48 protein-coding genes, 1 tRNA gene and 1 riboswitch (1 of these 50 running past the window's edge) are annotated in these 57,671 nt (G+C 71.3%); of the genes, 14 read left to right on the top strand and 35 right to left on the bottom strand.

The features are described 5' to 3' along the window. On the bottom strand, positions 1 to 403 hold the beginning of the coding sequence (locus tag IA22_RS0118545; protein WP_030124208.1) for a MurR/RpiR family transcriptional regulator. It extends 446 nt beyond the left edge of the window; 403 of the gene's 849 nt are visible here — the first part of the coding sequence; it begins with the start codon at positions 401 to 403; its stop codon lies beyond the left edge, outside the window. Between the two features lie 177 nt (positions 404 to 580). On the opposite strand from IA22_RS0118545, the gene IA22_RS0118540 reads away from it, so the two are divergent. Beyond that, positions 581 to 1,162, top strand: coding sequence for a thioredoxin domain-containing protein (locus IA22_RS0118540; protein ID WP_014155863.1), 582 nt, complete (start codon positions 581 to 583; stop codon positions 1,160 to 1,162). 44 nt (positions 1,163 to 1,206) lie between these two features. Here IA22_RS0118540 and IA22_RS0118535 read toward each other — a convergent pair whose 3' ends face one another. Next, the gene (locus tag IA22_RS0118535; protein WP_030124207.1) at positions 1,207 to 2,010 is read right to left on the bottom strand and encodes a maleylpyruvate isomerase family mycothiol-dependent enzyme; all 804 of its coding nucleotides are present in this window, start codon (positions 2,008 to 2,010) and stop codon (positions 1,207 to 1,209) included. A 129-nt stretch (positions 2,011 to 2,139) separates the two neighbouring features. Between IA22_RS0118535 and IA22_RS0118530 the strand changes: the two genes are divergently transcribed. After that, positions 2,140 to 2,559, top strand: a complete 420-nt coding sequence (locus IA22_RS0118530) for a hypothetical protein (RefSeq protein ID WP_014155861.1) — start codon at positions 2,140 to 2,142, stop codon at positions 2,557 to 2,559. A 342-nt stretch (positions 2,560 to 2,901) separates the two neighbouring features. Here IA22_RS0118530 and IA22_RS0118525 read toward each other — a convergent pair whose 3' ends face one another. Then, complete coding sequence (locus tag IA22_RS0118525; RefSeq protein WP_014155860.1) at positions 2,902 to 4,305, bottom strand: cystathionine beta-synthase; 1,404 nt, start codon at positions 4,303 to 4,305, stop codon at positions 2,902 to 2,904. Between the two features lie 155 nt (positions 4,306 to 4,460). Here IA22_RS0118525 and IA22_RS0118520 point away from each other — a divergent pair, with 155 nt between their 5' ends. From IA22_RS0118520 to IA22_RS0118510, 3 genes are all read left to right on the top strand, one after another. Then, a complete protein-coding gene (locus tag IA22_RS0118520; protein WP_234434551.1) occupies positions 4,461 to 5,591 on the top strand; it encodes an SGNH/GDSL hydrolase family protein in 1,131 nt (376 codons plus the stop codon). A 119-nt stretch (positions 5,592 to 5,710) separates the two neighbouring features. Further along, positions 5,711 to 6,931: an acetyl-CoA C-acetyltransferase gene (locus IA22_RS0118515; protein WP_014155858.1), complete on the top strand. Its 1,221-nt coding sequence runs from the start codon at positions 5,711 to 5,713 to the stop codon at positions 6,929 to 6,931. Between the two features lie 362 nt (positions 6,932 to 7,293). Continuing rightward, positions 7,294 to 8,157 carry a hypothetical protein gene (locus IA22_RS0118510; RefSeq protein ID WP_030124206.1) on the top strand — a complete coding sequence of 288 codons (864 nt, stop codon included), beginning with the start codon at positions 7,294 to 7,296 and terminating at the stop codon, positions 8,155 to 8,157. Here the strand turns inward: IA22_RS0118510 and IA22_RS0118505 are convergent. The 12 genes from IA22_RS0118505 to IA22_RS0118450 form a co-directional block, all read right to left on the bottom strand. Further along, positions 8,154 to 8,483, bottom strand: a complete 330-nt coding sequence (locus IA22_RS0118505) for a hypothetical protein (protein WP_014155856.1) — start codon at positions 8,481 to 8,483, stop codon at positions 8,154 to 8,156. The two genes, IA22_RS0118510 and IA22_RS0118505, sit on opposite strands and share 4 nt — an antisense overlap. 201 nt (positions 8,484 to 8,684) lie before the next feature. Then, positions 8,685 to 9,569 (bottom strand): Bax inhibitor-1/YccA family protein, encoded by an 885-nt coding sequence (locus tag IA22_RS0118500; protein ID WP_014155855.1) that lies wholly within the window; start codon positions 9,567 to 9,569, stop codon positions 8,685 to 8,687. 164 nt (positions 9,570 to 9,733) lie between these two features. Beyond that, on the bottom strand, positions 9,734 to 10,177 hold the full coding sequence (locus tag IA22_RS0118495) for a hypothetical protein (RefSeq protein WP_245229587.1): 444 nt from the start codon (positions 10,175 to 10,177) through the stop codon (positions 9,734 to 9,736). 89 nt (positions 10,178 to 10,266) lie between these two features. After that, positions 10,267 to 10,407 (bottom strand): hypothetical protein, encoded by a 141-nt coding sequence (locus IA22_RS36815; protein ID WP_157840931.1) that lies wholly within the window; start codon positions 10,405 to 10,407, stop codon positions 10,267 to 10,269. Next, entirely contained in the window at positions 10,407 to 10,856 is a 450-nt protein-coding gene (locus IA22_RS0118485) for a hypothetical protein (protein WP_030124204.1), read from the bottom strand. Before IA22_RS0118485 ends, IA22_RS36815 begins: the two co-directional genes overlap by 1 nt. A 277-nt stretch (positions 10,857 to 11,133) precedes the next feature. Continuing rightward, a tRNA-Leu gene (locus tag IA22_RS0118480) sits at positions 11,134 to 11,220 on the bottom strand. 250 nt (positions 11,221 to 11,470) lie between these two features. Continuing rightward, positions 11,471 to 13,876: a glycoside hydrolase family 2 protein gene (locus IA22_RS0118475; protein WP_030124203.1), complete on the bottom strand. Its 2,406-nt coding sequence runs from the start codon at positions 13,874 to 13,876 to the stop codon at positions 11,471 to 11,473. Then, positions 13,873 to 14,784, bottom strand: a complete 912-nt coding sequence (locus tag IA22_RS0118470) for an ATP-binding cassette domain-containing protein (RefSeq protein ID WP_237524472.1) — start codon at positions 14,782 to 14,784, stop codon at positions 13,873 to 13,875. Before IA22_RS0118470 ends, IA22_RS0118475 begins: the two co-directional genes overlap by 4 nt. Then, entirely contained in the window at positions 14,766 to 15,710 is a 945-nt protein-coding gene (locus IA22_RS0118465) for an ABC transporter ATP-binding protein (protein ID WP_030124202.1), read from the bottom strand. Before IA22_RS0118465 ends, IA22_RS0118470 begins: the two co-directional genes overlap by 19 nt. A 4-nt stretch (positions 15,711 to 15,714) precedes the next feature. Continuing rightward, positions 15,715 to 16,620 (bottom strand): ABC transporter permease, encoded by a 906-nt coding sequence (locus tag IA22_RS0118460; protein WP_030124201.1) that lies wholly within the window; start codon positions 16,618 to 16,620, stop codon positions 15,715 to 15,717. After that, positions 16,617 to 17,612, bottom strand: coding sequence for an ABC transporter permease (locus IA22_RS0118455; protein ID WP_014155847.1), 996 nt, complete (start codon positions 17,610 to 17,612; stop codon positions 16,617 to 16,619). The genes IA22_RS0118460 and IA22_RS0118455 overlap by 4 nt, the downstream gene beginning before the upstream one ends. 84 nt (positions 17,613 to 17,696) lie before the next feature. After that, positions 17,697 to 19,430: an ABC transporter substrate-binding protein gene (locus tag IA22_RS0118450; protein ID WP_030124200.1), complete on the bottom strand. Its 1,734-nt coding sequence runs from the start codon at positions 19,428 to 19,430 to the stop codon at positions 17,697 to 17,699. A gap of 223 nt (positions 19,431 to 19,653) precedes the next feature. Here IA22_RS0118450 and IA22_RS0118445 point away from each other — a divergent pair, with 223 nt between their 5' ends. The 3 genes from IA22_RS0118445 to IA22_RS0118435 all read left to right on the top strand — a co-directional run bounded on the left by IA22_RS0118445 (position 19,654) and on the right by IA22_RS0118435 (position 24,208). Then, positions 19,654 to 20,673, top strand: coding sequence for a LacI family DNA-binding transcriptional regulator (locus IA22_RS0118445; protein WP_014155845.1), 1,020 nt, complete (start codon positions 19,654 to 19,656; stop codon positions 20,671 to 20,673). Positions 20,674 to 20,844: 171 nt separating this feature from the next. Then, positions 20,845 to 21,612, top strand: a complete 768-nt coding sequence (locus tag IA22_RS0118440) for an ABC transporter ATP-binding protein (RefSeq protein ID WP_015577481.1) — start codon at positions 20,845 to 20,847, stop codon at positions 21,610 to 21,612. 58 nt (positions 21,613 to 21,670) lie between these two features. After that, on the top strand, positions 21,671 to 24,208 hold the full coding sequence (locus IA22_RS0118435) for an ABC transporter permease (RefSeq protein WP_014155843.1): 2,538 nt from the start codon (positions 21,671 to 21,673) through the stop codon (positions 24,206 to 24,208). Positions 24,209 to 24,268: 60 nt separating this feature from the next. Here IA22_RS0118435 and IA22_RS0118430 read toward each other — a convergent pair whose 3' ends face one another. From IA22_RS0118430 to IA22_RS0118365, 14 genes are all read right to left on the bottom strand, one after another. Beyond that, positions 24,269 to 25,573 (bottom strand): SAM-dependent methyltransferase, encoded by a 1,305-nt coding sequence (locus IA22_RS0118430; RefSeq protein ID WP_014155842.1) that lies wholly within the window; start codon positions 25,571 to 25,573, stop codon positions 24,269 to 24,271. Between the two features lie 271 nt (positions 25,574 to 25,844). Continuing rightward, on the bottom strand, positions 25,845 to 27,248 hold the full coding sequence (locus tag IA22_RS0118425) for an NAD(P)/FAD-dependent oxidoreductase (RefSeq protein WP_014155841.1): 1,404 nt from the start codon (positions 27,246 to 27,248) through the stop codon (positions 25,845 to 25,847). A gap of 449 nt (positions 27,249 to 27,697) precedes the next feature. Then, entirely contained in the window at positions 27,698 to 28,639 is a 942-nt protein-coding gene (locus IA22_RS0118420; protein WP_014155840.1) for a Ppx/GppA phosphatase family protein, read from the bottom strand. Continuing rightward, the gene (locus tag IA22_RS0118415) at positions 28,636 to 29,238 is read right to left on the bottom strand and encodes a DUF501 domain-containing protein (RefSeq protein WP_014155839.1); all 603 of its coding nucleotides are present in this window, start codon (positions 29,236 to 29,238) and stop codon (positions 28,636 to 28,638) included. Before IA22_RS0118415 ends, IA22_RS0118420 begins: the two co-directional genes overlap by 4 nt. An 88-nt stretch (positions 29,239 to 29,326) precedes the next feature. Continuing rightward, complete coding sequence (locus tag IA22_RS0118410; RefSeq protein WP_014155838.1) at positions 29,327 to 29,797, bottom strand: FtsB family cell division protein; 471 nt, start codon at positions 29,795 to 29,797, stop codon at positions 29,327 to 29,329. 94 nt (positions 29,798 to 29,891) lie between these two features. Beyond that, positions 29,892 to 31,178, bottom strand: coding sequence for a phosphopyruvate hydratase (gene eno, locus IA22_RS0118405; protein ID WP_014155837.1), 1,287 nt, complete (start codon positions 31,176 to 31,178; stop codon positions 29,892 to 29,894). Between the two features lie 327 nt (positions 31,179 to 31,505). Further along, complete coding sequence (locus tag IA22_RS0118400) at positions 31,506 to 32,198, bottom strand: LysM peptidoglycan-binding domain-containing protein (RefSeq protein WP_015577486.1); 693 nt, start codon at positions 32,196 to 32,198, stop codon at positions 31,506 to 31,508. Next, positions 32,199 to 32,372, bottom strand: a riboswitch (cyclic di-AMP (ydaO/yuaA leader). It abuts the gene before it with no gap. A 289-nt stretch (positions 32,373 to 32,661) separates the two neighbouring features. Beyond that, positions 32,662 to 33,675 carry a transglycosylase family protein gene (locus IA22_RS0118395; protein WP_030124198.1) on the bottom strand — a complete coding sequence of 338 codons (1,014 nt, stop codon included), beginning with the start codon at positions 33,673 to 33,675 and terminating at the stop codon, positions 32,662 to 32,664. Between the two features lie 105 nt (positions 33,676 to 33,780). After that, positions 33,781 to 35,076 carry a cytochrome P450 family protein gene (locus tag IA22_RS0118390; protein ID WP_030124197.1) on the bottom strand — a complete coding sequence of 432 codons (1,296 nt, stop codon included), beginning with the start codon at positions 35,074 to 35,076 and terminating at the stop codon, positions 33,781 to 33,783. Further along, positions 35,073 to 36,059, bottom strand: a complete 987-nt coding sequence (locus tag IA22_RS0118385) for a nucleoside triphosphate pyrophosphohydrolase (RefSeq protein ID WP_015577487.1) — start codon at positions 36,057 to 36,059, stop codon at positions 35,073 to 35,075. Before IA22_RS0118385 ends, IA22_RS0118390 begins: the two co-directional genes overlap by 4 nt. Positions 36,060 to 36,088: 29 nt before the next feature. Next, a complete protein-coding gene (locus tag IA22_RS0118380) occupies positions 36,089 to 36,745 on the bottom strand; it encodes a SurA N-terminal domain-containing protein (protein ID WP_030124196.1) in 657 nt (218 codons plus the stop codon). 170 nt (positions 36,746 to 36,915) lie between these two features. Next, positions 36,916 to 38,475: a serine/threonine-protein kinase gene (locus IA22_RS0118375; RefSeq protein WP_014155831.1), complete on the bottom strand. Its 1,560-nt coding sequence runs from the start codon at positions 38,473 to 38,475 to the stop codon at positions 36,916 to 36,918. Next, entirely contained in the window at positions 38,472 to 39,134 is a 663-nt protein-coding gene (locus tag IA22_RS0118370) for a hypothetical protein (RefSeq protein ID WP_030124195.1), read from the bottom strand. Before IA22_RS0118370 ends, IA22_RS0118375 begins: the two co-directional genes overlap by 4 nt. A gap of 98 nt (positions 39,135 to 39,232) precedes the next feature. Further along, positions 39,233 to 41,341, bottom strand: a complete 2,109-nt coding sequence (locus IA22_RS0118365) for an N-6 DNA methylase (RefSeq protein ID WP_030124194.1) — start codon at positions 41,339 to 41,341, stop codon at positions 39,233 to 39,235. 196 nt (positions 41,342 to 41,537) lie between these two features. Between IA22_RS0118365 and IA22_RS0118360 the strand changes: the two genes are divergently transcribed. Continuing rightward, positions 41,538 to 42,356 (top strand): DUF4352 domain-containing protein, encoded by an 819-nt coding sequence (locus IA22_RS0118360; protein WP_030124193.1) that lies wholly within the window; start codon positions 41,538 to 41,540, stop codon positions 42,354 to 42,356. 183 nt (positions 42,357 to 42,539) lie between these two features. Here the strand turns inward: IA22_RS0118360 and IA22_RS0118355 are convergent, their stop codons facing one another. Both IA22_RS0118355 and IA22_RS0118350 read right to left on the bottom strand, forming a co-directional pair. Further along, positions 42,540 to 43,277: an HNH endonuclease family protein gene (locus IA22_RS0118355; RefSeq protein WP_051694813.1), complete on the bottom strand. Its 738-nt coding sequence runs from the start codon at positions 43,275 to 43,277 to the stop codon at positions 42,540 to 42,542. Between the two features lie 107 nt (positions 43,278 to 43,384). Further along, positions 43,385 to 44,251, bottom strand: coding sequence for an SCO6745 family protein (locus IA22_RS0118350; protein ID WP_030124191.1), 867 nt, complete (start codon positions 44,249 to 44,251; stop codon positions 43,385 to 43,387). A gap of 105 nt (positions 44,252 to 44,356) precedes the next feature. On the opposite strand from IA22_RS0118350, the gene IA22_RS0118345 reads away from it, so the two are divergent. Further along, positions 44,357 to 44,941, top strand: a complete 585-nt coding sequence (locus IA22_RS0118345) for a TetR/AcrR family transcriptional regulator (RefSeq protein ID WP_015577491.1) — start codon at positions 44,357 to 44,359, stop codon at positions 44,939 to 44,941. Here the strand turns inward: IA22_RS0118345 and mfd are convergent. The 3 genes from mfd to IA22_RS0118330 form a co-directional block, all read right to left on the bottom strand. Beyond that, the gene (mfd, locus tag IA22_RS0118340; RefSeq protein ID WP_030124190.1) at positions 44,919 to 48,449 is read right to left on the bottom strand and encodes a transcription-repair coupling factor; all 3,531 of its coding nucleotides are present in this window, start codon (positions 48,447 to 48,449) and stop codon (positions 44,919 to 44,921) included. The genes IA22_RS0118345 and mfd overlap by 23 nt on opposite strands. A gap of 326 nt (positions 48,450 to 48,775) precedes the next feature. Beyond that, complete coding sequence (locus IA22_RS0118335) at positions 48,776 to 51,358, bottom strand: ABC transporter permease (RefSeq protein ID WP_030124189.1); 2,583 nt, start codon at positions 51,356 to 51,358, stop codon at positions 48,776 to 48,778. After that, positions 51,355 to 52,143 carry an ABC transporter ATP-binding protein gene (locus IA22_RS0118330; RefSeq protein ID WP_014155822.1) on the bottom strand — a complete coding sequence of 263 codons (789 nt, stop codon included), beginning with the start codon at positions 52,141 to 52,143 and terminating at the stop codon, positions 51,355 to 51,357. Before IA22_RS0118330 ends, IA22_RS0118335 begins: the two co-directional genes overlap by 4 nt. A 338-nt stretch (positions 52,144 to 52,481) precedes the next feature. Between IA22_RS0118330 and IA22_RS0118325 the strand changes: the two genes are divergently transcribed. The 4 genes from IA22_RS0118325 to IA22_RS0118310 all read left to right on the top strand — a co-directional run bounded on the left by IA22_RS0118325 (position 52,482) and on the right by IA22_RS0118310 (position 56,686). After that, on the top strand, positions 52,482 to 54,098 hold the full coding sequence (locus tag IA22_RS0118325; RefSeq protein ID WP_030124188.1) for an MFS transporter: 1,617 nt from the start codon (positions 52,482 to 52,484) through the stop codon (positions 54,096 to 54,098). A 155-nt stretch (positions 54,099 to 54,253) separates the two neighbouring features. After that, positions 54,254 to 55,057 carry an alpha/beta fold hydrolase gene (locus IA22_RS0118320; RefSeq protein WP_030124187.1) on the top strand — a complete coding sequence of 268 codons (804 nt, stop codon included), beginning with the start codon at positions 54,254 to 54,256 and terminating at the stop codon, positions 55,055 to 55,057. After that, positions 55,054 to 56,334 (top strand): PP2C family protein-serine/threonine phosphatase, encoded by a 1,281-nt coding sequence (locus IA22_RS0118315; RefSeq protein ID WP_014155819.1) that lies wholly within the window; start codon positions 55,054 to 55,056, stop codon positions 56,332 to 56,334. Before IA22_RS0118320 ends, IA22_RS0118315 begins: the two co-directional genes overlap by 4 nt. Before the next feature lies 1 nt (position 56,335). Further along, positions 56,336 to 56,686 carry an STAS domain-containing protein gene (locus IA22_RS0118310; protein ID WP_014155818.1) on the top strand — a complete coding sequence of 117 codons (351 nt, stop codon included), beginning with the start codon at positions 56,336 to 56,338 and terminating at the stop codon, positions 56,684 to 56,686. An 11-nt stretch (positions 56,687 to 56,697) separates the two neighbouring features. Here IA22_RS0118310 and IA22_RS0118305 read toward each other — a convergent pair whose 3' ends face one another. Then, the gene (locus IA22_RS0118305) at positions 56,698 to 57,594 is read right to left on the bottom strand and encodes a coiled-coil domain-containing protein (RefSeq protein ID WP_030124185.1); all 897 of its coding nucleotides are present in this window, start codon (positions 57,592 to 57,594) and stop codon (positions 56,698 to 56,700) included. Positions 57,595 to 57,671 lie beyond the last annotated feature (77 nt).

The raw sequence follows: 57,671 nt of genomic DNA, 5'->3' as shown, positions 1-57,671 counted from the left end.
CGAGGAGGGGTCTGGAGGCGGCGAGCAGCCGTCCGGCCCGCTCCACCGGCGCCGGGTCGGCGAGCAGTTCGGAGAGCTGACGCAGGTTCTCGATCTCGGCCCGCACCGCCTGCTGGTACTCGTTGAACGTGTCCTCCACACCGTCCACGGCGGCCGCGTCGGCGGGCGAGACCTCCCTCAGGTGCTTGCGCAGCGCGGGATAGCCGTCGAACCCGAGAGCCACCGCGAAGCGGGTGACGGACGGCTGGCTCACCCCGGCCAGTTCGGCCAGCTCCACGCTCGACAGGAACGGGGCGTCGGCGGCCCTGCGCACCATGGAGTGCGCGATCCGCCGCTGGGTGGGGGTGAGCCGCTGCCCCTCGAAGAGCCGCTGCAACCGCGCAGCCGGGCTGCTCCCGCTCATGCTGTCCCCTCCAGAGTTCCACCGCACCGGTCCGGCACCGAGGAATCCATTCAGCCAGCAAGCGGTCTGCATGTCCATATACAGCCCATGCTCCGGACACCCCGGGGCGAAGCGGCCGGGGCCCACCGGCAACCCGCTCGCATTGCGGGACCGCCCTCCCCTGCCGACCCTGGGGTCATGATCCCAGCGAACACGAGAGGGCCGGGCGGCATCGTCGTCCGCTACGGCGACACCGACGCCGCACACGTGCTGAGCGTCTACGCCGATCTGCGCTGCCCCTACTGCAAGCGCATGGAGCTCGGCCTCGGAGCAGTGATGGAGCGGGCCGCCGACGAGGGCAGATTCGCGGTGGACCACCATTTCGGCACGTTCATCGACGACTCGGCCGGCGGCAGCGGCTCCCTGGAGGCGCTGGCCGCGCTGGGAGCCGCGGCGGACGAGGGCCAGAAGCCGTTCATGCACTACCTGCGGGCTCTGTACGCCGATCAGCCCAGCGAGGACGTGGACGCCTTCGCCGACCGCGACACCCTGCTGCGGCTGGCCGACGAGGTCCAGGCGCTGCACACCGACGCCTTCCGGCAGAAGGTCATGGAGCGCACCTATCTGCCCTGGGCGGCCCAGGTCGCGGCGGCGTTCGAGACCAGCGGTGTCCGCTCCACCCCGACGGTCCTGATCGACCGCACCCCGGTCCCCGTCATCGGGCCCACGGGGTACGCCGTCACGCCCGAGGCATTCCTCGCCGGTACGGCCCCCCGGTGAGAACGCCTCGGGCACCCGCCCGGTCCGTGCGGGCGCCCGGGGCCTCAGAACACGACGCGTGCCGCCGTCAGCGCCTCCCGGGCCCCGGCGTCGCCCTCCAGCTCCAGCCGGCCTCGCACCGGCCTCCCCGAGACGTGCCGGGCGAAGTCGAGCGCGTCCGCGCGGAGGGTGGCCGCCGGGGTGCCGATGCCCAGCAGACGGCGTCCGCCCGCCGGGCCGTGGAGGTCGATCTCCACGGCGGGGCCCGTCCAGGCGAGGGCCAGGTCCAGCACCACCTGGTCGACGATCTCCCGGTCGTGGCCGTCGAGGAGCACATCGGCACCGAGGGCGTCGACGAGGTCCACCCGGTGCATCCAGGTGTCACGGACCACGAGGACGCTGCCGAGGTAGTCCACGGAGTCGTCGGGCAGGGCCCTCGCCTCCGGGTAGAGGAGGCTCAGACGGGTCCGGCGGCGGACCGCGGCCGGGACGCGGCGCAGGGCGATCAGCGCCTGGGGTGCGAAGTGGGCGAGGGCGCCGATCAGTTCACGCCCCGGTACCGCCTGCCGGTCCTCGATCTGGATCTCGTTGTGCCCGTCCAGCCGGCCGAGGTGCGGATGGGTCCGTGCGGCGCGCCGGATCCGGCGTACGGCGACCCAGGGGCGCGGCAGTTCCTCGTACTGCCCGACGGTGTGGGCCAGCATGTCCCGCACGGTCCAGCCGGTGCAGTGGGTCGGCCGGCGCCAGTCCTCGTCGGACAGCTCACGGAACGTCGAGAGCGTCGCCCTGAGCTCCGCCTCGTTGACCAGACGTGCCCGCGTCCCGGACGTGCGGGGGATGGCACGGGCGGACGATGTCGTGGTGGCCATGGGCGCGCCTCCCGTCTCCCGGCAACCACGCTACGCCGACCGGGGACGGCCCGCCCTGCGCGGCGGGCCGCGGAAACAGGGGGGCTGGCCCCAATGACGCCTGCGCCCTGAATTCGTACCGTGAGGCGCATGGAAGCCCGTGACCCTGAGCTCCGACGCGAGCTCGACGCCACCCTGCAGGCCCGCGGTGAACTGGGCCCCGAGTACGAGTCCGTGCTCATCGACTCCTTCCTGGAGAAGGTCGAACGGCGCCTCGCCGCCCCCGAGGACCAGCGGACACGGCGCCTGTCGGCCGAGCGGCGGATGGCAGTCGCCCGGAGCGCCTCGGAGCCCGCCAGGCCGTTCGGGACCTTCGCGGAGCGGTTCGGCTTCGGGGTGGTCTCGCTGGTCCTGGCCGTCCCCCTGTCCGCGATCGGCGTCGCGAACGCCGGGATCGACGGCCTCGTCGTGGCCTGGCTGGGGATCGTCGGGGTGAACGCCGTGCACGCCGCCCACACATGGCCATGGGCACGGGGCCGGCGGCGTCCCTCGTCCGATTGGGACGGCTGAGGCGGCAGGGCAGGCCGGGCGCCCGCCGAGAAGCGCCGGGAGGGCGTGCGGACGGCCGGTGGGCCGACCGGGCATGAGTAGTCGCGGGGACCGCCGCACCCCCGGTTGCCCGGAGGGCGGGACGACGGCGGTCCCCGCGAGGGACGCGATCCCGGGTCAGGGCCGGGTGTCACGTCCTGGCGACGGTGGAGGTCCGGGAGCCGCTCCGTAGTCCGTGTCGCCGTATGTGGTGTCGGCGGGTCTCCCTGCCGACACCCATCACTCTGCCGGAGCCGTGTTAAGCCGGTGCTGCGTCGACGTGTCGCGCTCGTACCGTTTTCGCGAACCCCGGAAACCCGGCCGCTACGGCTTGGGCGCCGCGTCCTTCGCCAGGAAGGCCAGAAGGTCCTGCCTGCTCACGACGCCCTTCGGCTTGCCCTCGACGAGGACGATCGCCGCGTCGGCACCGTCGGCGCCGCTGAGCACGGCCATCAGGTCCTCGACCGGCTCTCCCGAGCCGACCTGCGGCAGCGGGGCCGACATGTGCTTCTCCAGCGGGTCGGAGAGCGTGGCCCGCTGGGCGAACAGCGCGTCCAGGAGCTCCCGCTCCACCACGGAACCGATGACCTCCGCGGCCATGACGTCCGGGTGGCCGGCGCCCGGCTTCACGATCGGCATCTGCGAGACGCCGTACTCCCGGAGCACGTCGATGGCCTCGCCGACCGTCTCCTCCGGGTGCATGTGGACCAGTGAGGGGAGAGGCCCCTCCTTGAAGTCGAGGACGGCGCCGACCCTGGCCGACGGGCCGGTGTCCTCCAGGAAGCCGTAGTCGGCCATCCACTCGTCGTTGAAGATCTTGCTCATGTAACCGCGCCCGCTGTCCGGCAGCAGGACGACCACCACGTCCTCGGGACCGAGGCGCTTGGCGACCTCCAGTGCCGCCACGACGGCCATGCCGCAGGAGCCGCCGACGAGGAGGCCCTCCTCCTTGGCGAGGCGCCGCGTCATCTGGAAGGAGTCCTTGTCGGAGACCGCGACGATCTCGTCCGTGACCGTGCGGTCGTAGGCGCTCGGCCAGAAGTCCTCGCCGACGCCCTCCACGAGGTACGGACGTCCCGAACCGCCGGAGTAGACGGAGCCCTCCGGGTCCGCGCCGACGACCCGCACGCGGTTCTCGCTGATCTCCTTGAGATAGCGGCCCGTGCCACTGATCGTGCCGCCCGTGCCGACGCCCGCGACGAAGTGGGTGATCCGCCCCTCCGTCTGCTCCCAGAGCTCCGGTCCCGTGGTCTCGTAGTGCGAGCGCGGGTTGTTGGGGTTGGAGTACTGGTCGGGCTTCCAGGCGCCCGGCGTCTCACGGACCAGACGGTCCGAGACGTTGTAGTACGAGTCCGGGTGATCGGGGTCGACGGCCGTGGGGCAGACGACGACCTCCGCCCCGTACGCGCGCAGCACGTTGATCTTGTCCGTGGACACCTTGTCCGGGCAGACGAAGATGCACTTGTAGCCCTTCTGCTGGGCGACGATGGCCAGGCCCACGCCCGTGTTGCCGCTGGTCGGCTCCACGATCGTGCCGCCGGGCTTCAGCTCGCCGCTCTGCTCGGCGGCCTCGATCATGCGCAGCGCGATGCGGTCCTTCACCGACCCGCCGGGGTTGAAGTACTCGACCTTGGCCAGGACCGTCGCCTGAATGCCTGCCGACACATTGCGCAGCCTGACCAGCGGGGTGTTGCCGACAAGACTGATCATCGAATCGTGGAATTGCACCGTGTACTCCGGGGTCTCCGAGATATTCAGGCAAGAGTATGCGTACGGGCAGGAGATCGGGCGAAGCGATTGAGCTGCACCCCCCGCGGGGCAGGTAGTGCTGTGTACGGCTGTACGGCACGGAGGAGGTGGACCGGACTGTGTCGAGAGCGAGGGTGGCACGGCGGATCGCAGCGGGTGCGGCCTACGGGGGCGGCAGCGTCGGACTGATCGGCGCGGCGACGGTGGGCCTGGTACTGGCCGAGGTGCAACTGGCGAAGCGGCAGGTGGGCGGGGGCAAGGCACCTGTCCCGCCCAGCGCGGACGGACGGTACGGGGTGGCGTTCGCCGGACCCGCCGATCCACTGCGTTTCGTCATGCTGGGCGACTCGACGGCTGCCGGTCAGGGAGTGCGCAGAGCGGGCCAGACACCGGGGGCCCTGCTGGCGTCCGGGCTCGCCGCGGTGGCCGAACGCCCGGTGGATCTTCGTAACGTGGCCCTGCCGGGGGCCCGGTCGGACGACCTGGAGCGGCAGGTCTCCCAGGTGCTGGCGGATCCGTCGGGAGTGCCGGACGTCTGCGCGATCATGATCGGCGCGAACGACGTGACCCACCGGATGCCGGCGACGCAGTCGGTGCGCTGCCTGAGCACGGCGGTACGGCGGCTGCGCACCGCCGGCGCGGAGGTCGTGGTGGGGACCTGCCCGGACCTGGGCACGATCGAGCCGGTCTACCAGCCCCTGCGGTGGCTGGCCCGGCGGGTGAGCCGGCAGCTCGCGGCGGCCCAGACGATCGGCGTGGTGGAACAGGGCGGCCGTACGGTCTCGCTGGGCGACCTGCTCGGCCCGGAGTTCGAGGCGAATCCGCGGGAGCTCTTCGGCCCCGACAACTACCACCCCTCGGCCGAGGGTTACGCGACCGCCTCGATGGCGATGCTGCCGACCCTCTGCGCGTCCCTCGGCCTCTGGCCGGACTCCGATCGCCTGGACGGCTCGCGCCGGGAGGGCATCCTGCCGGTCGCCAAGGCGGCCTCCCGCGCCGCGCGGGAGGCCGGCACGGAGGTGACGGCGGCGCGCGCACCCTGGGCCCTGCTCAAGCACCGCAGGCGCCGGCGTCTGCCCGCCCATACGGAACCGGTGCCCCACGGGGACGAGGAAGCGGGCGCGGACGGCGGTCCGGCGCGCGGGCGCGGGCCGGGGGCGGCATGGCGGTGGGTGGACCGCGGCCACCTCCATCGCGGGAACGGCACGGGCGACCGCCACGGGAACGGCACGGGCGGCCAGCACGGGAACAATGCGGGCGACTGAGCGGTTGCTTAGAAAAGAGGTCCGCATCACATCGCCTGTTTGGTGACCTCAGCTATACGTCCGGGTAACTTCCAAGGCAGCCCAGCCTTCCTGCCTTCCAGCCCTCATGGAGCCGCGTGATGCCCGAAGCCGTGATCGTCTCTGCTGCCCGTTCCCCCATCGGCCGGGCCTTCAAGGGGTCCCTGAAGGATGTGCGCGCGGACGATCTGACCGCGACCATCATCCAGACCGCACTGGCCAAGGTCCCCGAGCTGGACCCGAGGGACATCGACGACCTGATGCTCGGCTGCGGCCTCCCCGGCGGCGAGCAGGGCAACAACCTGGGCCGCATCATCGCCGTACAGATGGGGATGGACCACCTCCCCGGCTGTACGGTCACCCGCTACTGCTCGTCCTCGCTGCAGACCAGCCGCATGGCGCTGCACGCCATCAAGGCCGGCGAGGGAGACGTCTTCATCTCCGCCGGCGTGGAGATGGTGTCCCGCTTCGCGAAGGGCAACTCCGACAGCCTGCCGGACACGCACAACCCGCTCTTCGCCGAGGCCGAGGCCCGCACCGCCGCGCGCGCCGAGCAGGAGGGCACGAGCTGGACCGACCCGCGCGAGGAGGGCCTCGTCCCGGACGCCTACATCGCGATGGGGCAGACCGCCGAGAACCTGGCCCGGATCAAGGGCGTCACCCGTCAGGACATGGACGAGTTCGGCGTGCGGTCGCAGAACCTCGCCGAGGAAGCCATCAAGAACGGTTTCTGGGAGCGCGAGATCACCCCGGTCACCACGCCGGACGGCACGGTCGTGTCGAAGGACGACGGCCCCCGCGCGGGCGTCACCCTGGAGGGCGTGCAGGGCCTGAAGCCGGTGTTCCGCCCCGACGGTCTCGTCACCGCCGCCAACTGCTGCCCGCTCAACGACGGCGCCGCCGCGCTCGTCATCATGTCGGACACCAAGGCCCGCGAGCTGGGCCTGACCCCGCTGGCCCGCATCGTCTCCACGGGCGTCTCCGGCCTCTCGCCGGAGATCATGGGCTACGGCCCGGTCGAGGCCAGCAAGCAGGCGCTCAAGCGCGCCGGGCTGACCGTCGACGACATCGACCTGGCCGAGATCAACGAGGCGTTCGCCGCCCAGGTCATCCCGTCCTACCGGGACCTCGGCCTGCCGCTGGACAAGGTCAACGTCAACGGTGGCGCGATCGCCGTCGGCCACCCCTTCGGCATGACCGGTGCCCGCATCACCGGCACGCTGATCAACAGCCTGCAGTTCCACGACAAGCAGTTCGGCCTGGAGACGATGTGCGTGGGCGGCGGCCAGGGCATGGCCATGGTCATCGAGCGGCTGAGCTGAGCCGCAGCGGAGGGTTGGGGTCGCCCGAGGAACGAGGACGGCACCAGCCCGCAGCGCAGGCGAGGCACAGCGCGACCATACGCACAGTGCGGCCGATCTGAGCCGTAGCGGAGGGCTCGACGAGGGCCGCGCGTCCCGCGCGAGGGGCGTCCCGAATCGGGACGAGCTCCGATCGTGACCGAATCTCCCCCAGGATGTGATCTGCGTCCCGGGGGAGAGTCGTTTCTGCAGGTCACACCGGCCACAGAACTAAACACCGGGCCGAAAGACCTGTCCAATTCGTGACGTAATGCACTGACAGCGGGTGCCGGTACAGGACAAGCTGATGTAGGAAGTCGGGGGTGTCGATTGAAACCGGGAGTATGTCAGTGAGCGCCATGCCGTTTGCCCTGTTGCTGACCACCGCCGCTGCCACGGCCGTCGGCGCCGCCGCTCTGCACGCTGCTCACGGGCTGCGCAAGCAGGTCACGGCCCTGCGCACGGAACTGGCGGAAGGCCGCGGCCTTCACGCGTCGGTGCCGGAGCAGCAGAACCGCAGCACCGCCACCTCCGCCGAGGAGATACGCGCGGCGGTCGCCGAGGCACTCGCCGAGGAGCGGGAGCGCGAGCTCGCCGAGGCCCGCGCCTTCTGGGCGGCCCAGGAGGCGCGCGACGCCGCCGACGCCCCGTCCCTGCTGGGCGGACTCGGTGACGACGTCCCGTTCTTCATGCCCCGGCAGTCCGACTTCACGGGCCTGGAGGCGCTGGGCCTCGACGCCGATGAGGCCATGGACGAACTGGTGGAGCTGGCGGAGCTCACCGACCTGCCCGAGACCGCCGAGGTCGCGGAGTACGCGGAGTTCGCCGAGGACTCCCCCGAGCTGGCCGCGGCCCGTCGCCGCCACCCCTCGCACCCGGACTTCGTCCCCGTGCAGACACCGGTCGTGACCGACCATGAGCGTACCGTGAACCGCCTGGAGCGGCTCGCCGACACCGGTACGGAGCTGACGGACGTGCGGCCCGGCCCCCTGGGCACGCTCGACGTGTACGTCTTCGCCGACGGCACCACGCTCTGCATGACCCCGGGCCACCGGGAGACCGCCGAGCGGCTCGCCGACTCGCTGCGCTCCGGTGAGCAGCCGGTGCTGCTGGGCGGCTCCGGGGTATCGGGCGCCTACACGCTGACGTTCTCCTGCGGCAAGGAGAACGTCTACATCCTCGCCGACCGCGTCATCGCCTCCTTCTAGCGCGAACCGGGTGCGAACGCCCGCTCAGCCGCCTCCTCGACACACCGCACGGCCTCGTCCAGCTCCTGGGACGAGGCCGTTTCCAGTGCCACGGCGAGGTCCCGGCCCGCGACGGCGAGCTGGTCACCGACCGCGAATATCCCGGCGTCCGGCATGATCCTCGGCTCGCGGTCCGGCGCCTCCGCACGCTGGGCGCGGGCGGACAGCTCCCTGGCCGTCACCAGCGCCGCAGCGGCCACGCCCTGCTGCAGCCGGCTCTGCGGGGCGCTCCGCAGGCGGTCGGCGAATCGGTCCACGGCGGTGATGAGAGGGGTCGTATCGAGCACGCCGTGACCCTACGCGCCCCCGCACGGTGGTCGCCAGCGCACCGACGCTCGGGCACGGTGCCGGGAAGGTTCGGCAACGCCGACCTGCCTGGGCGGAGCCGCACGAAAGCTCCTCCGAGGCGCGCGCACCCTCCCCGCGACAGACGGAACGGCCCGCAGGCGGTGCCTGCGGGCCGTTCCGTCGTCGTCGCGCCTACGGGGTCAGTCGTCCCCGTTGAGGATGGAGAGCAGACGCAGCATCTCCAGGTAGATCCACACCAGGGTCATGGTGAGGCCGAAGGCCGCCAGCCAGGACTCCTCGCGCGGTGCGCCGAAGGCGACACCGTCCTCGACCTGCTTGAAGTCCAGGGCCAGGAAGCACGCGCCGAGGATGATGCCGATGACGCCGAAGAGGATGCCGAGGCCGCCGCTGCGGAAGCCCAGGCCGTCACCGCCGCCGAACACGGAGAACAGCAGGTTGACCACCATCAGGAGCATGAAGCCCATGGCCGCGGCCATCACGAAACCGTAGAAACGGCGCGTGACACGGATCCAGCGCATCTTGTACGCGATGAGGACACCGGCGAAGACACACATGGTGCCCATGACCGCCTGCATCACCGTGCCGGGGCCGATGTAGGTGCTGACCGCGCTGGAGATCACTCCGAGGAAGACACCCTCGAAGGCCGCGTAGGCGAGGATGATCGCCGGCGACGCCTTGCGCTTGAACGACTGGATCATCGCGAAGACGAACGCCACCAGGGCGGCGCCGATGGCGATGCCGTACGACTTGCCGAGGTTGGCCTCGTCGACCGGCAGCAGGGCCCAGGAGAGCGCGGCGGTGAGCACCACGGTGCCCAGCGTCATGGCCGTACGGGTGACGACGTCGTCGATCGTCATCGCGCCGGAGCGCGCCGGCGCCTGCGGGGCGCCGTACTGGGTGTCCTGCTGGGCGTACGGGTTCGTGGCGTACGGGTTGGCGGTGCCCTGCGCGTACGGGTTGGCGCCCGCGGTGGCGGCCCCGGCCTGCGGCGCCGCGTTGAAGCCCGCGTAGCCGTTGTCGCGGCTGAACCCCCGTCGCGAGAAGACCGGGTTGCTGCTCCTCATCTCACTCCTCCATGGCCACCGTGCGTGGCCTTCCCACAAGAGTAATGGGTAGGCAAAACAATGGCCCTAGTGCCAGAGGAGGATCTTTGAGAGAAGATCCATCCTCCGCAGGCACGGATTCCCCCCGGATCCAGGCATGACCTGCCCGGATCCGGGAAGTGTGGTCAGGCCGTGCAGGCCAGCTCCTTCTTGACCGACGGGACGAAGGCCAGGGCGAACGCCTCCATGTCGGCGCGGCGCCGGTCCACGTCCTCCTCGGCACGGTCGCCGACGCTGACAGAGACCGTGAGATGGGGGACATCGGGCGTGCCGCACGGGGTGCTGATCACGAAGTTCGTGTCGCCCATGGCCCCTGCCCCGTCGAACGGCAAGGGATCCATCTTCTTACGGTTGGTGAACTTGTACTCGACCAGCTCACCCATGGGGTCGTAGAACCTGTCCGTCTTCTCGGCACCGACGACCACGCCCTTGCGCGAGTCCACCGCGACGAAGCACATGCCGGACATGTCGACCAGCGGATCACCCTGCACCACGAGCTTCTTTCCCTCGGGAAGCAGAGGGGAGATCGACTTCTCGCCCACCGGAACCCCGCACAGGTCCTTGGGCAACGTGTACTCCCTGCCCCCGCTACATCCGGCCGCGAGCAGAACGAGACCACACACGAATGCCGGAGCCGCCGTCAGGAACAGTTTCCTCGTCACTGGTCCCCCGCCACCCCTTCGGCCTTCTTGTTGCCGTCGTTGGCAGCTGCTCCGATGGTGTCGTACACGCCCTTCCAGGCGGTGAGGGCCTCCCCGAGCTTCGCGAAATCGCCGTCCCGCAGCGTTTCGAGGTCCATCAGCGCCGGGTCCTCTCGGTGAAGCCGTCGTCGAGGGCGGAGATGCTGCTCACCGTGGAGTAGACGTGGTACTCGTCGCCCGCGTGCGCGTTCTTCGTGAAGTCCATGTGGTTGGAAATGTGCGCGCAGGCGTCCAGCAGCGACTGGAGCTGCTTCTCCCACCGTTCCTGCACGTGGTCCAGGCCGCCACCGAGGTCGAAGCCCTGTGTCGTCAGGTCCTTCGCCGCCGTCTGGCTGACCGACCAGGCGTCACGTCCGTGCCTGCCGAGCGTCTCGAAGAGCTTGAAGGCACTGTCGCCCACCGCGGCGAGGTCCTGCTGGTCGACCTTGAGGTCCCCCTGCGGTCCGGCCCCGCCCCCGCCCTCGGAAGGAACCTGGTTCAGCCGCATCCCCGTCGAGTGTCTGCGGGCCGCCTCACTCTTCAGTTGCTCCCACTCGTCCCAAGCCATATCTGGTCCCACCCCGTGAGGATCGACTTTAACGGCCCTTTAACGTATCAACTACTTGCGTGAGGCACGCAAGTACGATCGGGACATCGGGCCCCACACGTGCGCCCGGGCGGGGGCGCGGGCGGGAGCACGGCCGGCCCGAGTCGGCACACACAGTGATCACACGGGCGCGCGGGCGCGGGACCGCGGAGTACGGTCGCAGGAGGGTAACGCTCGAAGGGTGCCCCGAGGGGGCTCGAAGCGGCGGAAGGCCGGGCGACTCCACCGGCGGCGCGGCTGGTGCCCGGAGCCGGACTCGAACCGGCACGCCCCCGAGGAGGCAGCGAGGTTTAAGCTCGCCGTGTCTGCATTCCACCACCCGGGCGTGGGCGCGCGGCTCCGCGTTTGGCACATGACCCTATCCGGGGGCGTCCCTCGAACAGCGGAACACTCACTCGATGTTGTCTTATTTTATTGATCGTGTGAGGGTCCGTCAGACACCGGTCACCCCGTCAGCACACGCCCCACCCGGTAGAGCGGGACGAACCCCGGCAAACGGGAATGACGGAAACTCGCCGCACTCGTACGGCTCATCCGCCACGGCGCGCGCCACCGTCCGCCAGGGGTCCGCCACCTCACCCGTCGACGAGGTCGTTGACGCACCGCAGGGCGGGCCGGGATCCCAGTGCTTCCGGGTCCTCGAGCACCGCCCCCGTCACGTGGAAGACGGCACGCTCGCCGGGCAGCAGGGTGACGAGCATGTCGTCCACCTCGGCCGCGGGGTCCAGCCGGTCGGGGAAGAGCGCGAGGTCACGCAGCAGGGTCCGCGCCGTCACCGTGACCCGGTAGCCGATGCCCGATTCGTCACCCTGGGTCACGTTGACGTCGTACCGTGCCGGCGGCAGCGCGAGCCGGGTGTCCTCCTCGTAGAACTCGACCGCCCGGAGGTCGCCCAGCTCCGCCACCAGCACCTCGCGGGTGCTGTCGTCCGGCTCGGCGATCGCGGGCGGCAGCGGCACACGGGTGACCCCGCGGGCGCCCGTGGCCACGGCCGACGTCTCCTCGGCCAGGACGGTTCCGTCCAGGGAACGGCGGGTCAGCCGTAGCGCGCCCTCCCAGACGAGGGGGGAGTCGTTGACGAGGTGCAGGGCGCCGTCCCTGACGGCCATCAGCCGGTCCGCGTAGACCGCGCGCAGGGCGTACCAGAGCGGCTTGCGGCGGCCGTCGCCGTCGACCGCAGCCCAGGAGACGACCGGCCAGCAGTCGTTGAGCTGCCACACGATCGAGCCCATGCAGTACGGACTGTGCGAGCGGAAGTGCCGGATCCCGAAGGCCACCGCGCGGGCCTGGTTCAGCTGGGTGAGCCAGTGCCAGTCGTCGAAGGACACGGGCTGCGGAAGGTGCGCCCCCAGGCCCTCCAGCAGCTTCCGGTCGCCGTCCTCCGCCTTCTGGTGGTGGGTCATCAGCGGGGCGCCCGGGCTCAGCGGACCGCTGACGGCCCGTCGCAGGGTGGCGTGAGCGGGCGGGCCCTGGAAGCCGAACTCCGCCACGAAGCGGTGAGCGGTGTCGGCGTAGTGCGTGTAGTCGACGCGGTTCCAGACGTCCCAGAGGTGGACCGTGCCGCGGGTGGGGTCCTGCGGGGGCAGCTCCGGGGAGCCGGAGTAGGGCGAGCCGGGCCAGTACGGGCGGGAGGGGTCGGTCTCGGCGCACAGCGCGGGCAGCAGCTCGTGGTAGTAGGCGTGCCCCCAGGTACGGCCCTCCAGCTCCTCCTGCCAGCCCCAGTCGGCGTGCCCCTCCAGGTTCTCGTTGTTGCCGCACCACAGGACCAGCGACGGGTGCGGCGCGAGCCGGACGAGGTTCTCGCGGGCCTCCGCGGCCACCTCGTCGTACAGCGGCTGCTCCTCCGGGTAGGCCGCGCAGGCGAACGGGAAGTCCTGCCAGACCAGCAGACCCTTCTCGTCGCACAGCTCGTAGAAGTCGTCGCTCTCGTAGAGGCCGCCGCCCCAGACGCGTACCAGGTTGACGTTCGCGGCGATCGCCTGGTCGAGGCGGTCGGAGATCCTCTGCCGGGTGACGCGCGCGGGGAAGCAGTCGTCGGGGATCCAGTTCACCCCGCGGACGAAGACGGGCTCGTCGTTGACCGAGATCCGGAACGCCTCGTGTTCCAGCCCGACACCCCGGAAGCCGGTCCTGCCGTTCCACGCGTCCTCGCCGAGGCGGACGGTGACGTCGTACAGCGGCTGCTCGCCGTGGCTGTGCGGCCACCAGCGCGCGGCCCCCGGAACGGGGAGGGTGACGGCCGCGCGGTCCTCACCGGCCGGGACGGTGAACACGGCCCGCTCGCCGGCCACCTCCACCGACGCCTCCAGGGGGCCGTCGCCCGCGCGGTCGACACCGAGGGTGAGCGACAGGCGCGGCACCCCGTCGCCGTCGAGGTCGCCGACGGCCTTCACCTCGGCGATGCGGTGGCCGGTCCAGGACTCCAGCGCGACGGGCCGCCAGATACCGGACGTGACCAGGGTGGGGCCCCAGTCCCAGCCGAAGTTGCAGGCCATCTTCCGGATGAAGGCGTACGGCTCGGCGTAGGCACCGGGCCGGTCGCCGAGCTTGTCCCGCAGTGCCTCGGCATAGGTGTACGGGGCGGTGAAGCGTACGACGAGGGTGTTGGTGCCCTCGCGCAGCAGCGGCCGTACGGGGAAGCGGTAGCTGCGGTGCTGGTTGGCGGTGGAGCCGATCCGGGTGCCGTTGAGCAGGACCGTGGCGACGGTGTCGAGGCCGTCGAAGCACAGGTCGGTGAACTCGTGCCCGTCGGCCGCCCACGCGAAGTCGGTGCGGTAGGTCCAGTCGGTGCGGCCGATCCAGCCGAGCCGTTCCTCGTTGTCGTCGAGGTAGGGGTCGTCGATCAGTCCGGCGGCCAGCAGGTCGGTGTGGACACAGCCGGGCACGGCGGCGGGGACGCCGCCCGCGGGAAGGGCCGGCGGTACGGGGCCGTCGGCGGTGAGCGTCCAGCCGTCGTGGAGGGGCAGGTGGCGGGGGGTCACGCGGAGGTCCTTCCGCAGTCGGGGAGTCCGGCGCAGGCGACGAAGTGGTCCGGCTCGGTCTCGTACAGGTCGGTGTCCCGTGCGCCGCCCGCGTGGAAGGCGCAGGCCTCCACGGGTTCGGCGGCCGTCCAGGGCTGGTTCAGCCGGGGCACCGCGGCCAGCAGCGTGCGGGTGTAGGGGTGGAGGGGGTTGCCGAAGACCTTCTGCGTGTCGCCGCGTTCGACGACACGGCCGCTGCGCAGCACCACCGTCCTCTCGGCGAGGTAGGTGCCGAGCGAGAGGTCGTGGGTGATGTAGAGGACGCCGAGGCCGCGTTCCTTGAGACCCGCGAGGAGGTTGAGCACGTCGATGCGGGTGGAGGCGTCGAGCATGCTGGTGATCTCGTCGGCCACCAGGAAGCGCAGGTCGAGCAGGAGGGCGCGGGCGATGAGCAGGCGCTGGAGCTGGCCGCCGCTGAGCTGGTGCGGGTAGCGGCCGAGCACCTGCCCGGGGTCCAGGCGTACGTCGCGCACCGCCGCCTCCACGCGGTCCGCCCACTCCTTGTCGGGGACGCCCGGGTGGTAGGCGCGGTGGACGAGCGCGAAGACCCGGTCGGCTTTGAAGACGGGGTTGTAGCAGCTGAACGGGTCCTGGAAGACGCCCTGGACCCGGCGGTAGAAGTCCTTGCCCGGCCGGACCCGCTCGCCGTCCAGGGTGAGGCTGCCCGCGCTGACGTGGGTGAGCCCCAGGACCATGCGGCCGATGGTGGACTTGCCGCTGCCGCTCTCGCCGATGAGCGAGACGAGTTCGCCGGGAGCCACCTCGAAGGAGACCCGGTCGACGGCGGTGGTGGAGCCGCCGCCGAAGGCGCCGGCCCGGAAGGTCTTGGTGACACGGTCGAGGGTGAGCATCAGGCCGCCTTCCAGCATGCGACGGTGTGGCGGGGGGCCACCTCGACGACCGGGGGCTCCTCGGCACACCCGCTGTCGGCGAGCGGGCAGCGGTCGCGGAAGCGGCAGCCGGCGGGAGGGTTCAGCAGGGAGGGCGGGGAGCCCTCGATGCCGCTGAGCGGCCTGTCCTTGTGACGGGCGCCCACCTGGGGCAGCGAGCCGATCAGCATCTTCGTGTAGGGGTGGCGGGGTCCGGTCGTCAGCGCCTTCGTGGGGGCCTTCTCGGCGAGCTTGCCCGCGTACATCACCATGATCGAGTCGGCGATGTGCGAGGTCAGCCCGAGGTCGTGGGTCACGAAGATCATGCTGGTGACCAGGCCCTTGTCGCGGAGCCCGGTGAGGGCGCCGACGACGGCCTGCTGGTTGGAGACGTCCAGCGCCGAGGTGACCTCGTCGGCGATGAGCACGGACGGGTCGAGCAGCGTGGAGATCACCATGACGGCGCGCTGCTTCATGCCGCCGGACAGCTCGATCGGGTAGCGGTCCAGGACGTCGGGTTCCAGGCCCACCAGGGCGAGCCGCCGGTGGAGTTCGTCCGTGTCGACGGTGACGCCGCGTGAGGCGAGGAGCTCGCGGATCATGCGGCCGATGCGCCGGGTCGGGTTGAGCGCGCTCATCGAGTACTGCGGGACGAGCGAGATCCTGTGGAAGCGGTAGGCGTTCATGGCGCGGTCGTCGGACAGCGGCAGTTCGTCGCCGTCGAGCGTCACCGTGCCGCCCGCGTGCCTCATCCGGCCGTCGAGCCGGATCAGGGACTTGCCCAGCGTGGTCTTGCCGCAGCCGGACTCGCCCGCCAGGCCCAGGATCTCGCCGTCCGCCAGGTCGAAGCCGACGCCGTCCAGGGCCCGGACCTCGCCGCGCAGCGTGCGGTAGTGGACCCGCAGGTCGTTGACGGTCAGGGTCATGTCCTCAGGACTCCCTCAGCTTCGGGTTGAAGACCTCGTCGAGGCCCACGTTGGCCACGTAGAGCGCGCCGACGATCGCGGTGATCCCGGCGCCCGGCGGGACGAACCACCACCACATGCCGAGTTGGAGCGCGCTCCACTGCTGGGCGCTCTGGAGCATCAGGCCGAGGGAGACGCCCTCGGTCGGGCCGAGTCCGATGAAGTCGAGCGAGGAGGCGATGAGGATGGACCCGCCGAAGAGCAGGATGAACATCATGAAGAGGTACGAGCTCATGTTGGGCGCGATCTCGCGGAAGACGATCCGCCAGGTGCCGCTCCCGCTGAGCCGGGCCAGGTCCACGAACTCCCGGGTGCGCAGCGAGAACGTCTGCGCGCGGATCGCGCGGGCCGCCCAGGGCCACGAGGTCAGGCCGATGAACAGGCCCTGCACGGCGACGCTGCGCACCCCCATGTAGGCGTTGATGATCAGGAGGACGGCGAGGGCGGGGATCACCAGGACGACGTTGGTGAGCATGTTGAGGATCTCGTCGGTGACTCCGCCCCGGTAGCCGGCGAGGAAGCCGACGAGCATGGCGATGACGGCGGCGATGGCTCCGCCGACGACGCCCACCAGGAAGGTGGCGCGCAGCCCGTGCACGAACTGCGCGTACACGTCCTGCCCGAAGGTGGTGGTGCCCATCCAGTACGTGCCGTCGGGGGCGGCCGCCTGCGGTCCGACGTACTCGTTGGGGTTGCCGTCGCCGAGCAGCACCGGGCCGATGGCGCCGACCGCGAGCAGGATCGCGACCAGGCTCACGCCGATGATCAGCTTGGGGTTGCGCACCGCGTAGTGCAGCGACTCGCGGCCCGGCTCGGCCACGGGCGCCTCGGCCGAGGGGGCCTCGGGCGCCGGGTCGGGCAGTGTGCTCATGAGGTGCCTCCTGCCATGCCCGTACGGGTGCGGGGGTCGACGACGACGTACACGATGTCGATGAGGAAGTTGGCGATCAGTACGCCGATGACGATGAACAGGAACGCGCCCTGGAGCAGGAAGAAGTCCTGGTTCTGGATCGCTGCCAGGATCAGTGAGCCGAGCCCCGGGTAGGCGAACACGATCTCGGTGACGAGCGCTCCGGCGACCAGCACGCCCAGTTGCAGGGCGAGCCCGGTGACCTGGGGCAGGACGGCGTTGCGGAAGGCGTAGCGGCGGATGAGCCGCTGGGGTGCCCCGAGCGCCGAGAGGTACGAGGCGTAGTCGGACTCCAGCTCGTAGATGATCATGTTCCGCATGCCGATGGCCCAGCCGCCGAGCGCGACGAGGAACAGCGACAGGAACGGCAGCACCCAGTGGTGCAGCGCGTCCAGCACGAAGGCGGCGCTCCAGCCGGGCTGGATGTCCAGGCTGTAGCCCCCGGATATGGGGAACCACCCGGCCTTGGCGCCCAGCGCCCAGGCGAGGATGACGGCGATCCACATGTACGGCATGGCGGTCAGCAGGTATCCGGCCGGCAGCACGGTGTTGTCCAGGACCTTGCGGCGGGCGGACAGCGCGCCGATCCAGTTGCCCACGAACCAGCTGAGCAGGACGGCGGGGATCATCAGGCCGAGCGTGTACGGGAGCGCGTCGAGCAGGACGTCGCCGACGGGCGTGGGGAAGACGAAGATGGAGATGCCGAAGTCGCCCCGCACGAGTGCACCCCAGAAGTGGAGGTACTGCTGCCACAGGGGTTCGTCGAAGCCGAACAGGTTGTTGTAGTAGCTGCGCATCGCCTCGGCGGCCTCCGGCTGCGAGACGCGGGCGCGGGCGACCATGGCGGAGACCGGGTCGCCGGGCATGAAGCGCGGGATCATCCAGTTGACGGTGACGGCGACGACGAACGTCAGCGCGTAGATGAGAAGTTTGCGGGCGAAATAGCGGCGCAAGAGGGCTCCCCTGGTGGAGAGCCCCGCCGTGCGCGCACGGTCAGGTGGCGCGCGCTCGGCGGGGCGGTCATGGAGTCGGCGACGTCACTTGGCGGGCTTCAGCTGCGTGAGCGTCTCGAAGCCGCCCATCTCCAGCCAGTTGCGCCACAGGGCCGGTGCGGTCCTCGGCGCACCGGCGGCGTCCGACGGCCAGTTCTTCCAGGTCCCCGTGGTGGACTGCGACCACAGGCCGTTGTACCAGAGCGGGATGATGGGCATCTCGGTCAGCTGGATGTCCTGGATCTTCGAGACGGCGGCCTTCATGCCCGCCGTGTCGTCGGTCTTCACCCCGCCCAGCTCCTGGACCAGCTTCCAGGCCTCCGCGTTCTCGAAGCGCCCGAAGTTGACCGTGTTCTGCTGCTTCTGGACCGGCATCTGGAAGATGTAGTCGTAGTACGTCCAGGGAGTGTTGGACAGCTGACGCTCGTTGTTGATGACGAGGTCGAAGTCCCCCTTGCCGCGCAGCTCGTTGAGGGCGTTCTGGTCGGGGAACTCGGTGGTGACCTTGATGCCCGCGTCCCCGGCGCCGGCGGCGATGACCTTGGCCGCCTCCATCCAGTCGGTCCAGCCCGAGGGAACGGCCAGCTTCAGGCTGAGGGCGGAGCCGTCCTTGTTCTCGACGAACCCGTCGCCGTCCTCGTCCCGGTACCCGGCGTCGGCGAGCTCCTTCTTCGCCGCGGCGGCGTCGTGCGTGAAGCCCTTCTCCGCGATGAGGGCCTTGTCCTCGTACTGCTCCCACTGCGGCAGCAGACCTGTCGGGGAGGCCGGCTTGACCAGGTCGCCGTAGACGCCCTTGACGATCTTCCCGGTGTCGACGGACGCGGCTAGGGCCCGGCGGAACGCCGCGTCGTCCATCGGCTTCTTCGTGGTGTTGGGCACCAGCCAGGCGGTGTTGGCCGAGAGCATGTAAGGGGCCTTGTCGTAGTACGACACGACCTTCTTGCTCTTGATCAGCGAGGAGGCGCCGGGCAGGAAGTTGTTGCTGAGGTCGAGCTGGCCCTGGCCGAGCTGGCCGATGACGACCTCGTTGCTCGGGTTGGAGACGTCCACGATGTACCGCGGAGCCGGCGTCATGCTCAGCGCCTTCGTGCCCCACCAGTCGTCGCGCCGCTCCCACACGACCCGGTCCTGGGTCTTGCTCTTCAGCTCGTACGCGCCGGTGCCGACGGGCTTGTCGTTGACGCCGTTGAGGATGTCCTCGTCGGTGCGCGAGCTCCAGACGTGCTCCGGGACGACCGGCTGGCCGTAGAGGGTGTAGTCCCACTCCTGGTAGCGGGCCTCCTTGAAGGTGAAGCGGACCGTGGTGTCGTCCACCGCCTTCGCGTCGGACAGCCAGCTCCACAGCGAGTGGAAGGCGGACGCCTCGATCTTGCCGAGGCCGTAGGAGTACGCCACGTCCTTCGCGGTCAGCGGCTTTCCGTCGGCCCAGGTGATCCCCTGGCGCAGCTTCACCTCGTACGTCTTGTCCCCGGTCCAGCCGCCCGACTCGGCGAGCCAGGGCGTCAGCTTGCCCTCGTTCGGGTCGAAGTGGAACAGGGTCTCGTAGACCAGGCCCTTGGTGCCGGTCGCGTGGTCCCAGTTGCGCAGCGGGTTGTAGTTGGCCGGAGGCCCCCACTGGGTGCCGGTCGTGTAGAGCGTCTCGCCGCGCGGCAGCGAGCCGCCCTTGCCGGCCGGGCCGCCGGTGCCGCCCGTCCCGGAGCCGCCTCCCGTGCACGCGGTCGCGGCGAGTGTGAACACGGCGAGTGCGGTGGTGACCCGCAGCCGGGTGCGCGTACCCATTGCCCCTCCTTCTCCCCCGCCGTCCCTGCCGAGCGGAGTCACTGAACCGGGTAAGTGCCCGTGAAGGTATGGGGGCTCCGAAGGAGTGTCAAGGGTGCGGGAGCGCTCCCATTGCTGTTTTTTCTGCACTTCGTCGAGAGGTCCGGACTGCCGAGGGGAAGGCGGAGGTCAGTGACCTGCGGCTAGGATGCGCCTGAAAAACGAACCGGTTAAGTGAGGTCCCATGTCCAAACACCGCCCCACGATCGCCGACATCGCACGCCGCGCCGGGGTATCGAAGGTCGCGGTGTCGTACGCCCTGAACGACCGCCCGGGCGTCTCCCCCGCGACCCGCGCCTCCATCAAGGCCATCGCACAGGAGATCGGCTGGCGCCCCAACAGCGCCGCCCGCGCCCTGACCCGTGCCCGCGCCGACACCGTGGGCCTCACGCTGTCCCGCCCCGCCAGGATGCTCGGCGTGGAGCCGTTCTTCATGGAGCTCATCAGCGGGATCGAGACCGAACTCTCCGCCCGGGGCTGCGCCCTGCTCCTCCAGGTCGTCGCCGACCCCGCGCAGGAGCTGGAGATGTACCGCCGCTGGTGGGGCGAGGGCCGGGTGGACGGGGTGTTCCTCGCCGATGTGCGCTCCCCCGATCCGCGCATCGAGGGCGTCGCCGAGCTCGGCATGCCGGCCGTGGTGATCGGCCACCCCTCGGCGGCCGGGTCCCTCACCCCCGTGTGGTCGGACGACTCCGCGGCCCTGCGGGACACCCTGACGTATCTGTCCGCCCTGGGTCACCGGTCGGTCGCCCGGGTGGCCGGACTGCCCGAACTGGCCCACACCCGGCTGCGCGACGGCGCACAGCGCGAGATCAGCGCCGAACTCGGTCTGGACGAGCCGGTGGTGGTGCACACCGACTACTCCGGCGAGGAGGGCGCGCACGCCACCCGCCGGCTGGTCAGCTCCGCCTCGCGGCCGACCGCCATCCTCTACGACAACGACATCATGGCCGTCGCCGGGCTCTCCGTCGCCCAGGAGATGGGCCTGGACGTGCCGGCCGACCTGTCGCTCGTCGCCTGGGACGACTCCCAGCTCTCCCGCGTCGTACGTCCCCCGCTGACCGCTCTGAGCAGGGACATACCTGCCTACGGCACCCACGCGGCACGCACCCTGCTGACGATGGTCGCCGACGGCTCGGCCCCGGGGTTCGAGGACGCGGCCGCCCGCCTGGTCCCCCGCGGATCCACCGCCCCGCCCCGCTGAGGGACCAGGCCACTCAGGGTCGGTCTCCTACCTCAGGTGTACGCCGACGCCCGGCGGGTGCGACTCAAGAGGGCCCCGGGAACGGGCACGAGGGCTGACGACCCCGCAGGGGTGCGGCGGCGAGGATGGAGGGGTCCCCGCGAACCCCACGTCCGAACCTGGAGTACCCCTGTGACCACCACCACCGTCCACCGCACCACCGCGGTCGCCGCCCGCGCCACGGAGCTGTCGAAGGTCTACGGCCAGGGTGAGACCCAGGTCGTCGCCCTCGACCGGGTGACCGTGGACTTCCCGCAGGGCGAGTTCACCGCGATCATGGGCCCGTCGGGTTCCGGCAAGTCCACGCTGATGCACTGCGTGGCCGGTCTCGACAGCTTCAGCAGCGGCTCCGTGCGCATCGGCGAGACGGAACTGGGGACGCTGAAGGACAAGCAGCTCACCCAGCTGCGCCGGGACAAGATCGGCTTCATCTTCCAGGCCTTCAACCTGCTCCCCACGCTGACCGCGCTGGAGAACATCACCCTGCCGATGGACATCGCGGGCCGTAAGCCCGACGCCGCCTGGCTGCAGAAGGTCATCGACATGGTGGGCCTCTCGGAGCGGCTGAAGCACCGGCCGACGGAGCTCTCCGGCGGCCAGCAGCAGCGCGTCGCGGTGGCCCGTGCCCTGGCCTCGCAGCCGGAGATCATCTTCGGTGACGAGCCGACCGGCAACCTCGACTCCCGCTCCGGCGCCGAGGTCCTCGGCTTCCTGCGCAACTCGGTGCGCGAGCTCGGCCAGACCGTGGTGATGGTGACCCACGACCCGGTGGCCGCCTCCTACGCGGACCGCGTGGTCTTCCTCGCGGACGGCGCGGTCGTCGACCAGATGCTGAACCCCACCGCCGACGGGGTCCTCGACCGGATGAAGGCGTTCGACGCGAAGGGCCGCACCAGCTGACGCGGCGAAGGCCGCCGCTCCCCTCCCCCTTCCGGAACCCATCCCAGGACACACAGACATGTTCCGTACCGCCCTGCGCAATGTGCTCGCGCACAAGGCCAGGCTGCTGATGACCGTGCTCGCCGTCATGCTCGGCGTAGCGTTCGTCTCCGGCACCCTCGTCTTCACCGACACCCTCGGCAACGCCTTCCGCAACCAGTCGGCCAAGAACTACGACGACGTCGCCGTGGCCGTCAAGACCTGGGCCCAGCGCGGCGACGACCAGGCCGACGGCATCGACGAGGCCACACTCGAGAAGATCCGGGACCTCGACGGGGTGGCCGGGGCCACCGGCCGCGTCTCCGGGTTCGCCGGCGTCGCCGACACCGGCGGCAAGCTCATCGGCGACGGCTGGTCCAACACCGGCTCCAACTTCTCCCCCGGGTCCGGCGGCAAGGACCCGCAGTACACGTTCACCGACGGCTCGGGGCCCGTGGAGCCCGGCCAGGTCGCCCTCGACAAGGAGACCGCCGCCAAGGGCGAGTACCGCGTGGGCAAGCCGGTGCGGGTCGCCACGAACGGGCCGGTGAAGGAGTACACCCTCTCCGGGATCTTCACCACCGAGGACGGCGCCGTGAACGCGGGCGGCAGCCTCGTGCTCTTCGACACCGAGGTCGCCCAGAAGCTGTACCTGGAGCCCGGTGAGTTCAGCGACGTCACCGTGGCCGCCACGGCGGGAACGTCCGACCAGAAGCTGCTGGACGCGGTGAAGCCCCTCCTCCCGGAGAGCGCCGAGGCCAAGACGGGCGCGGACCTCGCGGACGAGGAGGCGAAGATGACCGAGTCCGGTCTCAAGAGCCTCAACGCGATGCTGCTCGCCTTCGCGGCGATCGCGCTCTTCGTCGGCGTGTTCCTGATCGCGAACACCTTCACCATGCTGATCGCCCAGCGAACCAAGGAACTCGCCCTGATGCGCGCCGTCGGCGCCTCCCGCAGGCAGGTCAAGCGGGCCATCCTGCTCGAAGCCGGTGTGGTCGGCCTGGTCGCCTCGGTGATCGGCTTCGCGCTCGGCGTCGCCCTCGCGGTGGGACTGCGCTCCGCGATGGGCGTGTTCGGCGGGAAGATCCCGGCCGGCCCGCTGGTCGTGTCCCCCACCGCGGTCCTCTCCGCCTTCGCCGTCGGCGTGCTGATCACCGTGTTCGCCGCCTGGCTGCCCGCCCGCCGGGCCGCGAAGATCCCGCCGGTGGCGGCGATGAGCAGCGTGCACGCGGTGGCCACCACCAAGTCGCTGGTCGTACGGAACTCCTTCGGCGCCGTGCTCACCCTCCTCGGTTCCGCCCTGATCGTGGCCGGCGCCGCCCAGGGTGACGAGAACGGCCGGTGGCTCCTCGGTGGCGGAGCATTCCTCGCCCTCGTCGGTGTCATCGTGCTCATCCCGCTGCTCTCACGGCCGGTGATCGCCGTGGCGCGCCCGCTGCTGCGGAAGCTCTTCGGGGTCTCCGGCAAGCTGGCCGCGCAGAACGCGGTCCGCAATCCGCGCCGCACCGGGGCCACCGCATCCGCCCTCGCGATCGGGTTGACCCTGGTCACCGGCATCTCCGTGCTCGGTGTCACGCTCGGCCAGGCCATCGACAAGATGACGACGGACAACATCCGGGCCGACTACATGGTCTCGATGGCCAGCGGGGACTCGCTCGACGAGTCGGCGCTCACCGCGCTGCGCAAGGCCGACGGCGTCGCGGCGGCCTCCCCCCAGCGGTCCGTCTGGCTCACCGTCGGCGGCAAGGACGGGGAGGGCGTCTCGGCCTCCGGCGTCACCCCGGGCGACGTCGAGAAGGTCTTCGACCTCAAGACGGTCTCCGGGTCGCTGTCCTCGCTGAAGGACGACGAGATCGTGGTAGACCGCAAGACCGCGAAGTCCCACGGCTGGAAGACCGGCGACAGCGTCCCCGTGACGTTCCAGGACGAGAAGAAGGCGACCCTGAAGATCGGGGCGCTCTACGAGGGCAACGAGTTCCTCTCCCCGGTCCTGATCTCCGAGACCGTGGTCGCCCCGCACGAGAGCACGGCCAACATCCGCGAGGTGTGGCTGACCATGGAGGGCGGCCAGAGTGACGCCAACGAGGCGGCCGTGGTCAAGGCGCTCGGTGACAACCCCGCGATGAGCATCGTGGACCGCCAGGGCATCCGGGACCTGTTCGGCGGGTTCATCAACACCGCGCTGAACATCATGTACGGGCTGCTGGCGATGGCCCTGGTGATCGCCGTCCTCGGTGTGGTCAACACGCTGGCCATGTCGGTCTTCGAACGCCAGCAGGAGATCGGCATGCTGCGGGCGATCGGCCTGGACCGGCGCAGGGTCAAGCGCATGATCCGCCTGGAGGCCGTCGTCATCTCGCTCTTCGGAGCGGTGGTCGGAGTCGCCCTCGGCACGTTCATCGGCTGGGCGATCGGCAAGAGCCTGTCCGCCTCCATCCCCGGCTACGCCCTGGTCATCCCCTGGGACCGGCTCGCGCTCTTCCTGGTGCTGGCAGGACTCGTGGGCGTGCTGGCCTCGCTGTGGCCGGCCCGCAGCGGCGCGAAGCTGAACATGCTGACCGCGATCAAGACGGAGTAGTCGCACAGGGGGAAGGGCCGGTACCCGCACCGCGGGTACCGGCCCTTCCGCGTTCCCGGGTCAGCCGTTCGCCGACGCCGTCCAGTCACGGGCCCGCAGCGGCATACCGGCCGCTCCGCCCTCCCGCGGACGCACCGCGAGGATCTGGTTGACGCCGATCTTGTTGTGCTCGAAGGAGAGCGCGGACGCGGCCATGTAGAGCCGCCACACCCGGGCCCGGCCGGGCGAGGTGGCCCGGACGGCTTCCTTCCAGTGCTTCTCCAGATTGGCCACCCACTGACGCAGGGTCAGGGCGTAGTGCTCGCGGATCGCCTCGACGTCCCGGGCCTCGAAGCCGGCCTCCTCCAGGGTGGCGACCGTGCGGCCCACCGGGGCCAGTTCGCCGTCGGGGAAGACGTAGGCGTCGATGAAGTCGTCGATGCGGTAGGCCGTCTCGTCCTTCTCGGGGCGGCGGGCGATCTGGTGGTTGAGGAGCCGGCCGCCGGGCCTGAGGAGGGCGAAGAGATCGTCGGCGTACTCACGGAAGCGGACCGAACCCACGTGCTCGGCCATGCCGATCGAGGAGATGGCGTCGTACGGGCCGTCCCTGACGTCCCGGTAGTCCTGGACGCGGATCTCGATCCGGTCGGTGAGGCCCTCCTCGGCGATGCGCTTGCGGGCGAAGGCGGCCTGTTCCGTGGAGAGGGTCACCCCGGTGACCCGGGCCCCGTACTCGCGGGCCGCGTGGATCGCCATCGAGCCCCAGCCGCAGCCGACGTCCAGGAGCCGGTCGCCCTCCTCCAGGGCCAGCTTGCGGCAGACGAGGTCGAGCTTGTCCCGCTGGGCCTCCTCGAGCGTGGAGCCCTCCTGCCAGTAGGCGCAGGAGTAGACCATGGAGGGACCGAGGACCATCGCGTAGAAGTCGTTGCCCACGTCGTAGTGGTGGCTGATGGCTTCCTTGTCGCGGCGTCTGGTGTGCAGCGGGCCGGTCCGGCGGCGGACCTCCTCCGCGGGCGGGGGAGGCGGCGGCCAGGGGCCGGCCAGTTCCACGAGGCCGCGGCCGAACGCCCGCACCTTCGGGTCGCGGACGGGGTGGACGGTGTCCTCGGCGTCGGCGCCGCGCTCCCAGAGCAGGGAGGCCACGGCGTCGAGGACGGCGTACAGGTCACCGTCGACATCGAGCTCACCGGCCACCCAGGCGCGGGCCAGGCCCAGTTCGCCCGGCTTCCAGAGCAGCCGGCGCAGGGCGCGGCGGTGGCGCAGGACGAGGACGGGGGCACCCGGCGGCCCGGATTCGCTGCCGTCCCAGGCCCGGATCCGGACCGGCAGGGGCTCTCCCAGCAACTCTTCGGCAAGAGCGGTCAGCCGCGACGCGGCGTCGGCCATGGTGCACACCTCCGTGGTGGTGTTTCCGAATGTGCCTAAATTCGCATATACGCATCCGAACCGGGCCGCGACACCTCGGGGCCGCGGCGAGGTACACCGGCGTCAACGCCGCCCGGCGCCCGTGCCATCCCGTTCCACGGCAACGGAACGGCAAAATGCCTGTAGAGGCCACCTACTTCATGGGGCCCAGGGCCTCCCTGAGCACCCGGGAACGCCGAAGGGGCCGTCCGCACCACGGATGGCGGACGACCCCTTCGGTGACGTACAGGCGCTAGGAGGCCTTGGCCTTCTCGCCGGCCTTGTCCTTGTCGCCGTCGGCCTTGGCCGCGACCGGCGCGGGGCTCGGCTTGGCGGCCTCGTAGAACTCCTCGCGCGGAGTCTCCATGGCGCCGAGCGAGACGACCTCGCGCTTCAGGAACATCGCCAGCGTCCAGTCCGCGAAGATCCGGATCTTGCGGTTCCAGGTCGGCATGGCCATGCCGTGGTAGCCACGGTGCATGTACCAGGCGAGACGGCCCTTGACCTTGATCTTCACCTTGCCCATGACGATCATCGCGACGCCCTTGTGCAGGCCGAGTCCGGCGACCGCACCCTTGTTGGCGTGGCTGTACTCCTTCTGCGGGAAGCCCCGCATGCCGGAGATGACGTTGTCACCGAGGACCTTGGCCTGACGCAGCGCGTGCTGGGCGTTCGGCGGGCACCAGGCGTTCGGGTTGCCCGCGCGGCGGCCGACCATGTCCGGGACCTGGGCGTTGTCGCCCGCGGCCCAGATGTAGTCGGTGCCCTGCACCTGGAGCTTCTCGGACGTGTCCACGTGACCACGGGGGCCGAGCGGCAGTCCGAAGCGCGCCAGCGCCGGGTTCGGCTTCACGCCGGCCGTCCACACGATCGTGCTGGAGTCGACCTCGAGGCCGTTCTTCAGGACGACGTGACCGTCGACGCAGGAGTCCATCGAGGTCGAGAGGTAGACCTCGACACCGCGGCTCTCCAGGTGCTCCTTGCCGTACGCGCCCAGCTTCGGGCCGACCTCGGGAAGGATCTTGTCGGCGGCGTCGACCAGGATGAAGCGCATGTCCTCGCGCTTCACGCTCGTGTAGTACTTGGCCGCGTCGCGCGCCATGTCCTCGACCTCGCCGATGGTCTCCGCGCCGGCGAAGCCGCCGCCCACGAAGACGAACGTCAGCGCCTTGCGGCGGACGTCCTCGTCGGTCGTCGAGTCGGCCTTGTCCAGCTGCTCGAGGACGTGGTTGCGCAGACCGATGGACTCCTCGATGCCCTTCATGCCGATGCCCTGCTCGGCGAGGCCGGGGATCGGGAAGGTGCGGGAGACCGCGCCCATCGCGATGACCAGGTAGTCGAAGGGCAGCTCGTAGGCCTCGCCGACGAGCGGCGCGACCGTGGCGACCTTGCGGTCCTGATCGATGGTCGTGACACGGCCGGTGAGAACCTCGGCCTTCGGCAGTACGCGTCGCAGCGGGACGACGACATGCCGAGGCGAGATGCTGCCGGCAGCAGCTTCGGGGAGGAAGGGCTGGTACGTCATGTACGAGCGCGGGTCGACGACCGTGACGGTCGCCTCTCCATACCGCATCTTCTTCAGAATGCGACGAGCTGCGTACAGGCCTACGTACCCACCGCCTACAACGAGGATCCTGGGACGCTCCGTGGTGCTCATGCCATCGAGTATCCACCCCCCTCGGAGGGCACGCTCGTGAGCCCCTTCACAAGGCATCCGCCACCCTCTGCTACACTTCGCCGCCCACGTGACCCAGGTCATGGTGCGGATGGGGAACCACGACGTTCCGGCGAACGTTGTTCACCACTTGTGAGCTGGCCCTTGAGCGGCCGACGGGGATGAACCACACGCCCGGGACACACCCGGGCCACACCCCCGTAACGCCCCCGCAGCGTCCGCGTGCCGCCCCCCGGGCCGCCCGTACAGCCCCCCGGAGGAAGAACTTCGCCCAGTAGGGCCGAATTCCTTGTGAAGAAGTTCACGAACTTCGTCGCGGCACCTCGCGAGAGGCCTCCTCGGACGGGTCCGGGGAGGCCTCCCGCAAGCTCAGAAGTGCAGGCGGGAATGCGTATGAGCACCGGCTCACCGTGCCCGCGGCACTCCGGTGATCAGGCGGCCGACCAGGCGATCCCGTCGAGGATGTCGTGCTCGCTGACGACGACCTCGCGGGCCCCGGCCCGCTCCATCACGGCGAGCAGGACGAGGGCCCCCGAGGCGATCACGTCGACCCTCCCCGGATGCATCGCGGGGATCGCGGCGCGCTCCTCGTGGGTCGAGGCGAGCAGCCGCTCCGTGAGCTCCCGGACCCGCTCGACGGACACCCGGGAGTGGTGGATCGCCTCGGAGTCGTACTCCTCCAGACCGAGCGCCATCGCGGCGACGGTGGTGACCGTTCCCGCCAGGCCGACCAGGGTCGCCGCCGAGGAGATCGGCACGGTCTCCTCGACGAGGTCGAGGGCCGCCGCGACGTCCGCGCGGATCGCGGCGATCCGGTCGGGCGTCGGCGGGTCCACCACGGCCCCGTCCAGGACGAGATGACGCTCGGTCATGCGTACGCAGCCGATGTCCACGGACCGGGCGGCACGGACGCGGTCGTCGCCCACCACGAACTCCGTGGAACCGCCGCCGATGTCCACGACGAGGTACGGCTTCTCCAGGTGGTCGGCGCCCACCAGTTCCTTGGTGGCACCGTCGAAGGAGAGCTGCGCCTCCAGGTCGCCCGTGACGACCTCGGGCTCGACACCCAGGATCTCCTGGACACCGCGGACGAACGTGTCGCTGTTCTCCGCGTCCCGCGAGGCGGACGTGGCGACGAACCGGATCCGCTCGGCACCGAGCTCCTTGATCGCGGCCGCGTAGTCGCGGCAGGCGTCGAAGGTGCGCTCCAGCGCCTCGGGGGCCAGCCGGCCGGTCCGGTCGACGCCTTGGCCGAGCCGGACGATCCGCATCCGGCGGTCGAGCTCGGTGAAGTCCCCGGTGGCGGGGTCCACGTCCGCCACCAGCAGGCGGATGGAGTTGGTGCCGCAGTCGACGGCGGCGACCCGGGTCACGCGTCCGGGCCTTCGGCCGGGCGGAAGGCGAAGTGGCCGCCGTCGCCCTCGTCCACCGTCCAGCCGTCCTTCTCGTCCGGCGCCCCGCACGGCGTGACGCACGGGCCCTTCGCCCACCACTCCGGCAGCATCGCGATCGCTTCGTCGCCCAGCGGGTTCACCCCGGGGCCGGCCGCCAGCGAGTGGCCGACCAGCACGTGCAGGCACTTCACACGGTCCGGCATCCCGCCCGCGCTCGGGAAGCCCTCCAGCACCTCGATGGCGTCACGGCGCGCGATGTAGTCCTCGTGCGCGGCACGGTAGGCGGCGGCCAGTTCGGGGTCCGTCGCCAGGCGCTCGGTCATCTCCTTCATGACCCCGTTCGCCTCCAGCGTGCCGATCGCCGACGCGGCACGCGGACAGGTCAGGTAGTACGTCGTCGGGAACGGCGTGCCGTCCTCCAGACGGGGCTGCGTCTCGACCACGTCCGGGTTGCCGCACGGGCAGCGGTGCGCGATGGCGCGCAGCCCACGGGGCGGCCGGCCGAGCTGGAGCTCGAACGCGGCGATGTCCACAGCGGTGGGCGTGGTGGATTCGGTCTGCGGAGGGGGCGTGTCCATGCCTGCCTTGAATGTCATCGGTCGGACTGTATGAATCGGTGCGGGGACGGGGCACGACGCGTGCCCCGGGGTCCGCACCGGTACGGGGTCATTCCCGGTCGGCGCTGTCGACGCCGTCCCAGAGGTTCGAGTGCCAGGGCCGCCCCGTCGCCCCCGGCTCGCCCCGGCGCACATCGGCCGCGTCCGGGTCGACCACGGTATAGCCGGTCTCGCCGGGCAGCACGTAGTGCAGGTGCTGGCGCGCGAGACGGCGGACGTACGCGTCGTCCTCGAGCCGCGCCTTCTCGTCACGCAGCTCCTCTGTCCGCCGGTGGGCCTCCTGCGAGAGCCGCTCCTGCTCCGCGATCTGGTCGCGCTGGGAGATGTACTGCCGCATGGGGTACGCCAGGGCGACCACCAGCGAGCAGACGATCAGCGCGAGGAACGCGGCCCGGCCGGTGAGCCGGGAGCGCCGGGCCTGGCGGCGGTTCTGGGACCGGTAGACACGGGCCGCCGTCTGCTCCCCGAGCAGCCGCAGCCTGGTCGCGGTGGAGAACCGGTCGCGGTCCTTCCCGGCCATGTCTCACGCCTCCCCGTTACGCACGTCCGTCCCCGCACACGGTACGGGACCGGATGCGGGGACGGACGGAGGCTGGTGCTCCGGACTCGGGCTGTCAGCCCTCGAAGCGGAACCGCGGGAACGCCGAACGACCGGCGTACACCGCGGCGTCGTCGAGGATCTCCTCGATGCGCAGCAGCTGGTTGTACTTGGCGACGCGGTCCGAGCGGGCCGGGGCGCCGGTCTTGATCTGGCCGCAGTTCACGGCGACGGCGAGGTCGGCGATGGTGACGTCCTCGGTCTCACCGGAGCGGTGGGACATCATGCACTTGAAGCCGTTGCGCTGGGCGAGCTCGACGGCGTCGAGGGTCTCGGTCAGCGAACCGATCTGGTTGACCTTGACGAGCAGGGCGTTGGCCGAGCCCTCCTCGATGCCGCGGGCGAGGCGCTCGGGGTTGGTGACGAAGAGGTCGTCACCGACGATCTGCACCTTGGAGCCGAGCTTGTCGGTGATGACCTTCCAGCCGGCCCAGTCGTCCTCGTACAGCGGGTCCTCGATGGAGACCAGCGGGTACGCGGAGACGAGCTCCTCGTAGTACTCGGTCATCTCGGCGGCCGAGCGGGACTTGCCCTCGAACTCGTAGACGCCGTCCTTGTAGAACTCGGACGCGGCGACGTCGAGCGCGAGCGCGATGTCGCGGCCCGGGACGTAACCGGCCTCCTTGACGGCCTCGAGGATGAGGTCGAGGGCGGCGCGGTTCGACTCGAGGTTGGGGGCGAAGCCGCCCTCGTCACCGAGACCGGTGGACAGGCCCTTGGTCTTCAGGACCTTCTTCAGCGTGTGGTAGATCTCCGCGCCCCAGCGAAGGGCCTCGGAGAAGGACTCGGCGCCGATCGGCGCGATCATGAACTCCTGGATGTCCACGTTGGAGTCGGCGTGCGAGCCGCCGTTCAGGATGTTCATCATCGGAACGGGCAGCAGGTGCGCGTTCGGGCCGCCGAGGTAGCGGAACAGCGGGAGGTCGGAGGCCTCGGACGCGGCGTGCGCCACGGCCAGCGAGACACCGAGGATGGCGTTGGCCCCGAGGGAGCCCTTGTTCTCGGTGGCGTCCAGGTCGAACATCGCCTGGTCGATGAGGCGCTGCTCGGTGGCGTCGTAGCCGACGAGCTCCGGGCCGATCTGCTCGATCACGGCGAGGACGGCCTTCTCGACGCCCTTGCCCTGGTAGCGGTTGGGGTCACCGTCGCGAAGCTCAATGGCCTCGAACGCGCCGGTGGAGGCGCCGGACGGAACAGCAGCACGTCCCGTGCTGCCGTCGTCGAGGCCAACCTCGACCTCGACCGTGGGGTTGCCCCGGGAGTCGAGGATTTCCCTGGCTACGACGACGTCGATGGACGGCACGAGGCATCTCCTTCTGGGATCTGACACTGGTTGGGCAGGGTCACTGTGGCCTTGCGCCACGAGCCTAACCGTCTCGGCCCGCTGCGTCGGCCGTCAGCCCGCCCCCTGGGACGAAAAAGGACCCAAGGGCCTGCATAACGGGCAAAGCTCCAGAATTCTACTGGCAAGTAACCACAAGAATTGAACGCTGCCCCTCAGGACGGGTGGGCGGTCACACCCGGATCACACCCGCCGAAGGACCTCCGCACGGCCGCGGCCCGGCGCGCGGGGGGTATGCGCGCCGGGCCGGGCCGCCGGGGCAGGAGGGGGACCCCGGGTCGTCCAGGACTACTTCAGGTGGAGCTGCTGACCCGGGAAGATCAGGTTGGCGTCGTCGACGATGTCGTCGTTCAGCTTGAAGAGCTTCTCCCAGCCGCCCTTGACCTTCTCGGCGTCGGCGATCTTGCTCAGGGTGTCGCCGGCCTTCACCTTGTACTCGCCGTCACCCTTCTCGACCTTCTGGCCGGTCGGGGTGGTGACGGTCTTCTCGGGGGCCGTGCGCTTCTCGCTGCGCGTGGTGGGCTGCTCGGCCTTGCGCTCCGGCGCGGCCTGCGGGTCCGTGTCGCCGTTCTTGGCGGAGCCGGTGTCGACACCCGGGTCCACGCCGTCGTTCGTCAGACCGCCGGCGCCGGCGCAGGACCAGGCACCCGGGCCCTGCAGGTCGAGAAGCTTCTCGGCGGCGGCTATCTGCTGGCCCTTGGTGGCCAGGTCGGCGCGGGCGGCGTACTGCGTGCCACCGGCGGCCGCCCAGCTGGACTGCGAGAACTGCAGGCCGCCGTAGTAGCCGTTGCCGGTGTTGATGGACCAGTTGCCACCGGACTCGCACTGGGCGACGGCGTCCCAGGTGGCGACGGAGGCGGCGGAGGCGCCGGTCGCACCCATCAGCGGTACGGCGACGGCAGCACCGGTGACACCGGCCAGGGTCGCGATACGGACGGCCTTGGACGGGCGACGGTGCTTGCCCTTGCTGGAAAGCAGCATGGTTCTCCTCACCGACGCCTACGAGGTGAGCTGTCGGGTTCGGGCCTGTGAGTTGCCCGGCCACCCGCTCTCGCGGACGGCTTCACCCCCAGCCGGTGTCCCCTCCGCCTTCCGACGGCCGGGCTGCCGGCACTTACCTGGGTCCCCCGCTCCTGCCTACGGCGCTTTACGCGTCGGTCCCCTTCGGCCGACGGCAGGATTCGGCGTGACGGTCGAAGGTGCCCGCGGTGCGAGCGGCTCCGACCGTAGACACACGCAACCCCGACATTCAAAGATGGACATAACGGCTAATCAGCCCTTAACGCTCCGGCCTTGCGGTTCGTTTTCGCAGGTCATGGCCAAAATGGACGGACCGGACGGACAGGCGCACCAGTTGAAGCAAAGAGACCCATGTCTCACTTACGCATAAGTGGACATAGGTCTCTTAACTGCCCCCGCTTTCGGGGTGTTTTCCCGCTTTTGATCAGTTGGCCGCAGCGGTCTCCGCCACGGCGTCCTGAGCGTCCGCGCCGGCGTCGAGGTTCAGGCTCTGGCCGGGCAGGATGAGGTCCGGGTCGGAGCCCAGTTCGTCCTTGTTCGCCTCGTACAGAGCGGTCCAGCCACCCGGGAGCTCCTGCGCGTCGGCGATCGCCCAGAGGTTGTCGCCCTCGCGGACGGTGTACGCCTCCGCGGCGCCCTGACGGGCCTCCGAGTCGCCCCGCGAGGCGTGCCGGCCCGACTCGCGTCCCTCGTCCAGCGCCGACCCGGCGCTGCTCTCGGGAGCGGGGGTGCCGCGGTGCTTCCCGCCCGTCGAGGCGTCACCCTTCGCGGTGTCACCCTTCGCGGCGTCACCCTTCGCCGCGCCGGAGGCTCCGGACGTCCCGGAGGACGGGGTGGCGGACGGCGACGCGTCGGCGCTGCCCGCGGCGTCGCCGGTGTCCGCCGTGCCACCGGCGGCCTTGCCCTTGTCCTTGGCCTTGCCCTTCGGCTCCGCGTCGCTCTTCGCGTCCGCGTCGTCCTTCGATGCGGCCTGGTCCGACGCGTCGGAGGAGGGGGTCTCCGTGGCGGTGCCGGAGGGCTCAGCCGACGGCTCGCCACCCGGGTCGACGCCCGGCAGCGTCCCGTCCAGGGCCAGCCCGGAGATCACCGCGCAGCTGGGCCACGCCTGCGGACCCTTGTCGTCCAGCACGTTCTCGGCGACGGCGATCTGCTGCGAGCGGCTCGCGAGGTCGGCGCGGGACGCGTACTCCGTGCCGCCGTAGGCGTTCCAGGTGTCCTGCGAGAACTGCAGGCCTCCGTAGTAGCCGTTGCCCAGGTCGGCACTCCACATGCCGCCGCTCTCGCATTCTGCGACCCGGTCCCAGGTCGTGGCGTCGGCGGCCTGCGCGCCGCCCGCACCGAGCAGCGGGATGGCGATGGCCGAACCGGTGACGCCTGCGGCGACGACGATGGCGGGTGCCTGGCGAGGGCGACGGTGTCTGCCGGTCGCGGAGCCCATGGGATTGCCTTCCGTGTGACTGACATGTGACGGGTGAGTCGAACGGTGAACCTAGCCCTACTCGAACGTGTGTCACAAGTCGATGCAGCGGAGATCACGCGAAAGTCACAGAGTTGACGGAGTGTCACCTTTCGCGGACGGCTGTCCGGTACCGAACTCCACCGGAAGGGTGCGCAGTCCACGCATGATGAGCCCGCCGCGCCAGCGCAAATCGGCAGGTTCCGCGGCGAGCCGCAGGTCGGGGAGGCGTCGCAGCAGTGTCGCCAGAGCCACCTGACCCTCCAGGCGGGCCAGCGGAGCCCCCAGGCAGTAGTGGATTCCGTGGCCGTAGCCCAGATGCTGATTGTCACTCCGAGCGAGATCCAGGGTGTCCGCATTCTGGAATCTGTCCGGATCCCGATCCGCGGCGGCCAGAACCACGAGTACGGGGTCCCCGGCCGCGACGTCCTGTCCTCCCAGGCTCACGGGCTCGGTGGCGTAGCGCCATGTCGCGAGCTCCACCGGCCCGTCGTAGCGCAGCAGCTCCTCGACGCCCGTGGCGAGCAGTCCGGTCTCCCCCGCCGCCAGGGAGCGCTCCAGCCGCTCGCGCTGGGACGGGTTGCGCAGCAGGGCGTAGGTGCCGTTGCCGATCAGGTTCACCGTCGTCTCGAAACCGGCGAACAGGAGGATGAACGCCATGGCCGCGGCCTCGTTCTCGGTCAGGTGCTCGCCGTGGTCGCTCGCCCGGATCAGCCCCGAGATCAGGTCGTCGCCCGGATCCTCCCTCTTGCGGTGGATGAGCTCGGCGAGATAGCCGCGCATCTTCTTGACCGACCTGGCGACGCCACCGCGCGGGCCCCCGCCGTGCCGGATCATCATGCCCGCCCAGTCCCGGAAGTCGTCCTGGTCCTCGCGCGGCACGCCCAGCAGGTCGCAGATCGCGTAGATGGGGAGAGGGAACGCGAAGTCGTGGATGAGGTCCGCCTCCCCCTTATCGGCGAAGCCGTCGATGAGGCGGTCCGTCAGCTCCTGCACGCGCGGCGCGAACTCCGCGACCCGGCGCGGGGTGAACGCCTTGGAGACGAGCCGGCGCAGACGGGTGTGGTCCGGCGGGTCGATGTTCAGCAGATGCGTCATCAGCTCCGCCTTGCGCTCCCCGGGGATACCCGTCCTGCCCTTGGCGGTCGCGGACCCCGCGTGGTGGGCCGGGTTCTTGGAGAGCCGGGTGTCGGCGAGCGCCTGCCGCGCGTCGGCGTACCGGGTCACCAGCCACGCCTCGACCCCGCTGGGCAGCGTCGTGCGGTGCACGGGGCTGTGCTCGCGCAGCCATGCGTAGGCGGGGTACGGGTCGGTGGCGAACTCCCAGGTGAAGAGTTCGGGCGCTGCGTCCGGCGCGGAGGCCGTAGGAGGACTGTCGTTCACTCCTCGACGCTATCCGGACCGGTCCCGAGCCCTTCCGCCGCCCGGATCACGTCGCGGTAGGCGCGCGCGGCGGCCCGCAGGGCGGCCTCCGGGTCCGTACCGTCCCGCTCGGCCCGCACGGCGAGGGCGAGCAGCCGGTGGCCGACCCCCTCGCCCCCGGGGAGCGCGACGTCGAGACCCGCGGTACGGACCCTGCTGCCGAGCTTGGCCGCGAGCGCCAGGCCCGGCTGACCGAGCGGCACCCCGTCGGTGACCGACGCGCGCTGCTTCTCGATCGCCTTCGTACGCAGCCAGTGGGCGTGGACGTCCTCCGGGGTCTCGGCGGTCTCGTCGCCGAACACGTGGGGATGGCGGTGGATCAGCTTCTCGACGATCGTGGCCGCGACGTCGTCGATGCCGAACGGCTCCTCCTGGTCCTCCTGCGCGATGCGCGCGTGGAAGACGACCTGGAGCAGGACGTCGCCGAGCTCCTCGCGCAGTTCCTCGCGGTCGCCGTCCTCGATCGCCTCGACCAGTTCGTACGCCTCCTCGATGGCGTACTTCGCGAGACCCTGGTGCGTCTTCTGCGAGGTCCACGGGCATTCGAGCCGGATCCGGTCCATGACCTGGACCAGGTCCAGGAGCCGGGCACCGGGCAGGTCGTACGAACCGGGCAGCAGTTCCAGGTCCGGCATCCGCACCCGGCCCGAACCACCGAGCCGGGCCAGGCCGTCGGTGAGCGGCTGGTTCCCCTCGCCGCCCACCAGCACCACCACGGTCCGGCCGCCCGCGCACTCGTCCACCAGCGCCTCGGCCGTGGGAGCGTCGTGCTCGACGGCGACCCCCGCCTCCTCCAGGTACGGCAGCTGCGGGTGGTCCCGCTCGGCGCACAGCACCCGGTCGGCGGCCCGCAGCGTCTGCCAGGCGGGCCAGGACAGCAGACCGGGGGCGACCCGGTGGCTGGCGGTGAGCAGGACGATGCGGCCGGGGTCTTCAGCGTTCACACCCCGAACCTACCCCTGGACGAGCGGGGTCAGGCGCCTGCCTCGGGGTCCTGGCCCTGCACGGGCGTGACCTGGGTGATCCACGGCGCCTTGTACGTGCTGAGCTGGACCTTCTTGTTGTCCCAGCTGCCGTAGCGCGGGTTGACGTCGATGTGGAGCGCCTTCGACGCCTCGGTGAGGGCCTGTCCGACGGCCTGCACCCCGGTGGGGCTCTGCAGGTCGGCGCCGAGGGCCCCGGCCAGCTTCTGGAGCTGGACCTCCTGACGCAGGCTCGCCTCGATCTGTCCGGGCGCGACCCAGCGCTGCTCCAGCATCAGGGTCCGTACGCCCTCCTCACCGCCCGACTGCTCGGCGGCGACACCGCGGAGCTGCTGGATCTCCTTACGGCTGACGCTGACCCCCGCGTCCTTCGCCGCCCGGTCCAGGACCCGCCCGAAGATCAGCCCGGACAGCTTGACCCGGGTCAGCTGGCCCGACTTGGTGACCAGTTCCTCGGACTGCTCCGACTTCTGCTGCGCGGTGCGCACGTCGGCCGCCTGTGCCTGGACGGTGGCCACGTCGATCCGGTCGCCGCCGACCACGGCCGCGGCACCGGGGTGGGCCTCGCTGCCGCAGGCGGCCAGGAGGGGGGCCGCGACGAGCGTGGCGGCGGACAGGGCGAGCGCGGTGCGACGACGGCGGTGCAAAGGAGCCTCCCGGGGAGAGTTTGTGCATCAGTGCACAAAGCCTTGCGGTGATCGATGTTAGGCAGTGGACGTGATTCGGGCCACTGCTTCGACCAACGATTTCCGGACCGGTCAGTGTGGGGTCGGGGACGAAATCCCTTCAGTTCCGCCCTTGTCGGCCGTCCCGCCGCTCACCTCGACCCGCGGACGTCCTGGTGGTGGACCAGTTGGCGGCGGAGCTCCACGGGGAGCGCGTGGTGCGGCCCGTAGGCGCGCTCCGTGTCGTACAGCAGGGCCTGCAACTGGCCCCGGCCCGCCGTGTGGTCGCCCATGCCGAGCAGGAGGTGGGCGATCCGGCGGCGGATGTCGAAGGCGCGGCCGGGGCCGGTGGAGGTCGCGTAGCCGTTCTCGTAGAAGGGGAGGACCCCGCGGTACTCGGCCAGGGCGGCGGCGGGCTCACCGAGCTGCTCCAGGCACTGCGCGGCGTCGTAGCGGTACTGCAGGGTCTGGGGATCCGCGGGGCCGGCCTCCGCAGCGCGGTCCTCGGCGAGGCGGCGGAGTTCCGGGAGGGCGCGGCGGTACTGGCCGTCGTCCATCAGCGTCGCCGCGTACTGCTTGCGCAGGATCCGTACGACCGGTGAGTGTTCGCCGTGCTCCTGGGCCGCGGCGGGCAGGATTCCGCCGAGGACGTCGACGGCCTGGGTGATGCGGCCCTCGCCGAGCAGGCGCTTCACGTCGTCGACGGCCTTCGCCACATCGGGCCTGGCGGGCGGTTCCTGGGGCGGGGCCGGTACCTGCCGGCCGGGGACGGGCGGCGCCGGCGCCGGGACGGCCGCCCGGTCGGGCCAGGGGGCGTGCGGGCGGAGGAACGGGCGGGTCGGGTCGAGGGGGCCCGAGGGCGAGCCGCCGGCGGGCAGCAGGGGCCGCAGGGACTCGTAGACCTCCTGGGCGGAGGCCGGCCGGTGCTGCGGGTCCTTGGAGAGCAGCCGCAGGACGAGGGCTTCGAGCGCCTCGGGGACCTCGGGCCTGAGGTGACGGACCGGGAGGGGCGGCTCGTAGAGGTGGCGGTGCAGGACGCCCAGCGCGGTGGACCCGGCGAACGGCACGTCCCCGCTGAGGAGTTCGTGCATCAGGACGCCGAGGGCGTACAGGTCGGTGTAGGGGCCGACCGCGCCGCCCATCGCCTGTTCGGGCGCCATGTAGGCCGGGGAGCCGATCGGTGAACCCGTGTGCGTAAGGCGGGTGGTGTCGGTGTCCATCACGGAGGCGATGCCGAGGTCCAGCACCGTGACGGTGCCGTCGGGCTTCACCATCGCGTTGCGGGGCTTGAGGTCGCGGTGGACGATCGGCACGGCGTGCACCGCGGAGAGCACCGCGCACAGCTGGGCGGCGACCGCCACGGCCCAGGGCCACGGGTAGGGGTCGTGCTCGGCGAGGTGGTCGGCGAGGTCCGCGCCCTCGACGTACTGCATGACGAGGTAGAGGTCCTCGCCGTCGCTGCCCGCGTCGTGGACCGTGACCAGACCGGGGTGGTCGACCTGCGCGGTCACCCGGCACTCGCGGACGAAGCGTCGGCGCACGTCGTCGGCGGCCTCGCTGCCGGAGGGGCCGGCGACCCGGTCGGGGCGCAGGAGCTTCACCGCGACCCTGCGGTCGAGGCGCTGGTCGTACGCCGTCCAGACCTGCCCCATGCCGCCTTGGCCGAGAATCGTCGCCAGTGCGTAACGCCCGGCGATGACACGTCCGTTCACCGGCCGTCACCCTCCTTGCGGAGGTAGTCGCTCAGCTCGTCGAGCTCGGCGCGCACCTGGTCGAGACGCTGGGGCGAGGCCGGCCTCGAACCGCCCGGCGGCGGGGTGGGGGTGGGGCCCTGGTGCGGGACGGGGCCCTGGTGCGGGACGGGCGGGTAACCGTAGGCGGGTGCCATCGGCGGATCGGGCACGGTCCGCCGCGGGGCGTACCCACCGGCCGGGAACGTCGGTGCCGCCGGGTGCCCACCGCCGTACGGGCCGGTGCTCGGGCCCGCGTACGGAGCTCCCCGGGTGCCGCCGTAGGGGCCGAAGTGCCTGATCTCCGTGTACAGGTAGTAGGTGACCGTGCCGACGAAGACGACCAGCGCCCAGGACAGGGTGATGACCGCCTGCCCGTCCGTCAGCACCTCTTCCTCCTCCGGCAGCGTCCCCAGGTACGCGAGGAGGCCTATGTTCAGTGCCAGCACCAGACCGAACAGCCACCAGTCACGCTGCTTGCGGGTGACGACGGCCAGCCGCAGCATGGCGGCCCAGGCGAGGAGCCCGCAGCTCAGCAGGGCGAGCGCCACGAAGACCACGCGCAGCGTGACCAGCGTGGCCGAGGACGGACGGCGCGTCGGCTGCTGCTGCTGCTCCGGCGGATAGCCGTAGCCGTGCATGTGCTGCTCCCGGAGGGCGTGGGTCGGACGTGTGCAGTGAGCGTATACACCGACACGGACATCAGGTCCCGGGTTGTGCGCAACCGTTGTGCTTCACGTCACTCCGGCGCGACCGATCCGTCCGTCAGGCCGTCGTACATCCCCTGCACCAGCTGTCCGCCGAGTCGTCCCGCCTCGCGGAGCGCGTCCTCGAACGCGGCGAGGACGCTGAACCGCTCTCCGTAGCGCCGCTGTTCGTCCAGCGGGAGCCGGGGCACCTGGATGCGCCGGGCGTCGAGCCGGGTCGCGGTGGAGGCGTAGCTGCTGGCCTGCCGGTTGTTGGCGGTGCCGCGCAGGAAGCCCGCCAGGAACCAGGGGTCGAGGGCGGCGGGATCGGGCCGCAGCAACTGGAGGTTGCGGCCGAGCACGGCGCCCGCGGTGGCCTCGTCGACGACCCTGGCGACGGATCCGCCGCCGACCACGGGCACGACGACGTCGCCGGGTTCCAGGAGGAGCGGCTCCTCCTCGGGTGATCCCGCCGGTACGGAGGGTGTACCGCTGGGGCCCGTGCCCGCGAGGACGTCGTGCTCGGTGAGGACGGGTGCCGTGCCGCTGCCCGCGCCCGATCCGGTGCGCAGGTGCAGGGCGCCCGCGCGCGCCAGTTCACCGACCGTCGTGACGGGCCGCCTGGCCTGTTCGCCGGGGACGGCGGGCGGTGGCGTGAGCCGGGCGGTCAGCCTGAGGGTGTCGTCCAGCCGCTCCCTCACACGGGCCAGCTCGGCCGCGTCGCCGCCGGTGGCCGGGGGCGGGAGATGGCGGGCGGGGGCCAGGTCCACGTCGTCGTCGAGGAGTTCGATGACGGGAACGGCCCTGCTGGTTCCGGGGCGTTCCTCGACGGGCTCGCGGCGCCCCGGTGCGTCGAAGGGCGTCCACGCGTCGAGCACCGCGCCGCGCACGGCCGGCCAGTCCAGCCGGTCACGGCCGGCCGGGGCGCCGGACGCCTCGGACTCCGCGGCGTCGACGACGAGCAGTTCGGGTGCCGGGGGCCGGCCGGCGCCCGGCTTGCGCAGGACCCAGATGTGCAGCGGGATCCCGTACGGGGGCGCGGCACCGGCGGGCAGGGCGATGACGGCGCGGAGGGCTCCGCGCCGCAGCAGGTCGGCGCGGATACGGCGTCCCGAACGGCGTGAGGCCGCGGCGGGGGGCATCAGCACCACTGCGGTCCCGCCCTCGCGCAGGTGCGCGAGGGCGTGCTGCACCCAGGCGAGTTCGGACTCGGTGCGGGCGGGGAAGCCGTACTCCCAGCGCGGGTCGTAGGCCAGGTCGTCATGGCCCCAGTTGCGCTCGTTGAACGGCGGGTGGCAGAGCACCGTGTCCACCGTGAGCCCGGGGAAGGCGTCGGTGCGCAGGGTGTCGCCGGTGCGTGCCGTGAGCGTGGGCGCGTCGGCCCCGCTCCCCTGTGTGTGGAGGGCGAGGCGGAGCGCGGTGAGGGCCGACAGGCCGGGGTCGGCCTCCTGCGCGTACAGGGCGGTGGGCCTGCCGACGGCGCACAGCAGGGACCCCGTTCCGGCGGCGGGGTCGAGGACCGTGCGGGAGTCGCTCCCGCCGCCCCGCCGGGCGGCGTCCCCGGCCGGCTGCGCGAGGTCAGCCATGAGCTCGGCGAGCCCGGGGGGCGTGAGCGTGTACTGACGTGGGTTGGCGTCCAGTTGGCGGCCGAAGAGGAAGTCGAAGGCCGGCCGGGTGCCGGCCTCCGCGGCGAGTTCGGCCGTGGCGCGCAGCAGCGGCACGGACGGCAGGAGGGCGGAGGCCGTGGGCGTGGGGACCGCCCGCCCCTCCCCGAAGCGGTTCGTGAGGACGTGGTCGAGCGCGACCGGCAGCACCTCCGCCATCCGGGCGTCCGAGACCGCGGCCATCTCCAGCCAGGCCGTGGGCCTGTCCCGGACGAGCAGCAGGGCGCACCCCGCGTGGACCAGTGCGGTCACGGCCCCGTCGGGGTGGCCGGACAGCTGCTGCCAGACCCGCTCACGCAGGGGGACCTCGGCGAGCTTGCCCTGGTCGCGCAGCCACTGTTCGACCTCGGGGAGCGCGAAGGACGGGCTGGCCTCCGTACCGCCGACAGGTTTCGGGAAATCGGGGTGCCGACGGCGCCAGTTGCTGACGGCCGCGCGGCCCACGCCCGCGAGCCTGGCGATTCCGGCCGCGGTCACCTCTGTCGAGCTATCCGGCACTGGCCTGTCTCCCGTTCCGCGCACGTCGGTTCGCCTGCTGTGTGTGGGCGAGCATACCGATTCCCCCGCTCCGCCGGTTCACGCAGTTTTCCATGTTGACTCGGTTCACAGTCGATGGTCTTATTGACCCGTAGCACAGAACGTCGCACCGAACTGCTCCGCTCACACTCCCCGTTCGTCACCGAAGGGCACAGCCATGTCCCAGCACACGCAGCCTCAGCAGCCGTACGCCCCCGCGCAGCCGCCGGGCTCCTCGCCCGCCCGCAACGGCCTCGGCATCTCGGCCCTCGTCCTCGGCATCATCGGGACGGTCTCCGGGCTCATCCCGTTCTTCTTCTGGCTCGCGGGGATCCTCGGCCTCATCGCGCTGATCCTGGGCCTGGCGGGCCGGGGCCGCGCCAAGCGGGGCGAGGCCACGAACAAGGGGGTGACGACGTTCGGTGCCGTCCTCGGCCTGGTCGCGCTGATCCTGTCGGTCGTCGGAGCCGTCCTGACCTTCAAGGCCGTGGACGAGGCGGTGACCGACATCAACAAGGCGGTGGCCGACAGTTCGGCCTCCGCGAAGCCCGCCGCCGAGGGCGGGGCCGCGGCCGGAGGGGCTGCCGGCGGGACCGAAGGCAAGGACGACGTGCTGAGGGAGGGTGACTCCGCCGCGTACGACGACGGTCTGGAGGTCACCGTGAACGCCCCGGCCTCCTACACCGCCGACGAGTTCGCGATCGGCCACACCAAGGGCAACAAGGCCTACACGGTCTCGGTCGTCATCGAGAACAAGGGCAAGGAGAAGTACGACGCGACGCTCGTCACCGTCGACGCCCGCGCCGGGGAGGACGGTGTGAACGCCGAGCAGATCTTCGACGGCAAGGTCGGCGAAGGCTTCTCCGGGACCGTGCTGCCCGGCAAGAAGATCACGGCGACGTACGCCTTCGACGCCCCGGCCGACGCGAAGGGCCTGACCGTCGAGGTCGGCCCCGGCCTCGACTGGGACGCGAGCCAGTGGGAGCTGAAGCTCTGAAGGGCCCCGGCCCCGCCCGCACCGCGGGCTCGGCCCGCAGATCTTTCGCCCAGGGCCTCCCCTCCGGACCGCGCACGGTCCGGACCGGAGGCCCTACGGGCCGGCCCCGCACCGGACGGCCCTTCACGCGGTGGCCCTTCAAGGTCGCGGCGCCCGCCGCGGCACCTCCCGGGGCACCGCGGCTCAACGTGCCGGCGCCTCCGTCGGGTTGCCGCCCGCGACGAGCTTCTGCTGAGGGCAGCCGGCCAGCACGTCCTTCATGGCGTCCAGTTCCGCCTGCGTGACCCACAGCCCGTACTTCTTCTTCACCGAGACCTGCCCCGCGACGTACGCGCAGCGGTAGTCCTTGTTCGGAGGCAGCCAGGTCGCGGTGTCACCGTCCCCCTTGCGGCGGTTGGTGGACGAGTCGGCGGCCACCAGGTTCAGCGGGTCGTTCGCGAACGCCCGCCGTTTGCCGTCGCTCCACTTCTGGGCGCCCTTCTGCCAGGCGTCGGAGAGGGCGACGAGATGGTCTATGTCCACCTTGCTGCGTCCGCGCTCGAACGAGATGCGGGTCCCGGTGTACGGGTCGGGATCCAGCACACCGCTGAGCACCTTGCAGCCGTCGGCGTCCCGGGACACGTCGTCCAGCTGCTCGGCGAGGATGTCGTCGCGGGTACCGCAGCCGTTGCGGTCGGTGTCGATCCAGGCCGACCCGAACGCGTCCCGGTCGTACCCGGTCTTCGGGGCCCGGCCCTTGACGGTGAGGCCTTCGGCCGCCTGCAGCGCGCTGCCGCCGGGCGCCGGCGCCGCCTCGGAACGCGTGGGGTCGGGCAGTTCGTCGAGGGAGTCGCATCCGGTCAGGGCCAGAGAACCCGTCAGGGCCACGGTCGCCAGGGCGAGGAAACGGTTTCGGGGGCGCGCTGCGTCAGAAGGCTTCACAGCGAACCAGACTAGGCGTCAGGCCGGATCCGCGGCACGGGGCAGGCACCCACGCCCGCCACGGCTCCGGCAGGCCTCGGCGTCCCGGCCCTCCCCACGCTCCCGGTTCACACCTTCCCGATGCCCAGCGTGTTCTCGGACGGCAGCAGTCCCGAGCCGATCACGTCCACCCACAGGGGCCCGAGCAGCTCCGACAACCGCTCACGCTCCGCCGCGTCCAGCGCGGCCCACGGGCCGGCGGCCAGTTCGTCCGTACGCCGTTCCACGTCGGCACGCAGCAGGTGTCCGGCGTCCGTCGCCGTCCCGTCCTCCTCCTGAAGCCCGCGCTCCATCAGACGGCCGCCGCCCGCCGACCACTCCGCCTCGCTCCATCCCCGGCTCGCGAAGACCTCCGGGCGGGCGGCGCCGACGGCGGCGAAGGAGACCAGGGACTCCACCGGATCGAGGCCCGCCTCGATCAGCGCCGTCACATGGCCGTCCCCCCGGTGCTCCCGCAGGATCGTCGCCGCGTGCCAGAGCGCCACGTGCGGCTCGTCGGGCCAGGGCAGCGCGGCGGCGGCCGCGGCGAGGGGGCGTCCGGTCACGTCCGCCGCCGACGCCGCCCGCCGGGCGAGCTCAGCCGCCTCGGCGAGCTCGGGGCCGTCCACCCGGTCCCCGAACAGCGCCCGGTACGCCCGGTCGACCGCTCTCGCCCGGGCCGCGAGCACGGCGTCCGGGAAGGCGACGGACCAGACGGCCGGCACGTACGCGCCGACCATGCGGGGGCTGAAGCTGTGGAACGTCCCGGTCACCCGGTCCGCGTCCACCGCCCCGAGCGGCGCGGCACGCCAGGCGAAGTAGCTCGGCCATCGCTCGTCGGTGGCGTATCCCAGCGCCGCCGCCTCCTCGAAGGCCTCAGGCGCGTAGTAGACGACGGCGTGCAAGGGCTCGCACAGGTGCCACATCCGACGCACCCGACCCGACTCGTCGGACATCTCCCGACCTCCCGCTCCCCGGTCAATCTTGTCAGTGACTAGATGTTCAGGGTGCGCCCGTCCCGCGAACTTGTCAATGACTAGATTCCGCGTACCGTACGTCCCATGACCACCGAACGCGCCTACCACCACGGTGACCTGCGACGGGCCCTGCTCACCGCCGCCCTCGACGCCATCGCCCAGGAAGGCCCCGACGCCCTCTCCTTGCGCGACCTCGCACGCCGCGCGGGCGTCTCGCACGCCGCACCGGCCCACCACTTCAAGGACCGCACCGGCCTGCTCACCGCCGTCGCCGCCGAGGGGTACGCGCTCTTCGCGGACGCCCTGGCCGAGGCCCCCGACCTCCAGGAACGAGGCGTGGCCTACGTACGGTTCGCCGCCCGGCACCCGGCCCACTTCCAGGTGATGTTCCGCCCCGAGCTCCACCGGACCGACGACACGGCACTGCTCACGGCGAAGGCACGCGCCACGGACGAGCTCCGCGCCGGTGTCGACGACCTGACCGACGCGGCCCGGGGCGAGGACGCCCGGCTCGCGGGCATCGCCGCCTGGTCACTCGCCCACGGCTTCGCCACCCTGCTGCTGACGGGCAACCTCGACGGACCGGTCGACGGGAAGGACCCCGCGGAACTGTTCCGGTCCGTCGCCGGATTCCTCTTCCGCCCTCCTACGACCCCAGGATCGTCGTAAGGAACTCCCCGGTCCACGAGAGGAGTTCGCGCCCCACCACCGGCTTCCCGCCGATCCGCCCCGCGGTCGGGCGCGGTACCAGGATCTGACGCGTGGCCGGCTTGAAGATCGTCTTGGGGTGCAGCCGCTTCAGCCGCAGCTCCTGCGACTCGCGCAGCTCCACCGGCGCGAAGCGGATGTTCGGCCCCTGCAGCACGATCTCGCCCACCCCGCAGGCCCGGGCCAGCATCCGCAGGCCCGCCACCAGCAGGAGGTTCTCCACCGGCTCCGGCAGCTTGCCGTAGCGGTCGGTGAGCTCCTCGCGCACCGCCCGGATGTCGTCCTCCGAGTTCGCGGAGGCGATGGCACGGTACGCCTGGAGGCGCAGCCGCTCGCCCGGGGCGTAGTCGTGCGGGACGTGCGCGTCGACCGGCAGCTCGATCTTGACCTCCAGCGGCGGCTCCTCCTCCACCCCGCCGTCCACGGCGGCCCGGTAGTCCGCCACCGCCTCGCCGACCATCCGGATGTACAGGTCGAAGCCGACCCCCGCGATGTGGCCGGACTGTTCACCGCCGAGCAGGTTCCCCGCGCCGCGGATCTCCAGGTCCTTCATCGCCACGTACATGCCCGCGCCCATCTCGGTGTGCTGGGCGATCGTCGCCAGACGCTCGTGCGCGGTCTCCGTCAGCGGCTTCTCCGGCGGGTACAGGAAGTAGGAGTAGCCCCGGTCCCGGCCGCGGCCGACACGGCCACGCAGCTGGTGCAGCTGCGAGAGCCCGAAGTTGTCGCCGCGCTCCACGATCAGCGTGTTGGCGTTCGAGATGTCGATACCGGACTCGACGATCGTCGTCGAGACCAGCACGTCGAACCTCTTCTCCCAGAAGTCGACGACGACCTGCTCCAGCTGGCTCTCGCCCATCTGCCCGTGCGCCGTCGCGATCCGCGCCTCGGGCACGATCTCGCGCAGCCTGGCCGCGGCCCGGTCGATGGACTCGACCCGGTTGTGGATGTAGAAGACCTGTCCCTCACGCAGGAGTTCACGGCGCACGGCCGCGCCGATCTGCTTCTCCTCGTACGGCCCGACGAACGTGAGGACGGGGTGCCGCTCCTCCGGGGGCGTCGTGATCGTCGACATCTCGCGGATGCCCGTGACGGCCATTTCGAGCGTACGGGGGATGGGGGTCGCCGACATCGTGAGTACGTCCACGTTGGCCCGGAGCTTCTTCAGCTGCTCCTTGTGCTCGACACCGAAGCGCTGCTCCTCGTCGACGATGACCAGACCCAGGTCCTTGAACTTCGTCTCCGACGAGAACAGCCGGTGCGTGCCGATGACCAGGTCCACGGACCCGTCCTTCAGCCCCTCCAGCGTCGCCTTCGACTCGGTGTCGGACTGGAACCGGCTCAGTGCCCGCACGTTGACCGGGAACTGCGCGTACCGCTCGGTGAACGTGCCGAAGTGCTGCTGGACCAGGAGCGTCGTCGGCACGAGCACCGCGACCTGCTTGCCGTCCTGGACCGCCTTGAAGGCCGCGCGCACCGCGATCTCCGTCTTGCCGTACCCGACGTCACCGCAGATCAGCCGGTCCATCGGGACGGACTTCTCCATGTCCTCCTTGACCTCGGCGATCGTGGACAGCTGGTCGGGCGTCTCGGCGTACGGGAAGGCGTCCTCCAGCTCACGCTGCCACGGGGTGTCCGGCCCGAAGGCGTGGCCGGGCGCCGCCATGCGCGCCGAGTACAGCTTGATCAGGTCGGCGGCGATCTCCTTGACCGCCTTCTTGGCCCGCTGCTTCGTCTTCGTCCAGTCGGCGCCGCCGAGCCGGTGCAGGGTCGGGGCCTCGCCGCCGACGTACTTGGTGACCTGCTCCAGCTGGTCCGTGGGGATGTAGAGCCGGTCGCCGGGCTGGCCGCGCTTGGCGGGGGCGTACTCGACGAGGAGGTACTCGCGGGTCGCGCCCTGCACGGTGCGCTGGACCATCTCGATGTACCGGCCGACCCCGTGCTGCTCGTGGACGATGAAGTCGCCCGCCTGCAGGGTCAGCGGGTCGATGGACTTACGGCGCCGCGCCGGCATCCGTCCCAGGTCCTTGCTGGCGGTCCGCTGCCCGGTCAGGTCCGTCTCGGTCAGCACGGCCAGCTTCAGCGCCGGATCGACGAAGCCGTGGTCGATCGCCCCGCACGAGACGTGGACGAGCGAGGGCGCGAGATCGGCCAGGTCCGGGTCGAGCCTGGCCGCGATGCCCTCGCCGCCCAGCACCTCGACCGTACGGGAGGCCGGGCCCTGCCCCTCCGTGACGTACACCGTGCGCCAGCCCTCGGCCAGCCACCCCTTGGTGTCGGCGAGCGCCCGGGCCGTGTCGCCCCGATACGCCTCCGGGGCGTGCATCCCGAGCTTCAGGGTGTCCCCGTCCAGCTCCTCGTCGGCGGCGAACGGAGAGGTGGACCACCACATCATGCCCAGCTCACGGGCCCTCTCACGGACGTCGGCGATGCCCCACAGGGACGCCGCGCCCACGTCGATCGGGGCCTCTCCCCCGCCCGCGGTGGCCGCCCAGGACGCCTGGAGGAACTCCTGGCTGGTCGCCACGAGGTCCGCCGCCCTCGTCCGCACCCGCTCCGGGTCGCAGACCAGCGCCATCGAGCCCTTCGGCAGGACGTCCAGCAGCAGCTCCATCTCGTCGACCAGCACCGGGGCCAGCGACTCCATGCCCTCGACGGCGATGCCCTCGGCGATCTTCCCCAGCAGCTCGCCCAGCTCCGGGTGCGCCTCGGCGAGGGCCGCCGCCCGGGTGCGCACGTCCTCGGTGAGCAGCAGCTCACGGCAGGGCGGGGCCCACAGTCCGTGAGCGGCGACCTCCAGGGACCGCTGGTCGGCGATCTTGAAGTAGCGGATCTCCTCGACGTCGTCGCCCCAGAACTCGACCCGGAGGGGGTGCTCCTCGGTCGGCGGGAAGACGTCCAGGATCCCGCCGCGCACGGCGAACTCCCCGCGCTTCTCGACCAGCTCGACACGGGCGTACGCCGCTGCCGCGAGCGCGTCCACGACCTCGCCCAGATCCGCGGTCTGCCCACTGCTCAGCGCCACGGGCTCCAGGTCGCCGAGGCCCTTGACCTGCGGCTGGAGCACGGAACGCACCGGTGCGACGACGACCTTGACCGGGCCGGTCTCCGGGTCGTCCGGCCGGGGGTGCGCGAGCCTGCGCAGCACGGCGAGACGGCGGCCGACGGTGTCGGAGCGGGGCGAGAGCCGCTCGTGGGGCAGGGTCTCCCAGGAGGGGAACTCCGCCACGGTGTCGGGGGGCAGCAGGGTCCGCAGCGCCGCGGCCAGGTCCTCGGCCTCGCGGCCGGTGGCGGTGACGGCCAGCACGGTGCGTGCGGCCTCGCGGGCCAGCGCGGCCACGGCGAAGGGGCGTGCGGCGGGCGGACCGACCAGGTCGACGTGGGCCCGGTGGCCGTCGGATGCGGCCTTCACCGCTTCGGAGAGCGCCGGGTCGGTGACGACGACGTCCAGCAGACCGTGCAGGCTCATGAAGGGTTCCGTCCGGTGGGGCGAGTGAGCAACGCGAAGGACCCGACACGTGGGACGGGCCGGGGTGTCCAGCGTACGACGCCGGTGTGTCACTCGCGCGAGGGAACGCCGTTGTCCGTACGGACGCAGCGGCGGCGGGCCGGCCCCGGCCCGGCGGTCGGTCCGTCTCCGGCCCGAAGGACTGACGGGCGTCACCCGCGCCACATGGATCCCCCCGTACGCGACGTGCCGGTCACGCACGCCCGCACCGACGGCCGGACGCGGTCCGGCCCCGGGCGCTCGGAGGAGCGCCCGGGGCCGGATCCGTCAACCTGAGTCCGGCGCCGTCACCCGTCCGTGGCGATCGCGTTCAGGACGTTCATGCGGCCGGCACGGAAGGCCGGGACCAGCGCGGCGAACAGTCCGACGAAGGCCGAGGCGACGAAGACCGTGATGATCGTCGGCCACGGGATCTCCAGGACGCCGAGCCCCTCCAGGGCCAGCAGCTTCTGGGCCGAGGTGCCCCAGCCCATGCCCAGGCCGAGTCCGAGCAGCGCGCCGAACAGGGCGATCACCACGGACTCCAGCCTGATCATCCGGCGCAGCTGGCGGCGGGAGAGACCGATCGCGCGCATCAGGCCGATCTCGCGGGTCCGCTCGACGACCGACAGGGCCAGGGTGTTCACCACACCGAGCACCGCCACGACGATCGCCAGGGCGAGCAGGCCGTACACGATGTTCAGCAGCTGGCCGACCTGGTCCTTCAGGTCCTCCTTGAAGTCGGCCTGGTTCTGCACCTTGTACTGCGGGTACGCGGCGAGCTCGCTCTTGAGGGCGGCGTACGCCTCCTTCTCCTTGCCGTCCTGCGCCGTGGCGAACATGATCATGTTCGTGGGCATCCTGTCGGCGGGGACGTAGCGCTCGGCGGTCGTGGTGTTGATGTACATCGCGCCCTGGTCGACGGTCGTGTCGTCCGAGGTGATCGCGGCGACCTTCAGCTTCGCCGTCCCGCCGGCCTTGAACGCGACGGTGATCTCGTCCCCCGCCTCGATCTTGTGCAGGGCGGCGTAGTCCGAGCCGACCGACATGGCGTTCTCGCCGTAGGCCTTCGCCAGGTCACCGGCCACGGTCGTGCGCCGCAGGTCCTGCGGGTAGGTCGGGTCGGCGGCGGTGACGTGCTCGTCGACGGTCGAGCCGTCGGGGTTGGTGAGCTTCGCGGCGAGCACCTTGTAGTCGGTGACGTGCTCGATGCCCGGGACCTTCTTGATGGCCTCGGCGGCCTGCGGGACGATCAGCTGGCCGGTGTTCGACTGGACGATGAAGTCCGTGCCGACCGACTTGTCCAGCTCGTCGGTGGCCGAGGCGACCATGGACGAGCCGACGACGGAGAGGCAGGCGACCAGGGCGAGGCCGATCATCAGGGCGGCGCCGGTCGCTCCCGTACGGCGCGGGTTGCGCAGCGCGTTGCGCTCCGCCAGGCGTCCCACCGGGCCGAACAGCCGCAGGACGACGAGGCCGAGGACCCGGACGACGCCGCCGGCGAGCAGCGGGCCGATCACGATGAACCCGATCAGGGTGAGGACCACGCCGAGGCCCAGGTAGAGCGAGCCCTCGCTCGCCTCGTCGGCCCGGGTCGTCGCCCACAGGGCGGCGGCACCTGCACCGGTGAGGACCAGGCCGAGCACCGCCCGGATCCAGCCGGACCTGGTGTCCGCCGGGGTGCCGGCGTCGCGCAGGGCGGCCATCGGGGAGACCTTGCCGGCCCGTCGGGCCGGGACGTACGCGGCGAGGACGGTGACGACGATGCCGAGCGCCAGCCCGATCGCCGGGGTCGTCCAGGCGATCGTGAGGTCCCGGGTGGACAGTTCCATGCCGATGGCGCCCATGAGCTTCATCAGCCCCACGGCGAGGCCGATGCCCGCGGCCACGCCCAGGACCGATCCGACGACGCCCAGCAGGACCGCCTCGACGAGCACGGACCGGTTGACCTGCTTGCGGCTGGAGCCGATGGCCCGCATCAGGCCGATCTCACGGGTGCGCTGGGCGACCAGCATCGAGAACGTGTTGACGATCAGGAAGATGCCGACGAGGAAGGCGATCCCGGCGAAGCCGAGCATCGCGTACTTCATGACGTCCAGGAACGAGCCCATGGAGTCCTTGTTGGAAGCCGCCGCCTCCTTCTGGGTCTGCAGCTTGTACGCCGCCGGGTCGCCCAGGGCAGCGGCGACGCTCTTCTTCAACTCGGCGTCGCTCACGCCGGGTCCGGCGGTGACCGAGATGTGCGAGAAGACGTCGGAGGCGCCCAGCAGCTTCCGCTGTGCGGTGGCGGTGTCGAGGTAGACGACGGCCGCACCGGGGTTGGTGACGGTGAACGCGGCGATCCCGGAGATCCTCGCCCTGATGTCACCGGTGACGGAGATGGTGCGCACCTCGTCGCCGAGCTTCAGGTGGTGCTTCTCGGCGGTGTCGGCGTCGATCATCGCCTCGGTCGGGCCGCGCGGGGCGTGGCCGGAGGTGATCTCCATGGACCGCAGGTCGTTGTCGGTCCAGTTGCCCGCGATCGTCGGCGCACCGGTGTCGGACCCGAGGTTCTTGTCGTGGCTGTCGACGAGCGTGACGGCCATGCTGACGACCGCGCCCTCGGCCTTCCTGACCCCGTCCACGCCGGCGACCTCGGCCACGACGGACGCGGGGAGCGCCTCGGGCTTGCCGTTCTCCGGGAAGTCGTCGGCGTCGGCCGCCGCCTTCGGGCTGACCGTCACATCGGCGGACGTCGCCGCGAAGAGCTTGTCGAAGGTGGTGTTCATCGTGTCGGTGAAGACGAGCGTGCCGCACACGAACGCCACCGACAGCAGGACGGCGACGGCGGAGAGCGCCATCCGCCCCTTGTGCGCGAGGAAGTTGCGTCTCGAGGTCTTCCACACGGTCATGACGTCCGCCCGCGCGCGTCGAAGTCCTTCATGCGGTCCAGGACCTGCTCGGCCGTCGGGTTCTGCATCTCGTCGACGAGGGAGCCGTCCGCGAGGTAGATGACGCGGTCCGCGTAGGAGGCGGCCACCGGGTCGTGGGTGACCATGACGATGGTCTGGCCCAGCTCGTCGACCGACGTGCGCAGGAAGGACAGCACCTCGGCACCGGCCCGCGAGTCCAGGTTCCCGGTGGGCTCGTCACCGAAGATGATCTCGGGACGGGCGGCGAGCGCCCTGGCCACGGCGACGCGCTGCTGCTGGCCGCCGGAGAGCTGCGTGGGGCGGTGCCCCAGCCGGTCGGCGAGGCCGACGGTCTCCACGACCTGACGGAGCCAGTCGGCGTCGGGCTTACGGCCGGCGATGTCCATCGGCAGCGTGATGTTCTCGATGGCGTTGAGCGTGGGGAGGAGGTTGAACGCCTGGAAGATGAAACCGACCCGGTCCCGTCGCAGCTGCGTCAGCTTCTTGTCCTTCAGGCCCGTGATCTCGGTGTCGGCCAGGTGGATCTGCCCCGAGGTCACCGTGTCCAGGCCAGCCAGGCAGTGCATCAGGGTCGACTTGCCGGACCCCGACGGACCCATGATCGCCGTGAACTGTCCGCGGGCGATGTCGACGTCGACGTGGTCGAGCGCCACGACCCGGGTCTCCCCGGCACCGTACGCCTTGACGACCTGCCGCGCCCTCGCCGCGACGGCCGTACGCCCTCCAGTGTCCCCGTGCCTGGGAATGGTTACAGCCGTTGTCACGGTTTTTCTCCTATGTCGGTCGATGCGCGGACGTCTCTGTGTACGTTCCGAGTCTCTGGTGGAAGGGGGTTCCGGCGCGCTGGTGCCCGGGCCCCTCTTCGAGGGGGGCTACCCCCACCCCGTTCCCTGTGGCCGGCCACCTCCGCGATGTAGGAACACCGTAAGGAGCGGGGCCCCCGCCTCTCGTCCTCCGGCGGGAGGAACGGCCCCTGGACCCGACTACGTAGCTCCCCCTAGGGGTTCGGGCCCCCGGGACGGGCCCCGGGTAGGGGTCTCACACTTCGGCCGACGACTCCCGCGAGGCCACGGGCGGTGAGACAGTGACCCCCAGGAAATAGATGCATAGGGAAGGGACCCCGGTGGGCGGCACGGACGGCATCGGCGACACGGACAGCCCGGAAGCGGTGCACGGCGCGGCCGCACCGGACGGGGCACCTGACACGGCCCGCGGCCGCCGCCCGGTCGCCGCGGCGCTCATGCTCGGCATGGGCCTCGCCGCCATCGACGGCACCATCGTCGCGACGGCCGTCCCGCAGATCGTCGGCGACCTCGGCGGATTCTCCGTCTTCTCCTGGCTGTTCTCCGGCTACCTGCTCGCCGTGACCGTCACCCTGCCGGTGTACGGGAAACTCTCCGACACCTTCGGCCGCAAACCCGTCCTGATCGCCGGGATCATCCTCTTCCTGGCCGGCTCCCTGCTCTGTGCCGCCGCCTGGAACATGGCGGCGCTCATCGCCTTCCGCGTCGTCCAGGGACTGGGCGGCGGCGCCCTCCAGGGAACGGTGCAGACCATCGCGGCCGACCTGTACCCGCTCAGGGAACGGCCCAAGATCCAGGCGAAGCTGTCCACCGTGTGGGCGACCTCGGCCGTCGCCGGCCCCGCGGTGGGCGGGCTCCTCGCCGCGTACGCCGACTGGCGCTGGATCTTCCTGATCAACCTGCCGGTCGGCGCCGTGGCCCTCTGGCTGGTGGCCCGCCACCTCCACGAACCCGCCCGGCCGCGCCCCGTGACCCGCCCCCGCGTCGACTGGGCGGGCGCCCTCGCGGTCTTCGCGACCGGCGCGCTCCTGCTGACCGCGCTCGTCCAGGGCGGAGTCGCCTGGCCCTGGCTCTCCGCCCCCTCGCTCGGGCTGCTGGGGGCGACCGCCGCGCTGGGCGCCCTCACCGTCCTCATCGAGCGCCGCGCCGCCGACCCGGTCATCCCCGGCTGGGTCTGGCGGCGCCGCACCATCGCCTCGGTCAACCTCGCCCTCGGCGCGATGGGGCTGCTCATGGTCGCGCCGACCGTGTTCCTGCCGACCTACGCCCAGTCCGTCCTCGGCCTCGGCCCGATCGCCGCCGGGTTCGTCCTGTCCGTGATGACCCTGAGCTGGCCGGTCTCCGCCGCCCTCTCCGACCGGGTCTACAACCGCATCGGCTTCCGCCGCACCGCCGTCATCGGCATGTCCGGGGCCCTGCTGGTCCTGCTCTGCTTCCCGCTGCTGCCCTACCCCGGTGCCGCCTGGCAGCCCGCCCTGCTGATGCTGCTGCTCGGTGCGACGCTGGGCCTCTTCCAACTGCCGCTGATCGTCGGGGTCCAGTCGACCGTCGGCTGGACCGAGCGGGGGACGACCACCGCGTCCGTCCTCTTCTGCCGCCAGGTCGGCCAGAGCCTGGGCGCCGCACTCTTCGGCGCCGTCGCCAACGGCGTACTCGCCTCCCGGCTGGCCGACGCCCCCGTCTCCGGACTCCCCGGCGACCTGGACGCGGTCTCGCACGCCCTGGAGAACCCCTCGGAGCTCTCCGCCGCCGCGACGGACTACCTGCGCAGAGCCGTCGACACGGCCGTCGACCACGTGTTCACCGGCGCCGCGGCCGCCGCCGCACTCGCCCTGCTGGTGCTCGTCCTCCTCGCCCCACGCCGCTTCCCGGTCCTGAAGGAGCACGAGAGCGCTCCCCCGGCGCCCCAGGACTAGCGACCGGCCCACCTCCGGGGGACCCCACCCGGGAACCTCTCCTCGTCGGCATCTCCGGGTGACGTACGCGCCGCCACAGCGAGCCGTCGCCTCCTCGATCCTCGCCGGGGTGCGCGGCGAGCCGAGGAGCGCTCCCGGAGTGCGAGGATGCCTCCATGGACATAGTCAGCAGGAACAACGTCACGGTGACGGGCCCCCACGACGCACCGGTACTCCTCCTGGCGCACGGATTCGGCTGCGACCAGAACATGTGGCGCCTGGTGGCACCGGCACTGGCCGGGGACCACCGCGTCGTCCGGTTCGACTACGTGGGGTCGGGGAAGTCCGACCTCGCCGCCTGGAGCGAGTCCCGCTACTCCACGCTCGACGGCTACGCCCGCGACGTCGTGGAGATCTGCGAAGCACTGGACCTCCGCGACGTCCGGTTCGTCGGGCACTCGGTCAGCGCCATGATCGGCGTCCTCGCGGCAGCCGCAGCACCCGACCGGTTCCACTCGCTGATCATGGTCGGCCCGTCCCCCCACTACATCGACACCCCCGGCTACCGGGGCGGATTCAGCGCCGAGGACATCGACGAACTCCTGGAGTCCCTCGAATCCAACTACCTCGGCTGGTCGGCCACCATGGCACCCGTCATCATGGGCAACCCGGACCGCCCGGAACTCGGCGAGGAACTGACCAACAGCTTCTGCGCCACCGACCCGGCCATCGCTCGCGTCTTCGCCAGGACCACCTTCCTGTCCGACAGCCGCGACCACCTCACCACGGTGAAGCTCCCCACACTGGTCCTGGAGTGCTCGCAGGACGTCATCGCCCCCAGGGAAGTGGGCGCGTACGTCCACGCCGCGATCCCGGACAGCCGCCTCGTCACCCTGGACGCGACCGGCCACTGCCCCCAGCTCAGCGCCCCCGAGGCGACCGTGGCCGCCATCACCGACTTCCTGGGAAGCCGTTCGTGACCTGCCGCACCGGACCCGGCCCGGACCTGCCGGAGGGCCGGCGGACCGCCCACACCGACGCCGCCTTCACCGCCCTCCTGGAGGACAGCGCGGAGGAGCTCTACGAGTCCGCCCCCTGCGGCTACCTGTCCACCCTCATGGACGGCACGGTCGCGAAGATCAACACCACCCTGCTGAACTGGCTCGGCCTCACCCGCGACGACGTCGTGGGCCGCCTGCGCTTCACCGACCTCCTGACCGTCGGCGGCAGGATCTACCACGACACCCACTTCGCGCCCCTCCTGCGCATGCAGGGCGGCGTCAACGGCATCGCCCTGGACATCCGACAGGCCGACGGCGGCCGGCTCCCCGTCCTCATCAGCTCCGTGACGAAGACCGACCACGACGGCCGGCCCCTCCTGATCCGCACGACGGTGTTCGACGCCAGTGACCGGCGGGCCTACGAACAGGAACTGCTCCGCGAACGCCAGGTCGCCGAGGAAGCCCGCCGACGAGCGGAGGAGGACCGCCAACGGCTCCAGGAAGCACTCGCGGTGCTGCAGAGCAGCCTTCTGCCCGCGCAACTCCCCCAGGTACCGGGCATGGAAGCCGCCTCGCACTACCACACCGCCTCACCGGACCGTCTCGGCGGAGACTTCTACGACCTCTTCCCCCTGGACGACCGGCGCTGGGCCTTCTTCCTCGGCGACGTGTGCGGCAAAGGCCCCCAGGCCGCCGCCGTGACCTCCCTGACCCGCTACACCCTGCGGGCCGCGGCCCTCCACAACCCGGACCCCGTGGCAGCGCTCACCACGCTCAACACCGTCCTGCACGAGCGGTACGCCACGGGCGACCCCCGCTACTGCACCGCCGTCTTCGGCGTCCTCGAACCCGAGGGCGACACCGTCACGGTCGAACTCGCCTCCGGCGGCCACCCCCCGGCACTCGTCCTGCGCCAGGACGGCCCCACGGAGTACCTCCCCACCCCCGGCGGACTCCTCGTCGGCATCATGCCCTCGGCCCCCTTCACCTCCGCACGAACCGTCCTGGGAGCGGGAGACACCCTGCTGCTCTACACGGACGGGCTCACGGAGGCCCGGACCGGCGAGAAACGCGAACTGTTCGGGGACGAAGCACTGCTCGACTTCGCGACAACCCTCACCGACACCGCACCCCGCCAGGTCGTCACAGCGATGACCGGCCTGCTCAACAGCTTCGGCGACGGCCTGGACGACGACACCGCCCTCCTCGCCCTCGGCGTACCCATGACCGACCCCACCCCTGCGAGCGACACCTGACATGAGCCCACTGACGACGACCGTCCACAACACCGGGACCGGACCGCTGCTCCGCATCGCCGGAGAACTCGACTACAGCACCGCCCCCGAACTCCGCGAACTCGTGACGGGCCTGCCCCTCGAACCGGGCCAGCGACTCGTGCTCGACCTCGCGCACCTCGGCTTCTGCGACTCCAGCGGCATCACCGCCTTCATCGTCGCCCGCAACCACGCCCTCGCCCACGACGCGGACATCACCCTGCTCGCCGCACCCGGCCCCGTCCTGCGCGTACTCCGCGTCACCGGGCTCGACCAGGTCTTCTCACTCGCCCCGGGCCAGGACGCACGGACCGAGCGGGCCGCCGACGGCTGACCCGCCCCGCGCTACTCCGCCGGCCCCGCGGCCACCCGGCCCGTCAGCGCCGCCAGCGAGCTGCGTACATGCGCCATGTGCGCCTGCACCTCCTCGCGGCCCTCCTCGTGCTCCCGCAGCACCCGCTCCGTCTCCCGCACCACACGCTCCTCCGCCGCCCTGGCCCCCGACACCAGCTCGGCCGCCCGCGCCTCCGCGTCCTCCTGGCCGTGCCGGGCCGCCTCCTCCGCCTCCGCGAGCTCCCGCCGCGCCCGCGCGAGCAACGCCTCCCCGCGCTCCGCCAGTTCCTTCTCACGCTCCGCCATCGCGGCATCCGCCCCGGCGATCTCCGCATCCGCCGCCTTGCCCCGCTCGGCGTGCTCCTGATCCTGATGCGCCAGCACACCGGTCGTACGGCGACGCGTCTCCGCCATCTCCGCCTCCGCGACCCCGCGCACCTCACCGGCCTCACGGCGCGCCTCCTCCACCGACGCCACCCCGGCGTCCCGCGCCGCCGCCAGCGCCTCCTCCGCACGGGCCTCCGCCGCGTCCCGGACGGCCCCCGCCTCCAGACGCGCCGCCTCACGGACCTCCCGGCCCGCCGCGTCCGCCGCGTCACCCCACTCCTGCGCGTCCTCCAGCGCCGCACCCCGCGCCGCGTCCGCCTCCTCCTCCGCCAACGCCAGGATCTGCCGCGCCCGCTCCCCCAGCGACTGATACGTCTGCGGCGCGAGCGAGGCCACCACCTCACCCAGCCGCGCCGACTCCGCGGCCAGCTCCTCCGCCAAGGCGGTCAGCCGCTCGATCCGCTCCAGGGCCCCGTCCCGCTCCGCCGACAGCGAGGCCACCACCCGGTCCACCTGCTCAGGACGGTAACCACGCCCCCGCACACCCACGAACCCGTACGCGGACACCGGTCCACCACTCATCCCTGAAGCCCTCTTTCCCGCTCGCCGACTCCCCGACCAAGAAGCAATACGTCAAGGATGCGGTAATTGGCCCGGAA

This window comes from Kitasatospora papulosa (assembly GCF_000717245.1).
Taxonomy (GTDB): domain Bacteria; phylum Actinomycetota; class Actinomycetes; order Streptomycetales; family Streptomycetaceae; genus Streptomyces; species Streptomyces papulosus.
The sequence above is the reverse complement of the archived record's forward strand: the minus strand, read 5'-3'. Positions and strand labels throughout refer to the sequence as shown.

Bases quoted from the DNA above. Each gene is read 5' to 3' on its own strand.
- IA22_RS0118540 (WP_014155863.1), top strand. From the start codon at position 581: ATGATCCCAGCGAACACGAGAGGGCCGGGCGGCATCGTCGTCCGCTAC.
- IA22_RS0118435 (WP_014155843.1), top strand. From the start codon at position 21,671: ATGTTCCGTACCGCCCTGCGCAATGTGCTCGCGCACAAGGCCAGGCTG.
- IA22_RS0118410 (WP_014155838.1), bottom strand. From the start codon at position 29,797: ATGGCCGGGAAGGACCGCGACCGGTTCTCCACCGCGACCAGGCTGCGG.
- IA22_RS0118460 (WP_030124201.1), bottom strand. From the start codon at position 16,620: ATGAGCACACTGCCCGACCCGGCGCCCGAGGCCCCCTCGGCCGAGGCG.
- mfd (WP_030124190.1), bottom strand. From the start codon at position 48,449: ATGAGCCTGCACGGTCTGCTGGACGTCGTCGTCACCGACCCGGCGCTC.
- IA22_RS0118465 (WP_030124202.1), bottom strand. From the start codon at position 15,710: ATGACCCTGACCGTCAACGACCTGCGGGTCCACTACCGCACGCTGCGC.
- IA22_RS0118335 (WP_030124189.1), bottom strand. From the start codon at position 51,358: ATGACCGTGTGGAAGACCTCGAGACGCAACTTCCTCGCGCACAAGGGG.
- IA22_RS0118400 (WP_015577486.1), bottom strand. From the start codon at position 32,198: ATGCTGCTTTCCAGCAAGGGCAAGCACCGTCGCCCGTCCAAGGCCGTC.
- IA22_RS0118535 (WP_030124207.1), bottom strand. From the start codon at position 2,010: ATGGCCACCACGACATCGTCCGCCCGTGCCATCCCCCGCACGTCCGGG.
- IA22_RS0118325 (WP_030124188.1), top strand. From the start codon at position 52,482: ATGCATAGGGAAGGGACCCCGGTGGGCGGCACGGACGGCATCGGCGAC.
- IA22_RS0118425 (WP_014155841.1), bottom strand. From the start codon at position 27,248: ATGAGCACCACGGAGCGTCCCAGGATCCTCGTTGTAGGCGGTGGGTAC.
- IA22_RS0118430 (WP_014155842.1), bottom strand. From the start codon at position 25,573: ATGGCCGACGCCGCGTCGCGGCTGACCGCTCTTGCCGAAGAGTTGCTG.
- IA22_RS0118510 (WP_030124206.1), top strand. From the start codon at position 7,294: ATGTCAGTGAGCGCCATGCCGTTTGCCCTGTTGCTGACCACCGCCGCT.
- IA22_RS36815 (WP_157840931.1), bottom strand. From the start codon at position 10,407: ATGGACCTCGAAACGCTGCGGGACGGCGATTTCGCGAAGCTCGGGGAG.
- IA22_RS0118360 (WP_030124193.1), top strand. From the start codon at position 41,538: ATGTCCCAGCACACGCAGCCTCAGCAGCCGTACGCCCCCGCGCAGCCG.
- IA22_RS0118320 (WP_030124187.1), top strand. From the start codon at position 54,254: ATGGACATAGTCAGCAGGAACAACGTCACGGTGACGGGCCCCCACGAC.
- IA22_RS0118515 (WP_014155858.1), top strand. From the start codon at position 5,711: ATGCCCGAAGCCGTGATCGTCTCTGCTGCCCGTTCCCCCATCGGCCGG.
- IA22_RS0118485 (WP_030124204.1), bottom strand. From the start codon at position 10,856: ATGGCTTGGGACGAGTGGGAGCAACTGAAGAGTGAGGCGGCCCGCAGA.
- IA22_RS0118370 (WP_030124195.1), bottom strand. From the start codon at position 39,134: ATGCACGGCTACGGCTATCCGCCGGAGCAGCAGCAGCAGCCGACGCGC.
- IA22_RS0118450 (WP_030124200.1), bottom strand. From the start codon at position 19,430: ATGGGTACGCGCACCCGGCTGCGGGTCACCACCGCACTCGCCGTGTTC.
- IA22_RS0118345 (WP_015577491.1), top strand. From the start codon at position 44,357: ATGACCACCGAACGCGCCTACCACCACGGTGACCTGCGACGGGCCCTG.
- IA22_RS0118350 (WP_030124191.1), bottom strand. From the start codon at position 44,251: ATGTCCGACGAGTCGGGTCGGGTGCGTCGGATGTGGCACCTGTGCGAG.
- IA22_RS0118470 (WP_237524472.1), bottom strand. From the start codon at position 14,784: ATGCTGGAAGGCGGCCTGATGCTCACCCTCGACCGTGTCACCAAGACC.
- IA22_RS0118530 (WP_014155861.1), top strand. From the start codon at position 2,140: ATGGAAGCCCGTGACCCTGAGCTCCGACGCGAGCTCGACGCCACCCTG.
- IA22_RS0118305 (WP_030124185.1), bottom strand. From the start codon at position 57,594: ATGAGTGGTGGACCGGTGTCCGCGTACGGGTTCGTGGGTGTGCGGGGG.
- IA22_RS0118500 (WP_014155855.1), bottom strand. From the start codon at position 9,569: ATGAGGAGCAGCAACCCGGTCTTCTCGCGACGGGGGTTCAGCCGCGAC.
- IA22_RS0118395 (WP_030124198.1), bottom strand. From the start codon at position 33,675: ATGGGCTCCGCGACCGGCAGACACCGTCGCCCTCGCCAGGCACCCGCC.
- IA22_RS0118445 (WP_014155845.1), top strand. From the start codon at position 19,654: ATGTCCAAACACCGCCCCACGATCGCCGACATCGCACGCCGCGCCGGG.
- IA22_RS0118415 (WP_014155839.1), bottom strand. From the start codon at position 29,238: ATGGACACGCCCCCTCCGCAGACCGAATCCACCACGCCCACCGCTGTG.
- IA22_RS0118310 (WP_014155818.1), top strand. From the start codon at position 56,336: ATGAGCCCACTGACGACGACCGTCCACAACACCGGGACCGGACCGCTG.